44 protein-coding genes (1 of these 44 cut by a window edge) are annotated in these 57,671 nt (G+C 69.8%); 18 read left to right on the forward strand and 26 right to left on the reverse strand.

Features of this window, described 5'->3' with window-relative positions:
* Positions 1-170: 170 nt before the first annotated feature.
* Positions 171-1,679 carry an N-acetylmuramoyl-L-alanine amidase gene (locus tag ACIBO2_RS03335; protein WP_358536353.1) on the reverse strand — a complete coding sequence of 503 codons (1,509 nt, stop codon included), beginning with the start codon at positions 1,677-1,679 and terminating at the stop codon, positions 171-173.
* A 190-nt stretch (positions 1,680-1,869) separates the two neighbouring features.
* Here ACIBO2_RS03335 and ACIBO2_RS03340 point away from each other — a divergent pair, with 190 nt between their 5' ends.
* Entirely contained in the window at positions 1,870-3,834 is a 1,965-nt protein-coding gene (locus ACIBO2_RS03340) for a family 10 glycosylhydrolase (RefSeq protein ID WP_397295117.1), read from the forward strand.
* 212 nt (positions 3,835-4,046) lie between these two features.
* On the opposite strand, the gene ACIBO2_RS03345 is transcribed toward ACIBO2_RS03340, so the two are convergent.
* The gene (locus tag ACIBO2_RS03345; RefSeq protein WP_358536359.1) at positions 4,047-4,487 is read right to left on the reverse strand and encodes a MarR family transcriptional regulator; all 441 of its coding nucleotides are present in this window, start codon (positions 4,485-4,487) and stop codon (positions 4,047-4,049) included.
* A 70-nt stretch (positions 4,488-4,557) separates the two neighbouring features.
* Between ACIBO2_RS03345 and ACIBO2_RS03350 the strand changes: the two genes are divergently transcribed.
* From ACIBO2_RS03350 to ACIBO2_RS03360, 3 genes are read left to right on the forward strand one after another with little or no spacing between them, the layout of a single operon-like run.
* Positions 4,558-4,968, forward strand: a complete 411-nt coding sequence (locus tag ACIBO2_RS03350; RefSeq protein WP_358536362.1) for a hypothetical protein — start codon at positions 4,558-4,560, stop codon at positions 4,966-4,968.
* Complete coding sequence (locus tag ACIBO2_RS03355; protein WP_397295119.1) at positions 4,965-6,557, forward strand: multicopper oxidase family protein; 1,593 nt, start codon at positions 4,965-4,967, stop codon at positions 6,555-6,557. Before ACIBO2_RS03350 ends, ACIBO2_RS03355 begins: the two co-directional genes overlap by 4 nt.
* Positions 6,558-6,585: 28 nt before the next feature.
* Positions 6,586-6,945 (forward strand): TetR-like C-terminal domain-containing protein, encoded by a 360-nt coding sequence (locus ACIBO2_RS03360; protein ID WP_397295710.1) that lies wholly within the window; start codon positions 6,586-6,588, stop codon positions 6,943-6,945.
* A 29-nt stretch (positions 6,946-6,974) separates the two neighbouring features.
* On the opposite strand, the gene ACIBO2_RS03365 is transcribed toward ACIBO2_RS03360, so the two are convergent.
* Positions 6,975-7,865, reverse strand: coding sequence for an NAD(P)-dependent oxidoreductase (locus ACIBO2_RS03365; protein ID WP_358536369.1), 891 nt, complete (start codon positions 7,863-7,865; stop codon positions 6,975-6,977).
* Between the two features lie 265 nt (positions 7,866-8,130).
* Between ACIBO2_RS03365 and ACIBO2_RS03370 the strand changes: the two genes are divergently transcribed.
* The 5 genes from ACIBO2_RS03370 (at position 8,131) to ACIBO2_RS03390 (ending at position 15,593) form a co-directional block, all read left to right on the forward strand.
* Positions 8,131-9,438 carry an extracellular solute-binding protein gene (locus tag ACIBO2_RS03370; RefSeq protein WP_358536372.1) on the forward strand — a complete coding sequence of 436 codons (1,308 nt, stop codon included), beginning with the start codon at positions 8,131-8,133 and terminating at the stop codon, positions 9,436-9,438.
* Positions 9,435-10,385, forward strand: a complete 951-nt coding sequence (locus tag ACIBO2_RS03375) for a sugar ABC transporter permease (protein WP_358536375.1) — start codon at positions 9,435-9,437, stop codon at positions 10,383-10,385. Before ACIBO2_RS03370 ends, ACIBO2_RS03375 begins: the two co-directional genes overlap by 4 nt.
* Positions 10,382-11,209 (forward strand): carbohydrate ABC transporter permease, encoded by an 828-nt coding sequence (locus ACIBO2_RS03380; protein WP_357941970.1) that lies wholly within the window; start codon positions 10,382-10,384, stop codon positions 11,207-11,209. Before ACIBO2_RS03375 ends, ACIBO2_RS03380 begins: the two co-directional genes overlap by 4 nt.
* Positions 11,210-11,225: 16 nt before the next feature.
* Positions 11,226-13,808: a family 78 glycoside hydrolase catalytic domain gene (locus ACIBO2_RS03385; protein WP_397295123.1), complete on the forward strand. Its 2,583-nt coding sequence runs from the start codon at positions 11,226-11,228 to the stop codon at positions 13,806-13,808.
* 135 nt (positions 13,809-13,943) lie between these two features.
* Positions 13,944-15,593, forward strand: coding sequence for a DUF4434 domain-containing protein (locus tag ACIBO2_RS03390; RefSeq protein WP_358536381.1), 1,650 nt, complete (start codon positions 13,944-13,946; stop codon positions 15,591-15,593).
* Between the two features lie 47 nt (positions 15,594-15,640).
* Here ACIBO2_RS03390 and ACIBO2_RS03395 read toward each other — a convergent pair whose 3' ends face one another.
* Both ACIBO2_RS03395 and ACIBO2_RS03400 read right to left on the reverse strand, forming a co-directional pair.
* Positions 15,641-16,774, reverse strand: coding sequence for a hypothetical protein (locus ACIBO2_RS03395; RefSeq protein WP_358536384.1), 1,134 nt, complete (start codon positions 16,772-16,774; stop codon positions 15,641-15,643).
* Positions 16,775-17,027: 253 nt separating this feature from the next.
* Positions 17,028-18,218: an FAD-binding oxidoreductase gene (locus tag ACIBO2_RS03400; RefSeq protein WP_358536387.1), complete on the reverse strand. Its 1,191-nt coding sequence runs from the start codon at positions 18,216-18,218 to the stop codon at positions 17,028-17,030.
* Between the two features lie 212 nt (positions 18,219-18,430).
* Between ACIBO2_RS03400 and ACIBO2_RS03405 the strand changes: the two genes are divergently transcribed.
* Both ACIBO2_RS03405 and ACIBO2_RS03410 read left to right on the forward strand, forming a co-directional pair.
* Positions 18,431-19,759 (forward strand): hypothetical protein, encoded by a 1,329-nt coding sequence (locus ACIBO2_RS03405; RefSeq protein ID WP_358536390.1) that lies wholly within the window; start codon positions 18,431-18,433, stop codon positions 19,757-19,759.
* The gene (locus tag ACIBO2_RS03410; RefSeq protein WP_358536393.1) at positions 19,756-20,556 is read left to right on the forward strand and encodes a transporter substrate-binding domain-containing protein; all 801 of its coding nucleotides are present in this window, start codon (positions 19,756-19,758) and stop codon (positions 20,554-20,556) included. Before ACIBO2_RS03405 ends, ACIBO2_RS03410 begins: the two co-directional genes overlap by 4 nt.
* Before the next feature lie 63 nt (positions 20,557-20,619).
* Here ACIBO2_RS03410 and ACIBO2_RS03415 read toward each other — a convergent pair whose 3' ends face one another.
* From ACIBO2_RS03415 to ACIBO2_RS03465, 11 genes are all read right to left on the reverse strand, one after another.
* A complete protein-coding gene (locus tag ACIBO2_RS03415; protein WP_358536396.1) occupies positions 20,620-23,358 on the reverse strand; it encodes a BTAD domain-containing putative transcriptional regulator in 2,739 nt (912 codons plus the stop codon).
* A gap of 86 nt (positions 23,359-23,444) precedes the next feature.
* On the reverse strand, positions 23,445-24,959 hold the full coding sequence (locus tag ACIBO2_RS03420; RefSeq protein ID WP_358536399.1) for a M4 family metallopeptidase: 1,515 nt from the start codon (positions 24,957-24,959) through the stop codon (positions 23,445-23,447).
* On the reverse strand, positions 24,937-26,967 hold the full coding sequence (locus ACIBO2_RS03425; RefSeq protein ID WP_397295127.1) for a lycopene cyclase family protein: 2,031 nt from the start codon (positions 26,965-26,967) through the stop codon (positions 24,937-24,939). Before ACIBO2_RS03425 ends, ACIBO2_RS03420 begins: the two co-directional genes overlap by 23 nt.
* Positions 26,961-27,911 (reverse strand): polyprenyl synthetase family protein, encoded by a 951-nt coding sequence (locus ACIBO2_RS03430; protein ID WP_397295129.1) that lies wholly within the window; start codon positions 27,909-27,911, stop codon positions 26,961-26,963. Before ACIBO2_RS03430 ends, ACIBO2_RS03425 begins: the two co-directional genes overlap by 7 nt.
* Positions 27,904-29,481 (reverse strand): hypothetical protein, encoded by a 1,578-nt coding sequence (locus ACIBO2_RS03435; protein WP_358536408.1) that lies wholly within the window; start codon positions 29,479-29,481, stop codon positions 27,904-27,906. The genes ACIBO2_RS03430 and ACIBO2_RS03435 overlap by 8 nt, the downstream gene beginning before the upstream one ends.
* Positions 29,478-29,966 (reverse strand): hypothetical protein, encoded by a 489-nt coding sequence (locus ACIBO2_RS03440; protein ID WP_397295132.1) that lies wholly within the window; start codon positions 29,964-29,966, stop codon positions 29,478-29,480. The genes ACIBO2_RS03435 and ACIBO2_RS03440 overlap by 4 nt, the downstream gene beginning before the upstream one ends.
* Positions 29,963-30,862 (reverse strand): cutinase family protein, encoded by a 900-nt coding sequence (locus tag ACIBO2_RS03445; protein ID WP_358536413.1) that lies wholly within the window; start codon positions 30,860-30,862, stop codon positions 29,963-29,965. The genes ACIBO2_RS03440 and ACIBO2_RS03445 overlap by 4 nt, the downstream gene beginning before the upstream one ends.
* Positions 30,863-31,086: 224 nt before the next feature.
* On the reverse strand, positions 31,087-32,097 hold the full coding sequence (locus ACIBO2_RS03450; RefSeq protein ID WP_397295134.1) for an ABC transporter substrate-binding protein: 1,011 nt from the start codon (positions 32,095-32,097) through the stop codon (positions 31,087-31,089).
* A gap of 140 nt (positions 32,098-32,237) precedes the next feature.
* Positions 32,238-33,341 (reverse strand): Gfo/Idh/MocA family protein, encoded by a 1,104-nt coding sequence (locus ACIBO2_RS03455; RefSeq protein ID WP_397295136.1) that lies wholly within the window; start codon positions 33,339-33,341, stop codon positions 32,238-32,240.
* Positions 33,338-34,081: a sugar phosphate isomerase/epimerase gene (locus ACIBO2_RS03460; protein ID WP_358536419.1), complete on the reverse strand. Its 744-nt coding sequence runs from the start codon at positions 34,079-34,081 to the stop codon at positions 33,338-33,340. The genes ACIBO2_RS03455 and ACIBO2_RS03460 overlap by 4 nt, the downstream gene beginning before the upstream one ends.
* Before the next feature lie 123 nt (positions 34,082-34,204).
* On the reverse strand, positions 34,205-35,104 hold the full coding sequence (locus ACIBO2_RS03465) for an arginase family protein (RefSeq protein WP_397295139.1): 900 nt from the start codon (positions 35,102-35,104) through the stop codon (positions 34,205-34,207).
* 29 nt (positions 35,105-35,133) lie between these two features.
* Between ACIBO2_RS03465 and ACIBO2_RS03470 the strand changes: the two genes are divergently transcribed.
* Positions 35,134-35,742, forward strand: a complete 609-nt coding sequence (locus tag ACIBO2_RS03470) for a CGNR zinc finger domain-containing protein (protein WP_397295141.1) — start codon at positions 35,134-35,136, stop codon at positions 35,740-35,742.
* Between the two features lie 117 nt (positions 35,743-35,859).
* Here the strand turns inward: ACIBO2_RS03470 and ACIBO2_RS03475 are convergent, their stop codons facing one another.
* From ACIBO2_RS03475 to ACIBO2_RS03500, 6 genes are all read right to left on the reverse strand, one after another.
* Entirely contained in the window at positions 35,860-37,293 is a 1,434-nt protein-coding gene (locus ACIBO2_RS03475) for a DUF2207 family protein (protein WP_397295143.1), read from the reverse strand.
* Positions 37,293-37,847 (reverse strand): LemA family protein, encoded by a 555-nt coding sequence (locus ACIBO2_RS03480; RefSeq protein ID WP_397295144.1) that lies wholly within the window; start codon positions 37,845-37,847, stop codon positions 37,293-37,295. Before ACIBO2_RS03480 ends, ACIBO2_RS03475 begins: the two co-directional genes overlap by 1 nt.
* 215 nt (positions 37,848-38,062) lie before the next feature.
* Positions 38,063-39,316, reverse strand: a complete 1,254-nt coding sequence (gene efeB / locus ACIBO2_RS03485; protein WP_358536429.1) for an iron uptake transporter deferrochelatase/peroxidase subunit — start codon at positions 39,314-39,316, stop codon at positions 38,063-38,065.
* A 13-nt stretch (positions 39,317-39,329) separates the two neighbouring features.
* Entirely contained in the window at positions 39,330-40,469 is a 1,140-nt protein-coding gene (gene efeO / locus ACIBO2_RS03490; protein ID WP_358536432.1) for an iron uptake system protein EfeO, read from the reverse strand.
* Complete coding sequence (gene efeU / locus ACIBO2_RS03495) at positions 40,462-41,334, reverse strand: iron uptake transporter permease EfeU (RefSeq protein ID WP_358536435.1); 873 nt, start codon at positions 41,332-41,334, stop codon at positions 40,462-40,464. Before efeU ends, efeO begins: the two co-directional genes overlap by 8 nt.
* Before the next feature lie 127 nt (positions 41,335-41,461).
* Positions 41,462-44,683, reverse strand: a complete 3,222-nt coding sequence (locus tag ACIBO2_RS03500; RefSeq protein WP_397295147.1) for a GH92 family glycosyl hydrolase — start codon at positions 44,681-44,683, stop codon at positions 41,462-41,464.
* Between the two features lie 232 nt (positions 44,684-44,915).
* Between ACIBO2_RS03500 and ACIBO2_RS03505 the strand changes: the two genes are divergently transcribed.
* The gene (locus ACIBO2_RS03505) at positions 44,916-46,337 is read left to right on the forward strand and encodes an acyl-CoA carboxylase subunit beta (RefSeq protein ID WP_397295149.1); all 1,422 of its coding nucleotides are present in this window, start codon (positions 44,916-44,918) and stop codon (positions 46,335-46,337) included.
* 55 nt (positions 46,338-46,392) lie between these two features.
* Here ACIBO2_RS03505 and ACIBO2_RS03510 read toward each other — a convergent pair whose 3' ends face one another.
* From ACIBO2_RS03510 to ACIBO2_RS03520, 3 genes are read right to left on the reverse strand one after another with little or no spacing between them, the layout of a single operon-like run.
* Positions 46,393-49,245: an AAA family ATPase gene (locus ACIBO2_RS03510; protein ID WP_397295151.1), complete on the reverse strand. Its 2,853-nt coding sequence runs from the start codon at positions 49,243-49,245 to the stop codon at positions 46,393-46,395.
* Between the two features lie 48 nt (positions 49,246-49,293).
* A complete protein-coding gene (locus tag ACIBO2_RS03515) occupies positions 49,294-51,117 on the reverse strand; it encodes a 2-isopropylmalate synthase (protein WP_358536447.1) in 1,824 nt (607 codons plus the stop codon).
* Between the two features lie 2 nt (positions 51,118-51,119).
* Positions 51,120-51,890, reverse strand: a complete 771-nt coding sequence (locus tag ACIBO2_RS03520) for an AfsR/SARP family transcriptional regulator (protein ID WP_358536449.1) — start codon at positions 51,888-51,890, stop codon at positions 51,120-51,122.
* Between the two features lie 228 nt (positions 51,891-52,118).
* Here ACIBO2_RS03520 and ACIBO2_RS03525 point away from each other — a divergent pair, with 228 nt between their 5' ends.
* The 3 genes from ACIBO2_RS03525 to ACIBO2_RS03535 all read left to right on the forward strand — a co-directional run bounded on the left by ACIBO2_RS03525 (position 52,119) and on the right by ACIBO2_RS03535 (position 54,870).
* Positions 52,119-53,048 carry a UbiA family prenyltransferase gene (locus ACIBO2_RS03525; protein ID WP_358536451.1) on the forward strand — a complete coding sequence of 310 codons (930 nt, stop codon included), beginning with the start codon at positions 52,119-52,121 and terminating at the stop codon, positions 53,046-53,048.
* A 450-nt stretch (positions 53,049-53,498) separates the two neighbouring features.
* On the forward strand, positions 53,499-54,221 hold the full coding sequence (locus ACIBO2_RS03530) for a sensor histidine kinase (protein ID WP_358536453.1): 723 nt from the start codon (positions 53,499-53,501) through the stop codon (positions 54,219-54,221).
* Entirely contained in the window at positions 54,202-54,870 is a 669-nt protein-coding gene (locus ACIBO2_RS03535; protein WP_358536456.1) for a response regulator transcription factor, read from the forward strand. The genes ACIBO2_RS03530 and ACIBO2_RS03535 overlap by 20 nt, the downstream gene beginning before the upstream one ends.
* A 73-nt stretch (positions 54,871-54,943) precedes the next feature.
* Here the strand turns inward: ACIBO2_RS03535 and ACIBO2_RS03540 are convergent, their stop codons facing one another.
* Entirely contained in the window at positions 54,944-55,909 is a 966-nt protein-coding gene (locus ACIBO2_RS03540; RefSeq protein WP_397295155.1) for an aldo/keto reductase, read from the reverse strand.
* Between the two features lie 335 nt (positions 55,910-56,244).
* Between ACIBO2_RS03540 and ACIBO2_RS03545 the strand changes: the two genes are divergently transcribed.
* Both ACIBO2_RS03545 and ACIBO2_RS03550 read left to right on the forward strand, forming a co-directional pair.
* Positions 56,245-57,093 carry a metallophosphoesterase gene (locus ACIBO2_RS03545; protein ID WP_357942026.1) on the forward strand — a complete coding sequence of 283 codons (849 nt, stop codon included), beginning with the start codon at positions 56,245-56,247 and terminating at the stop codon, positions 57,091-57,093.
* A 2-nt stretch (positions 57,094-57,095) separates the two neighbouring features.
* Positions 57,096-57,671 carry the 5' portion of a 4'-phosphopantetheinyl transferase superfamily protein gene (locus ACIBO2_RS03550; RefSeq protein ID WP_358536462.1) on the forward strand. 111 nt of this gene lie beyond the right edge of the window, so 576 of the gene's 687 nt are visible here — the first part of the coding sequence; the start codon lies at positions 57,096-57,098; the stop codon falls past the right edge of the window.

Below are 57,671 nucleotides of genomic sequence, written 5' to 3' on the forward strand. Positions count from 1 at the left end.
CGAAGCGTGGTCGGTCAAGACCCCTCCATCTAACATCCTTTGCCAGGACGTGCAAAGGGGGAAGTTTCCACCGGTCCACTTATTAGCGAATGGGCATATATTTATCGATGTTTATTTGGCTGCGGTGAACAAGTACGGCCCGCGCGATCGGGCACGAGCCGTACCAGATGTCAGACCTTGCTGATGCGGACGGCGTCCGCGATCACCAGGCCGGTGCCGGAGGTCCACCGGCTGACTCCCACGACGTTGGCGGTGCCCGCCGCGAGGGAGAAGGTGCCCAGGCTCTTCCAGCTGCCGCCGCCGGAGCGTTGGTCCACGTACACCGTCTGGTTGCCGCCGGAGGCGGCCACGATGTACGGCGCGGAGCTGTTGTAGCCGGGATCGTCCGGATACCAGACCTCGACGCGGTAGGTGCCCGCGCTGGGGATGGTCGCCTGGTACCAGGCCGGGTCGCTGGCGGCCACGGGGTCGGCGAACCGGTAGTCAGCGCCGTAGCGCTGGGTGGAGTAGGTGGAGGTGCCCCAGTTCGCGCTGGCGGTGAACTGGCCGGAGGTGGTGTTGTCGACCGTGGTGGTCCACGTCGGGGTGCCGCCACCGGTCACGTAGCTCATGTACGTGGTCCAGTTCCAGTACGGCCCCGGGTCGGTGTGGTCGGAGCCGGGCACCTCGACGTGGCCGATGATGTGGCTGCGGTCCTTCGGGATGCCGTACTTGTCGCAGATGTACTTGGTCAGCGCGGCCGAGGACCGGTACATCGCGTCGGTGAACCACGAGGCCTCACTGACGTAGCCCTCGTGCTCGATGCCGATGGACCTGGTGTTGTACGTCCAGTTGCCGGCGTGCCAGGCGATGTCCTTGTCCCGGACCATCTGGGTGATCGCGCCGTTGGACGACTTGACCACGTAGTGGGCCGAGACCTGGGCGCTGGGGTTCTGGAACCAGGAGATCGTCCCGGCGTAGGAGCCCTGCGTCACGTGGATGATCACCCGGTCGATGGCGTAACTCGACTCGCGGCTGGAAGCGGTGTAGTTGCTGGAGCTGGCGGCCGCCCAGGTGGCGTCCGGGTAGTCGGGGCTGGCCGCCTCGGCGGCGCCGAACGAGCGCGTCTCGGCGTACTGACCGCGGTCGGCCGTCACCTCCTGCGGCGCCACGCGTACGTCCTTGGCCTGGATCCCGAGACCGAGCAGCTCGTAGACGGCGTCGGCGTAGAGGCGGGCGAGCTGGGGCGAGGCGGTGTTGCCGTACTTCGCCACGGCCTCGTACCAGCGGCCGGGGTCCTTCCTGGCGGCCTCGTCGAGGCCGAGCTCGTCGGCGTTGGCGCGCAGCAGCGCGGCGCCGCCGAGGATGTTGGCCGCGGTGTCGGACCGCAGCTTCTTGACCGGCAGCCCCGTGAGCCCGGACGCCTTCTCAAGCGCCTTCGTGGTGGGGTTGCTGACCAGGTGCATCACGCCGTATCCACCGCTGGCGCTGGGCTCGCCGTTGTGGCCGTCGAGGTGGGTCTCGGCGTAGGCGAGCGCCACGAGCAGGTCGCGCGGGACGTCCTGGGCCGCGGCGGCGCGGGCGAAGGCGTCCGAAAGCGGCGTGTTCTTGGCCGCGACAGCGGGCTGGCCGGCGAAGACCAGGAGAGCGGCGAGGACCGTGGAGACGAGAGCCGTTAATCGCTTGGGGGAGAGTGACATGGGAGCTCCCTCGTTAAGGGTCGACGGCTGCACAGTAAGCCGGTTCCTGACAGATGTCGATAATTGACATTACTGAGGAGTTAGAAGAAACTTTCCGCCCGCGCCCGTTTCGTCCGGAGCGCGAAAGTTGGGCCCCCCGATTGGCTGAAGACTATTGCGCTCGGTTCGGGAGAAGATGAAACTTCTTTTCGTGACCACGCACCCCCTGCGCACCATCCTGGCCACGATCACCCTTGTGCTCACCGCTCTCGTGGCACCTGCCACAAGCCCCGCCGCCTCGGCGGCGTGCGTGACCGATCCCGCAACGCCCAAGCGGCAGTTACGGGGCATGTGGGTCTCCTCGGTCGCCAACATCGACTGGCCGAGCAGCGCGGGGCTGAGCGTGGCGGCCCAGCAGGCGGAGTTCAGGGCGTGGCTGGACCTGGCCGTGTCCAAGCGGATGAACGCCGTGTTCGTGCAGGTCAGGCCGACGGCGGACGCGTTCTGGCCCTCGTCGTACGAGCCGTGGTCACAGTGGCTCACCGGCACCCAGGGCAAGGATCCGGGCTACGACCCGATGGCCTTCATGGTCGCCGAGGCGCACGCCCGCAACCTGGAGTTCCACGCCTGGTTCAACCCGTACCGGATCTCCAACGACGACGACCCGAGCAAGCTGGTCGCCACCCATCCGGCACGTCAGCATCCAAGCTGGCGATTCGCCTATGGCGGCAAGCTCCTCTACAACCCCGGCATCCCGGAGGTCCGCGACTTCATCGAGGACGCCATCATGGACGCCGTCACCCGCTACGACCTCGACGGCGTGCATCTCGACGACTACTTCTACCCCTATCCGGTCAGCGGCCAGAGCATCCCGGACGCCGCGACGTACGCCCAGTACGGCGGCGGGTTCAGCAACATCGCCGACTGGCGGCGCGACAACGTCAACCTGCTGGTGCGTGAGCTGGACCAGCGCATCCACGCCGCCAAGTCCTGGGTCGCCTTCGGCATCAGCCCGTTCGGCATCTGGCGCAACGCCGCCACCGACCCGCTCGGGTCGAGCACCTCGGGCCTGCAGTCCTACGACGCGATCTACGCCGACAGCAGGCTCTGGGTCAAGCAGGGCTGGGTCGACTACCTCGCGCCGCAGATCTACTGGCACATCGGAAACAGCGCCGCCGACTACGCGAAGCTGACCGCCTGGTGGTCGGGTGTCGTGAAGGGCACCGGCGTCCAGCTGGTCGTCGGCCAGGCCGCCTACCGCGCGGGCGCCAGCGGCCAGGACGCGGCCTGGCAGGATCCCGCCGAGCTCAGCGACCACCTCTACGACAACAGGAAGCACCCCGAGGTGGCCGGCGACATCTACTTCAGCGCCAAGGACGTCAAGGCGAACCGGATCGGCGCCATCGCCGCGCTGGTCAACGCCCACTACGCCAAGCCCGCCCTGCTGCCCGCCCGCGGCACCGCCGCCGCACCGGCGGCCCCCACCAGCGCGGCGGCGACCAGGGGCTCGGGCGGCGTGGCGCTCTCGTGGCAGGGCGGCGGCGCCACGGCCTACGCGATCTACCGGGTCGACGGCTCCCAACCGGCGGCCGATCCGTGCGCGTACGCCGACGCCCGCAACCTGCTCGGCACGACCAGGAAGACCACCTTCACCGACGCCACGGCGACGGCCACCGGCGGCTACACCTACTACGTCACCGCGCTGAACCGGACGCACCAGGAGAGCGCGCCGAGCGCGGGCGCGGTGGTGACGGGCACGGCGGCCTTCAGCGTCGTGGTCGACAACGCAGGCGCCGGGTTCGCCGCGAGCTCCTCCTGGGGCACCTCGTCGTTCTCGGCGCAGCTCTACGGCGCCGACTACCGCTTCGCCGACCCCGTCGCGGCCAGCGACCCGGCGTGGTTCAAGGCGGCCATCCCGAGTGCCGGGAGTTACCGGGTGGAGGTCTGGTACGCCGCCAACGCGGGCTACAACAGCGCCACGCCGTATCTCGTGGCGGCGTCGGGCGGGAACCAGACCGTGGTCGTGGACCAGCGCTCGGGTGGCGGGCAGTGGCGGATCCTCGGCACCTACACCCTCGACGCGGGCACCTACAACGTGGTCGGGGTGAGCCGCTGGACCTCCACGACCGGGTACGTCATCGCGGACGCCGTGCGCGTCACCAAGGTCACTTCGTGAATGCTGCGCGTGGGCGTCGACCGTAACGACATTCGGACGTCGTCGATCAGCGGGATCGGGCAGGCGCCGGGGGAGAGTTCCACACCACCGTCAACATGGATCAACCGCAGTTGGGTCACCGGTGTCGCGGTCGCCAACTCGTGACAAGCCTTGCCCCTTCCTGACCAACGCACTCACCCGGCCTGCCGGTGTGGCACAACGTGTCAGGCGAGTCATGTGTCGCGTTCTGTCGGGGCGACGAACCTGGTCAGGAGGGCTTGGAGGGTTTCGAGTTCGGCGTCGGTGAATGATCCGAACAGATCTTCCGCGGCGCCGGCCGCGAGGCGCTGGGCGGTGTCGAGAGCGTCGATGCCCTTGTCGGTCAGGCTGAGATTGCCCACCCGTTTGTCGGTGGAGGACCGGGCGCGGGAGAGGTATCCGAGGGTTTCGAGGTCTTCGACGGTACGGACCATGCCCGCCTTGTCGCTGCCGGTCTGTCGGATCAGGTCGCGTTGGGTCGAGACGCCGTCGCGGCGCAGGAGCATCATCACGCCGAAGTGGCGGCCAGTCAGGCCGAGTGAGGAGAGGGCGTTGTTCAGCGCCCCGGCGGCTCGTTGGTGCGACTGGCGCAGCAACAGGCCCAGTTGAAGGTCGACTCCGCGCGGCTTCGGCATGGTCCCATCCTATGTTAGATTCACTTGGATCGGATTCAAGTGAATCTATTGGGCGAGACGAGGACGGCGTGTGACGACGACACAATCAACGGGGGATGCCGCCGTGGTGCGCAGGCACGCGCCGCGCTGGCCGTGCTGGGTGTTCCGCATCACGAGCACAGTCGCGGTGATCATGCTGTTCGATCAGGCGGTCTTCGCCGGTCAGTTCCTCTCCGGCAGCTACGACTCACTGCACGTTCATCGCGAGAACGCGACCTTCGCCGGCATCTCGGTCCTCATCTCCGCCATCGCGGCCGTACTTCAGCGGTGGCCCGGACGCGGACCCTGGTGGCCCATCCTGGCCTGCCTCGGCCTCTTCGGCCTGATCGGGCTGCAGATCGTTCTCGGTTTCTCGCGAGCGATCAGCCTGCATATCCCGCTCGGTGTGGCGATCATCCTCCTCGCCACCGCTCTCGCTGTTTGGGCCTGGAGACGCCGATGACCGAGGAGAACCACCGGATCACGTTGAGCCGCCGGGCGTTCATCGGCGCCGGCCTTTTCGCCGGCATCGGCCTGGGAGTGGGGATCCCGTTCTCACTCGGCGCGGCCGGATCCACCTCGACCGGCAATCTGCTCCGCAGCCGATTGCCGCTCCCGCAGCCGTTCACGATGCCCTTCCAGACCCCGCCCGTACTGAAGCCGGTGCGCAGTGACGCCGATACCGACTACTACGAGATCACTCAGACCGCGGCGACGGCCTCGATCCTGCCGGGGGTGAAGACGGTGATCTGGGGCTACAACGGGATCTTTCCCGGCCCCACCATTGTCAGCCGACGTGCCCGCACGATCGTGGTGAGGCACACCAACAACCTTCCCGTTCCCACGGTGGTGCACCTGCATGGCGGGAGTACCCCGCCCGACAGCGACGGATACCCGATCGACTTCGTCTACCCCGTCGACAGGTCCTACATGAACCAGCACATGAACATGGACCACATGAACATGGGCGGCTCGATGGTCGGAGACACCACTGAAGGCCACCGCTCCTACACTTATCCACTCGACCAGCGCGCGGCGATGCTCTGGTACCACGACCACCGGATGGACTTCACCGGCCCGAGCGTCTGGCGCGGACTCGCCGGCCTCCACTTCGTGCGAGACGACGAAGAAGACGCTCTCGGCCTGCCCTCCGGCCCCCGCGAGCTCCCTGTCATGATCACCGATCGCAGCTTCGCCGCGGACGGCTCTCTGTCCTACCCGAGCATCGACGGGAGCCTGATGAGAACGCCCGGCGTCACCGGCTCATTCGTCGCCGGCGTCCTTGGAGACGTCATGCTCGTCAACGGTACCCCCTGGCCGGTTGCGAGAGTCGACGGTGCCACATATCGCCTGCGCATCATCAACGCCTGCAATGCCAGGCGCCTCGACCTGCGTCTCGACCCGCAACCTGATGGCCTCCTGACACAGATCGGCACGGACGGCGGGCTCCTTGCCGCACCCATTCGTCATGAGCATGTCGAGCTCGCCCCTGCGCAACGTCTCGACGCCATCGTCGACTTCTCCAGCTACCGACCCGGAACCGCGGTGACGCTGCTCAACGACTTCGGTGACGGGAACATGTCCCAGATCATGCGCTTCATCGTCGGTGAGAAAGCCGAAGAGCCGTTCACCGTCCCCGACAAGCTCTCCACAGTCGAATCGCTCACCGCGGCCCAGGCCATCACGACCCGCACCTTCCGCTTCAAATCTGGAGACGTCAACCACATGAAGGGCTGGCTCATCGACGGGCGGCCATTCAGCGCCGACGACATCGCCGCCGCGCCGAAGCTCGGCACCGTCGAGGTCTGGCGGCTCATCGCGGACTTCCATCACCCCGTGCACCTCCATCTCAGTCCCTTCCAGGTGCTCTCCCGAGGTATCGGCGGCCCCGGGGCATTCGACGCCGGATGGAAGGACACCATCGACCTGCGGGCTTCGGAAGAGGCGGCAATCGCGATCAGATTCACCGGTTATCCCGGCAAGTACGTCTTCCACTGCCACAATCTGGAACACGAGGACATGGCGATGATGGCCAACTTCATCACCCGATGACCGAGGAAGCCTCCGGTGCGGCCGGACCATCCTCGCCCCAACCCACACTCGTTCGTGCGCCGCGGCGCTCAGGTCATACATCAGATCCGTCTACCGCCAAGCCCACGCCCCCCAGGCAGCCGCCGCCCTCCGGCTGCTCATGGCCGACGCCCAGACCAACCCCACCGCCGCCACGGCGTTGCGCACCTTCACCGATCACCGACGCGACACCTGCCTGGAACTACTGTCCCGAGCTCAGGAACACGACGCCCTTTCGACCGAGCGCGATCCGGGCGTCATGACCGATGTCATCCTCGGCACCGTCTGGTATCGCCTGCTCACCGCGGAACCGATCATCGATGACACCGTGGCCGACGAGATCCTCCACCTCCTCATCCGTCAAACCTGACCGCGGCCCGGTAGATGGTGGCGCGGACCCTAGCGGGAAGCCTTCTTGAGCGCCCGCCCGTCCTCGTCCAGGTAGTCGCGCCACGAGCGCTTGGGCGTCCAGCCGAGCAGGCGCATCGCCTTCGCGCAGGAGATGCCGGAGGCGTCCGGACGGCTGAGCGGCCGCAGCGCGATGGCGTCGCCGTAGTGCTCCCGCAGGGCCGTCGCGAAGTCGTGGCCACCGACGTTGTCGGGCGAGGCGATGTAGAACACCTCGTGTCCCGGCAGGTCGGACTCGGTGGCCAGCACGATGGCGTCGGCCAGGTCGTAGACGTCGATGTAGCTCCACAGCCCGGCGCCGGGCTGTCCGTCGCGGAGCTGCGGGCCCAGATTGCGCTCGTAGTTGCCCTCGTGCTGCACCCAGCTCGGCCGGATGGAGACGCATCGGATGTCTGACCGGCGCACGGCCGCGTCCATGAGCTGCTCGCCGAAGTGCTTGGCGGTGGCGTAGGGGTCCTGCGGCCGGATCGGGTGCTCTTCGTCCACGGGCGCGTAGTCGGGCAGGAAGGGCCGCTCGGGGAAGAAGAAGCCGGGCACGGTCTCGCTGGAGATGTTCACGAAGCGGGTCACGCCGAACCTGATCGCCGCCTCCAGCATGTTGAAGGTGGACATCAGGTTGTTCTGGAAGACCACGTGCGGCGGGTTGGTGCTGGGCTCGGGGATGGCGGCGGCGTGGACGACCGCGTCGGCGCCGCGGACCACCGCGTACGCCGCCCCGGCGTCGGTCAGGTCGGCCTGCTGGTAGCGGGGGGCGCCGGGCTCCGCCCGCTCCCAGGTCGGGCGGGTGAGGTCGACGGCCGTCACCTCGTGACCGGCGTCGAGCAGCGCCTGGGTGGCAGCACGTCCGACCTTTCCGTGGGCACCGGTGACGACGACGTGCATGGGAGCTCCTTAGGCGCCAGGGGTCGAGACGTTCAGGGATGGGACGTCCAGGATAAGGGGAGGGGCGGTCGGCGCTGAAGGCTTGAATCGTTTCGCTTCAGAGCGGAAGTTTGCGGGTATCTGGGCGGATGGCACGCCTGGAGCCGCTGATACGTTTCCGTTTCGTTACCGCAGGAGAGCCTTGACGGCCCCGGAACGTAAAGCCTATGTTAACGCCCTAACGAGGCCATTGAAACGATTTAAGCTTCGAGCCCCAAGGGGTGTTATGAAGACCACGCTTCACAGACTCGGGGTGGCCTTCTCCGCCGCCCTCCCCCTCCTTTCCCTGGCGGCATGCGGCTCGTCCGGCAGCACGACGGCCGCCGACGGCAGCGTCACGATCTCCTTCCTCTACGACAACAACGAAGCCACGGTCAACGGGGCCAAAGCAGTCGTCCAAGCTTTCGAGGCGGCCAACCCGAAGATCAAGATCGAGTCGGAGACCCGCCCAGCGGGCACCGAGGGCGACAACATCATCAAGACCCGGCTGTCCACGGGCGAGATGAGCGACGTCTTCTGGTACAACTCCGGGTCCCTGCTCCAGGCCCTGAACCCCGGTCAGACCCTCATCGACCTCACCGGCGACCCGGTCATGAAGAACGTGGAGGAGTCGTACCTGCCCGTTGTCACCCAGGGCGGGAAGGCGTACGGCGTGCCGACGGGGACCGCCACCGGTGGCGGCATCCTCTACAACCGCAAGGTCTACGAGAAGCTCGGGCTGCAGGTGCCCAAGAGCTGGGCCGAGTTCACGGCCAACAACGACAAGATCAAGGCCGCCGGGCTGACGCCGGTGATCTCCACGTTCAAGGACACCTGGACCTCGCAGCTGTTCGTGCTCGCGGACTTCTTCAACGTGCAGGCCGCCTCGCCGACCTTCGCGCAGGACTACACGGCCAACAAGGCCAAGTACGCCACCACCCCGGCCGCGCTGACCGGCTTCAAGCGTCTGGAAGAGGTGCACGCCAAGGGGTACCTCAACAAGGGGTTCGGCTCGGCCAACCTCGACGCCGGGGTCAAGCTGCTGGCCGAGGGCCAGGGCGTGCACTATCCCCTGCTCACCGGGGTGGTGCCCGGCTTCATCAAGAAGTTCCCGCAGGTGGGCACCGATGTCGGCTACTTCGCCCTCCCCGGTGACGACGCCGCGAAGAACGGCGCCACGGTCTGGGAGCCGAGTGCGGCCTACATCCCCAAGACGAGCAAGCACCTCGACGCCGCCAAGAAGTTCCTGGCCTTCATCGCCTCCCCGGAGGGTGCGGCCGCGCTTGGCAAGGGCACCCCGCCGGCCGGACCGTACCGGATCAAGGGGGCCAAGCTGCCGGACGACGCGGTCCAGGTGGCGAAGGACCTGCAGGTCTACCTCGACAACAAGGCGTCCGCGCCCGCGCTGGAGTTCGTCTCCCCGGTCAAGGGCCCGTCCCTTGAGCAGATCACCGTCGCGGTCGGCTCCGGCCTGACCACGGCGGCCGAAGGGGCGGCCCAGTACGACAAGGACGTGGAGAAGCAGGCCAAGCAACTGGGGCTCGCGGGGTGGTGACCTCGTCGAGGCCGAGCACGGCCACGTCGCCCGAGCCGCCCACCGCGGCGGCCGGGCGGCGTGCCCGCGCGCGCAAGGGGAAGGGTGGGCGCGGCGGCAACCCGTACCCCTACCTGTTCTATGTGCCCGCGGGGCTCGTCTACACGATCGTCTTCCTGGTTCCGACGATCATGGCCTTCTACTTCTCGATGACCAGGTGGACGCTGTTCGACAGCACCTTCGTGGGGCTGGAGAACTTCACCGACTTCTTCGCCGAGCAGAACCTGCGGATCGGCTTCCAGAACACGCTGATCTACGCGGTCACCACCAGCGGGCTGAAGGTCGTGCTGGGGATGGCGCTCGGCGTGCTGCTCACTTCGCGGATCAAGCTGCGCGGTTTCCTGCGTTCGGTGGTGTTCTTCCCGGTGCTGGTGAGCACGGTAGCGGTCGGCATCACGTTCAGCGTGCTGCTCAAGCCCGACACCGGGCTGGTGAACAAGGCGCTGGCCCTGGTGGGCATCTCGGGCCCCGACTGGCTCGGCGACGCCAACACCGCGCTGCTGTCGGTGGCGCTCGTGGACGTCTGGAAGGGCGTCGGCCTGGCCACCGTCATCTACATCGCCGGCATGATGTCGATCCCGCGTGACTACTACCAGGCGGTCGCGGTCGACGGCGGCGGCGCCTGGCACCGGTTCAGGTTCGTGACGCTGCCGCTGAGCTGGCCCGCCACCAACTCGGTGATCATCCTGTCCTTCATCGGCGGGCTGCGGTCCTTCGACCTCATCTGGACGATGACCCGCGGCGGACCCGGCTTCACCAGCGACGTCATCGCCTCGATCATCTACAAGCAGTATCAGGCGGGGTTCTTCGGCCTGTCGACCGCCGGGAACGTGATCCTGTTCATCGTGGTCACCGCGCTGGTCGTGCCGCTCACCCGCTTCCTGAGCGCCAGGGAGGTCGCCGCATGAGGGCGCTGCGCAGATCCGGGCCCGAACTCATCGTGGTCCTCCTGGCCGTCGTCATCTTCGTCGTGCCGTTCTCGTTCATGGTGCTCACGGCGGTCAAGGACGAGGTCCAGTCGGCGGAGCTGGACTTCGGCTGGCCGACGAGCTGGCCCATAGTCCAGAACTTCGTCGAGGTGATCGAGGCGCGCGACTACGTGCTGCTGCGCGCCTTCCTCAACAGCACGATCCTCACGGTCGTGGCGGTCACCCTGCTGGTCGTCTTCTGCTCGATGGCCGGGTTCGTGCTGCAGCGCCGGGCGGGCCGCATGCGGTCGGTGGTCAACTTCCTGGTGCTGTCCGGGCTGATCATCCCGCCGGCGATCGTGCCGACCATCTGGGTGCTCCAGACTCTCGGCCTGTTCAAGACGCTGCCGGGGCTCATCTTCGTCGAAGTCGCCTTCCACATGTCGTACTCGGTCCTGCTTTATCGCGCTTTTGTGGCGGCGGTGCCGCGCGAGCTGGACGAGGCGGCGATGATCGACGGGTGCACCGGGTTCCGGCTGTTCTTCAAGGTGATCTTCCCGCTGCTCCGGCCGGTGACGATCACGGTCATCCTGACGACCTCGGTTGCCGTCTTCAACGACTTCGTCAACCCGCTCTACTTCCTGCCCGGTGACGAGAACGCCACCGTCCAGCTCACCTTGTACAACTTCCAAAGCCAATACAGCACGCAGTGGAACCTGCTGTTCATGGACATCGTGCTCATCACGATCCCGCCACTGCTCGCTTTCATCTTCTTCAACCGCAAGATCGTGGCGGGGATGACCGCCGGCGCGATCAAGGGCTGACGCTCAGAGGAGCCGCATGACCATCGACCTGCGTTTCGAGCACCACCGAGAGCCGCTCGGCATCGGCGAACCCAGGCCACGGCTGTCCTGGACGGTCCGCAATGACCGTCCAGGCTGGCAACAGCACGGCTACGACGTCGAGATCCGCGACTCGGAGGGCAAGGTGGTCTCCACGACCGGGCGCTCCGACTCCGTGCTGGTCCCGTGGCCGGGTGACGACCTGCGCTCGCGGGAACGCCGGGCCGTACGCGTGCGGGTCCGCGGTCAGGACGGCGAGGCGAGTGAGTGGAGCGAGTGGACCTCTGTCGAGGCCGGCCTGCTGGAGGCGGAGGAGTGGCACGCGGAGGCGGCGGCGCCGCCCGCCGAACTGCTCGGCGCGCCGGACGGGCCCGCGACCATGCTCAGGCGCGGCTTCGCCCTGCGCGGACCGGTCGAGCGGGCCCGCCTGTACGTGACCGGCCACGGCCTGTACGAGGTGGAGATCAACGGGCAGGTCGTCGGCGATGACGTGCTCGCGCCGGGCTGGTCGAGCTACGACCACCGTCTGCGCTACCGCACGCATGACGTCACCGCGCTGCTGTCGGAGGGTGACAACGCCATCGGCGCGATGCTCGCCGACGGGTGGTACCGCGGCCGCGTCGGTTTCAAGGACGGCCGGGTCGAGACGTACGGCTCGCGCACCGCGCTCATCGCCCAACTCGAAGTCGTCTACACCGACGGATCGACCGACGTCGTGACCACCGACGGCTCCTGGCGCTGCGCGCGCGGCCCAGTCCTCGCGGCGAGCCTGTACGACGGCGAGAAGTACGACGCCCGCCTGCTGCCCGCCGGCTGGTCCGCACCCGGCTTCGACGACGGCGCCTGGCTGCCCGCCGATGTCGTGGACCACGACCGCGGCCTGCTCGTCGCCCCCACCGGCCCGCCGGTCCGCCGCTTCGAGACACTGCGCCCCGTCGAGGTCATCGAAGGCCCGGCCGGCGAGACGATCCTCGACTTCGGCCAGAACATCTCCGGCCGCCTGCGCATCCGCGTCCAGGGACCGGCGGGCCACACCGTCACCCTCCTGCACGCCGAGGTCCTGGAGAACGGCGCCCTGTCACGCCGCCCGCTGCGCAACGCGGCCGCCCAGGACGAGTACACCCTGGTCGGCGGCGCGGAGGAGGAGTGGGAGCCGCGCTTCACCATGCACGGCTTCCGCTACGCCCAGGTGATCGACTGGCCGGGCGAGCTGGGCCCCGACAGCGTCCAGGCCGTCGTCTGCCACACCGACATGCGCCGTACTGGCTGGTTCACCTGCTCGGACCCGCAGCTCCAGCGTCTGCACGACAACGTGGTGTGGAGCATGCGCGGCAACTTCGTCGACCTGCCGACCGACTGCCCCCAGCGCGACGAGCGCCTCGGCTGGACCGGCGACATCCAGGTCTTCGCCCCCACCGCGGCCTTCCTGTACGACTGCGCGGGCACGCTCGGCTCCTGGCTCGCCGACCTGGCCGCCGAACAGGACGAGTCGGGCATGGTGCCCTACTACATCCCGTGGGTCGGCCTCGAGTTCCCCGCCATGCCGGCGGCGGCGTGGGGCGACGCGGCGGTCATCGTGCCCTGGGTGCTCTACGAGCGCTTCGGGGACCTCGGGGTGCTGGAGACGCAGTACGACAGCATGAAGGGCTGGGTCGACCACATCGCCGGCATCGCCGGGGACGACCACCTGTGGGATGAGGGCTTCCAGTTCGGCGACTGGCTCGACCCCGCCGCGCCGCCGGACCGGCCCGGCAAGGCCAGGACCGACCCGTACCTCATCGCCACCGCCTACCACGCCTGGACCGCGCAGCTCGTGGCCGACACCGCCGAGCTGCTGGGCCGGGGCGAGGACGCGAAGAAGTACGGCGAGCTGGCGGCCAAGGTCCGGGCGGCCTTCCGCCGCGAATACCTCTCGCCGTCGGGCCGCCTGGTCAGCGACACCCAGACCGCCTACGCGCTGTCCCTGCACCTCGGCCTGGCGGAGACGCCGGAGCAGCGGGCGCGGGCCGGCAAGCGGCTGGCCGAGCTGGTGGACCAGGACGACTACCGCATCGGCACCGGCTTCGTCGGCACGCCGCTGGTCTGTGCCGCCCTGGCCGCGGCGGGGGAGCACGACACGGCCTACCGGCTGCTGACGCAGCGCGAATGCCCCTCGTGGCTGTACCCGGTGACCATGGGCGCGACCACGATCTGGGAGCGCTGGGACAGCATGCTGCCCGACGGCTCGGTCAACCCCGGCGAGATGACCTCGTTCAACCACTACGCGCTGGGCGCGGTCGCCGACTTCCTGCACGGCACACTCGCCGGCCTGGCCCCCGCCGCGCCCGGCTACCGCCGCATCCGCGTCGCGCCGCGACCCGGCGCCGGCCTCACCCACGCCTCCGCCGAGCACGAGACGCCGTACGGCCCGGCGGCGGTGGCCTGGTCCCGGACGGGCGGCAACCTCACGGTCACCGTCTCCGTGCCGTCGGGGACGACGGCCGAGGTCGACCTGCCGTCCGGGGAGCTGGTGGAGGTCGGGTCGGGGATGCACACCTTCACCACGCCGTACCGCGATCCGGCGGACGACCCGGTGGCCTGAGCGGTCTCGTGCCTCTGGGGCGGCGGGTTCGTCGCGCCGCCCCGGGGGTTCGGCCGGGCCACGATAAGGTGCATCGGGTGATCTAACGGGTACGACCGTTCTGGCCGCGAGCGGACACTCGCGCGAGGAGGTCATGTGGTATCCGGGTGGATCCTGCGCGGGTTCGCGGCCGTGGTGGTGCTGGCGGCCACCGTCGCTCCTGGGACGCGGGCCGAGGCCACAACACCTGTCGACGTGGACTGTCCGGCTCGGGATACGCGCGTCGACGCGCCGTACGCGATCACTGGTTACTGGCTGGTGCCCCGCTCGGACCCGTGCGTCACGCGGCGAACCGTGGAGGCGATCCACGGGGTCGGCGGCGACACGCTCATCACGTTCGGCCCGCGTCTGGTGCCCAGCCGGGTCGACCGGACGGGGCGGCTGCTGAAGGAGGGCGGTCCCGACCCCGACTTCACCGGCTGCGTCGAGAACGGGAAGACGTGCTACCGGGCCGCTCGGGAGGCGGTTCCGCGCATCCGCCGGGTCTACGGCTACGCGGCGAACGAGCTGTTCGGCGACGGTCTGCTGCGGTGTCCGGGCCTGGACCGGCGGATCGAGAGCGGCGAGCGGGTCTACTACCGGCTGCTGCTGGGCAGATCCTGCTCACGCGGCCCGTACGACCTCGTGCTGATCGCCACCGACGGCGACGGGCTGGGCAACCTGATGACGGAGGCGGCCGCGTACGGGATGAAGGTGTTCCCCGGGCTGCCCGCCGCGCCGCAGGACGTCAAGCGGCCGTGGCTGCCCGACCTCACGCACCTCGGCGCCGTGACCGCGTTCACCGAGCGGGTGGTGACGGACTATCGGGGCAGGTACGGGGCGTCGGCGGCGTTCGCCGGGGTGTACCAGTCGTTCGAGCTGGCGGTGAAGTCGCGGCCCAGCGTCGATCCGACCATCGACCTGTACCAGGCCCAGCACGCCGTGGTGGCCGCCACGCTGCCGGGTAAGAAGATCCTGGTCAGTCCCTACTTCGACGCGCGCAGGGACAAGGGCTTCCCGCCCGAGCGGGTGGGGCCAGGGCTGCTCGCCATCGCCGCCACCGCGCACGGCGCGCCCATGATCGTCGCCGTGCAGGACGGGCGCGGGACGGGCAAGGTGCCCGTGTACGGCCGTGACGAGGTGGACGCCAAGGTCGATCGTCGGCTGGTGCCGATGGTGGGCGACGTCACCAACCGGCAGGCGTACTACGGCTCGACCTACGACTACCTCCAGGCGGCGGCGCGGTCCCGGCCGCCGGGGGTGGAGCTGTGGATGAACGCGGAGGCCTTCGAGCCCGCCCCGGTGACCGGCGAGTGCGGCCGGGCCGACCCGCTGCCGCTACGCGGCCGGACGACGAAGAAACGGCTCGACGCCCAGGTCATGGCGGCCGGCGCGGCCGTGACCAAGGTGATCTCCTACGGCTGGGACCCGTTCCTGACCTGCCGCCTCAACTGGATGACCCCGTCGTTGAGCGACGACCTCCACGCCTCGTGGAACGCGCCGCTCATCCTCGGCGCGACCAGGAACGCGGCCGGGATCGCGATCACCGGCCGCAACCTCGCGGGCGGGACGATCAAGGTCCAGTATGCCCGCGCCGGGGCGGGGATGAAGACGGTGACCGTCGCCCAGGGACCGGACGAGGCGGGTGCCGCCTGGGTCCCCTTCGCCACCCCCACGGACGTCGACCCCCGCCGCCCGTTCCTCTACATCACCGCCGTGAACGGCACCGGCCGGTCCAGCACCAACGCGTACGTCATCCCCTCGTAGCGGACGCGCCCCAGTCTCCTGTGGCAGACAGCCATCGCTGATGGGCCCTATTGCTGCCAGTTCTCGCATACGAGCCCGTCTGAGGTTCGCATGAAGGCATGGGGCATCTGAGCTGCCGCAGGCGAGGTCTGTGTGTTGGTGATGCCGATGCCCGCGTCGATGATGTGGCCAGTCGGATTCCCGTGATCTTCCCAGACCGGCTTGGTGCCGTCCCACCGACAGGCCCAGACGGAGTTGTTGCCGTCGGTCACGAAGACCAGTGCGTACTGGGAGCCGTTGTTCACGTCCAGGACGCTTATCGCCCCCAAACCGATATTGGCGTAGTGGTCACTCGGTGGTGCGCCCATCGCGAGCCAGGTGCCGTCCTGGCAGGCCCAGAGGTCGCCGGTTGGTCCGCTCAGGACGAAGCAGCAGGGCCGCGAGGGCTGACCCGGGCCGCTCTTGATGATCGCCGCACCGGCCGAGCCACTGATCACCGCAGGGTAGGGAGGACTACCAAGGGCGGTCCATCGTGTGGACACCGTGTCCGTGACACCGAGCCACAGTTGTCCGTCGCCGCCCCACACATGAACTTGCAGGCTCTGCTCGCCGGTTCTCTCGTCCGGGACGGCGAGAACTCCCATGGAGGAGCCGATCGCGACGCCGGGCGAGCCCATGTTGTGCCAGAGCCAGGATGTCACGTTCCACCAGTTCACCCACGCATTGCCGTCGCTGCCGGTTACGACGGCGAAGGGGGCGAGCTCTAGCGTCGGCTTCAGCGCGACCGTCACCGCGCCGAGGCCATTGAGAACGTCGACGCTCGCCGGCTGCCCCTGATCGGACCAGATCCAATCTACGCCGTTCCACCAGCGCACCCAGAGATGTCTGTCTCGCACGACGAACGCGTAGGGTCGATTCCCATTCGGGTGGTCGTCGAGGGCGATGACACCAACGGGTCGGTCGACCTTTCCCCCTTGGTCGACCCATTCCCAGCTGCCGGTGGGGGTTTCCCAGAGAATGTACAGATGACTGTCATCCCCTCGCACGAATACGAAAGGACGGGAGGCCGTCGAGACTTTTCTATCCTGGACCGCCACCGCACCGATCCCGTAGGTCACCTCAGGGCCGGGCTTGCCGAGGAGAGCCCAGTGCCATGACGTCGGGATGGGGGCGCCGGCCCAGGGCAGCGAGGCCACAGCCATGGCTCCGAGGCTGCTCCCCAGAAAGGTTCTGCGAGAGAGCTCTGGGACGACGACGTCCGCTGGGAATCGTCTGCCGCCGTCGGATAACGCAGGCTGGTCGTCGGGTCGTTGCTTGTTTACTGACACCACTTCTTCCTCTCGCGATCTGAGCGCAAATGTCCCGGCAATTTGAACGCCTGTCGCTTGATACACGATTAGTAGCGAATTGCAGCACCAAGACCATTTAGTTTCGCGGTTTCGCGGGCGCCCGGGGTCACCCCGTTCGGGAGAAGCGCCCCGGGCGGAAGTCCTCCAAGAGCGGATGCCTGGTGCCCGTGAGCACCTCGTACGCGGTGAGCTCCCCAGCGATGAGCCCCAGCGTCGCACCCGAGTGGGTGAACGCCACATGGCAGCCGGGCACCGACTCCAGCTCGCCGAAGACCGGCTCACCGTCCGCCGGTATGGGTTTGCGGCCGAGCCGCCACGACGCCGCCCGGAGGGTGACATCACCCTGGAGCAGGGCGGACGCCTCGGCGACGAGCTCCTTGACGTACTTCTCGTCGATCGAGCAGGAGCCGTCCTCGTGCTCGGTGATGTGCTCCTCGTACCAGCTGTGGTCGATCGCGAAGGTCGATCCGGGGTTGGGGCGCATCGCCGCGCGCGGCGTGTTCAGCACGGTCACGACCTCGGTCTCGACCGGCTCGGTGATGACGAGCATGGACAGCGGGGACGCGTCCGGCAGGTCCACGCCGAGTTCCGCGAGCACCGCCGGGGTCTGCGCGCCGCAGGCGGTCACGACGGCGTCGCCACGCCACGACGTGCCGTCGGCGCCGCGCACTCCCCGTGCCCGGCCGTCCTCCACGATCACCGAGCAGTGTCCCGCGCCGGTGACGAGCCGGCCTCCGCGGCGGACCAGCTCGTCCGCGAGCTCGCGGATCAGGTGGGGGAGGGAGACCCAGCCGTCGCCAGGATTGTGGATCGCGAGCCGCTCACCCATGCCCACCCGGACCCCGCTGACCCGCTGGCCCACGTCCCCGCCCGCCGGGACTCCGCCGTCGGCGTCCGCGCGGCTGATGGGAGGCGACTCGGAGCCGCGCCCGTCGACGAGGTGCGACTCATACCCGTTCGCGACCTCGTGCGCGTGCCGTGCGCGAGTCGCCTCGGCCCCGTCGGGGGTGGTCCACCACAGGGCGCCGTCGAAGCGCAGCCAATCCCGGCCAGGGTCGGCGGCGAACAGGGTGCGGTAGCGGTCGATGCCGAGGAGGCGCAGGAGATGGTAGGAGCTGGACCGCATGCCCGCCGAGTTGAGCCAGGACAACGAACGTCCCGACGCGCCGCTGGCGAGCTCCGATTCGGTGACCAGGACGACCTCGGCGCCGCCGCGTACGAGGTGCACGGCGGTGGACACGCCGAGAATGCCGCCCCCGAGGACGACGACGCGCCGGGCCGCGGTGTGGTCTGACATGTGGCTCCTGACGTCATAGAGCGGGTATGGGCACGTTAGCTTCCGGCGGCCGCCAGCCACGATCCCGGCACGGGCCTGCCGGCCGAGCGAAGGTAACCGAATCCTCTTGCGGATCTGTCACTTCCGCGGCCATGCTCGAATTTCTGAGCACGAGTCGATCTCGGGGGCGCGGTGTACACCAACGATCCCGGCGTCTCCCTTCGGAGCGGCCCATGACAGTGACGGCGACGCCTTCGATCAGGCGCGAGAAGTCGGTCTCCGGGCGGGTGCGTACGCTGGCCGGGCTGTCCCTCCTGACGCTGGCGCTCCTGCTGGCCGCGATCCTGGCCGGCGCGGCGAGCACGGGCTCCGGCTTACGCACCATCGGACATGACGCCGGGCCGCAGGTCCTCGCCACCACGGGCCTGTATCGGCAGATGTCGGAGATGGACGCGCTGGTGGCCGAGACCCTGCTGCTGGGCAGCGAGTACGGCCCCCAGCAGCAGGCCGATCTGACCAACTATGACCAGCGTCGGCTGGAGATCTCCGAGAGCCTGCTCAAGGCGTACCGGCTGGCCCTGGACAATCCCGCCGAGCAACGCACGGTCGAGTCGCTGATCGAGGGCCTGGGCCGCTACGAACGGCTGGCGACCCAGGCCCGGCTGCTGGACGTGCAGTCCAAGCACACCGCGGGACAGCCGCCTGACAATGTGGTCCAGGCCTATCAGAAGGCCACCGACCTCATGCATCGCGAACTGCTTCCCCAGGCCTACAACCTGACCCTGGAAACCGGGACGATCGTCCGGCGCGCGCATGTGGCCGAGCGCTCGGCCACCTCGTTGGCCCGCTTCGCCGTCATCGTCACCGGGCTGCTCGCGCTGGCCTGCCTGGTGGGTCTGCAGATGTACCTGACCCGCAGGTTCCGCCGGGTCTTCGCGCCGGCCCTGGTGGTCGCCACCGTGCTCACCGTGGCCGGTCTGGTGACGGGCACGGTCCTGCTCAACCGGCAGGGCCAGGCGCTGGACGAGGCCAAGCGCGGCGGTTTCGACGCGGTGCTCACCTTGACCAGGGCGCGGGCTATCAGCAACAGCATGCACGGAGACCAGAATCGCTACCTGCTCGACCGCTTCCGCAAGGACACCTACGAACACAGCTTCCTGGACAAGTCACAGACGATCGCGGCTGTCGACTCCACCAGCCTGCCCGACTACCAGAGCAAGTTGCGGGCCGACTTCCAGGGCTTGCTCGGCAGCTTGACGGGCCAGGACCGGGAACGCCTCTTCGCCGTGTACCAGAAGTTCCAGCAGGCGGACGCGCGGATGCGGACCATGACGGCCGAAGCGGCGATCAAGTACTGGGACGGCGAGCTCACCCAGACCTACGAAAGCTACGACAAGATGCTGGAGGAGCTGGTCCGGCGGCACGAGTCCGACTTCGAGCGCGCCATCGACAGCGGCGATGGAGCCCTGGAGACGCTGTGGCGGCTGATCCCCGCCGGGCTGGCCGCCGGCGCCCTGCTCATCCTGGTCGGGATCTGGCCACGGCTCAGGGAGTACCGGTGAGAAAGCTGCTGATCTGCCTGACGCTGCTGCTCACCGCCTGCGGCGCTGCGCGGCCGGAATCCATCGTGGACAAGGACAAGTTGATCGTCGCCATCCGCTCCGACGTCCCGCTGATCAGTTTCAAGGGGCAGGGCGGCGTGTACTACGGCTTTAACATCGACGTGGCGAAATATCTCATCTCCCGGCTGCACAAGCAGATCCGCTGGCTGGAGATCACCGCCGGAGACCAGCTCACCGTGCTCACACAAGGGCGGGCTGACCTGGTCTTCGCCCACATGTCGGTCACCCCGGAGCGGAAGAAGGTGATCGACTTCGCCGGGCCATACCACGTCGACTTCCAGGACATCGCGGTGCGGCCGGCCGACAAGGACGTCATCCGCGACGTCCGCGACCTGGCGGGCCGCAAGATCTGCTGGGTGCGTGGCACGAACATCGCCCAGCGGATCATCGACGAGCGCCGGGTCAAGGCGATCGCCGTCCCCGCGCCCGACTACAACGTATGCCTGCAGATGATCAAGGACGGCAGGATCGACGCCATCTCCACCAACAGCCAGATCCTGGCGGGGCTGCTCACCAAGCCGGGCGTCGATCTGCACCTGGTCGGTGCGACCTTCAACGAGCAACGGACGGCGATCGGCATTCGTAAGGGTGATGTGGACGGCTGCGAGGAGCTCAACCGGGCCATCACCGAGATGTACCAGGACGGCACGGCGAACATGCTGCTGGACAAATGGTTCGGCAAGTCGGGCATCGACCTGTCGGTGGTCTCGGTCCCGCAGTTCGAGGGCTGCTCCTAGGAGTGTCCTGAAGCGGGCGGGTCGGGTTGGCGGGTTTCCGGCATCAGCCCGCGGTTCACGGCACTAGAGAGTCTCCAGGATCGTCGCGACCTCGCCCACGCGCGGGTCGTCCATGGCCTTCAGCTCGGCCAGCGCCGACAGCAGGACGCCTCTGGCCGGTTCGCGGCGCCCGGCGTCGGCCAGGGCCCGGCCCAGGTCGATCAGGCACATGGCCAGCCAGCGGCGGTTGCCCTTGCCCTCGTACAGGGCCACCGCCTCGCGGAAGCAGCGCAGCGCCCTGCGCCAGTCCCGTAGGGCCACGTACGCGCGCCCGAGGTTGCGCCAGATGTCGCCGCGCACATCGGTGTTGCCGTTGGAGGCGGTGGCCGTGAGGGCCCGGCGGTAGTACTCGACCGCGAGCTCATGGTCGCCCGCCAGATGGCTGACGATGCCCAGATTGTCGAGAAGGTGGGCGATCCCGTACTGGCCGCCGAGGCTTTCGTACAGCGTCAGTGCGCGTTCCAGGCAGCGCCTGCCCTCTGCGGTGTCGCCGAGCTCGCCGTGGACCAGGCCGAGGTTGCCCAGCAGCATCGCCTCGCCCCTGGCATGTCCGGCCTGCCGGAAGCGGGACAGCGACTGCTTGAAGCGGGACAGGGCGATTTCATGCTCACCCATGTCGAAGTGGACGCAGCCGAGGGAGTTGAGCGTGAAGCCCTGCCCGGCGGGCTCCGCGGCGATCTCGGCCGCCCGCAGCGCCGACCGGGTGAACTCCAGGCCGTCGTGCCAGGGGATGTACCGGTCGAAGAAGGTGGTCATGCCGATCGAGATACGCCACGCGTGCCCGGCCCGGCCGTTGGCCGCCGCCCAGGCGATGACCGAGCGCAGGCAGTGGTACTCCCGCTCCAGCCAGTTGCGCGCCTGCCGGTGATCGTCGAACGTCAGTGGCGAGATCTGGCTGGTGTGGGGCTCGACGAAGTCCCGTACGCGGTGCGGCAGCATCTGCCTGTCGGCCTCCACGACGGTGTAGAGGTACCAGTCCAGCAGCCGGTCCACCGCGGCGTCGCGCTCACCGGCCGTCTCCTCCTCCACGGCCCGGCCGGTGGCGTACAGGTGCACCAGGTCGTGCAGCTCGAAGCGGTCCGGCTGGACCTGCTTGACGAGGTGGGCCGCGACGAGATGGTCGAGCAGCGCGCCGGCCTCCTGCGGCGCCACGCCGGCCAGCGCGGCCGCCGCCTCCAGCGAGAGATCTCCGGCCGGGTGCAGGCCGAGCAGGCGGAACATCCTGGCCACCGGTGCCGTCAGCGCCCGGTACGACCACAGCAGCGCGGTGTTGAGGTCGGCCATGGGGTCGTCCTCGCCGATCCCGAACTGCTCCAGCCTGGCCTTCTCGTCCTCCAGCGCGCTGACGATCCTGGCCAGGCCGCCGCCGCGGTGGGCCCGCTCGGCGATGACCGACAGCGCCAGCGGCAGGCCGTCGCACAGCTTCACCAGGCGTACGGCCGCGTCGCGCTCGTCGGCGACCTGCCGTGCGCCGATCACCTTCTCCAACAGTTCGAGGGATTCGGGCGGGGTGAGCGGGTCGAGGCTGAGCCGGCGGGCGCCGTCCCTGGCGGCCAGCCCGCGCAGCTGGTTGCGGCTGGTCACCAGCACCAGCGAGTTGGCCCCCGGGAGCAGAGGACGTACCTGCGCGCTGTCACGGGCGTTGTCCAGGAGCAGCAGCATGCGCCGGCCCGCCAGCGTGCTGCGCAGCATCGCCGCGCGCGCGTCCAGGTCGGCCGACAGGCTCGTGGCGGACACGCCCATCGCGCGCAGCAGCGTCTCGATCGCCACCTTCGGGTCCATGGGCCCGCCGGGGCCGAACCCGCGCAGGTTCAGGTACAGCTGCCCGCCGGGGAAGCGGTCGATCACCTGATGCGCCCAGTGGACCGCCAGCGCGGACTTGCCCGCGCCGCCCGGGCCGCCGATCACCACGATCTCGCTGCGCCCCGGCAGGTCGGCCACCAGCCGGTCCAGCCGGGCCAGCTCGGCCAGGCGCCCGGTGAAGTGCGCGATGCCGGACGGCAGCTGCTGCGGCGTCATCGGCGCGTCGGCCACCTCGTACTCGTCGGCGACCAGGATCGAACGGTGGGCCCGGCGCAGCGGCTCCCCGGGGCCGACGCCCAGGTCCTCGAGGAGCCGGTGGGTGACGCTCTGGTAGGTCTCCATGGCCTCCGCCTGCCGCCCCGAGCGGTGCAGCGCGAGGATCAGGTTGGCCCACAGGCGCTCCCTGTAGGGATGCCTGGCGATGGCCGAGCGCAGCACGGCGATCCCCTGCTCCGGCCTGCCCCATTCGAGGTGCAGCTCCGACCATCGTTCCAGGGTGCGCACCTGCTCCTCGACGACCAGGGAGACCTCCTCGCGATGGAGCGTCTCCGAGGGGACGTTGGCCAGCAGCGGCTCGCCGCACAGCGCCATCGCTTCGGTCAGCGCGGCCAGTTCCTCGGCCGGCCCGCTCCTCTGGGAGCGTCTGATGATCTCCCGGTACCGCAGCAGGTCGAGGCTGTCGGCGGTGACGCTGATGGTGTAACCGCCGTCGAAGGTCTGGATGAGGCCCGGATCGCCCAGGGCACGACGCAGGCGGGTCAGATGCGTCTGCAGGGCCGCGCGCGCGTTCGACGACTCGTCGCCGTCCCACATCCGGGCGATCAGCCGGTCGGCGGAGACGCGCTCGTTGGCGTGCAGCAGCAACGTCGCGAGCGCGATGCGCTGCTTGGGCCCGGACAACGAGATCTCCGCCGCGGCGCTCCTCACCCGCAGCGGGCCCAGGACGCTGAAGTGGATCAAGTGCTCCGCCTTAAACCCCTGTGCATTCGGCTGAGCCTAAGGGCCGCAGACACCCGGTTTCAAAAACTTCAAAGAACCTGCGTCTATCAGCAATTGGGCTCGTTGGGGTGAGCGGGGACGCTGACGGCGTTCCACGCGTCGCGTACGGCGCGCAGTCCCTCACAGCCGAACAGCTGCAGCCCCGCCTCCATCGAGGCGCGGCGGGCCTCCTCGTGGCTCCATTCGTACACCTTGCGGTTGAGGGTCTCCATATAGACCATGGCCGCCTGGCGGACGCCGATGCCATGCACGACCGAACCGTTGCAGGTGGGGCTGCCCGGCCGGGCGGCGTCGACGGGGGCGGACCCCTCGGCCAGCAGGTAGAACCAGTGGTTCTGCACGCCGGCGGCGGCGTGCACCTCCATGTCGCGCACGGCCTCGCTGAAGCACTTGGGGTCGCCGACCTTTGACGGGTCGTACATGTTCCGGATGGGCCCCGTGCCGACCAGGTCGACCTGCTCGCCTATCAGGTAGTCCGGCGGGTCGGCCTGCTCGTTCAGGTACCACTCGGTCACCGTCCCGAAGATGTCGCCGGTCGACTCGTTGAGGCCGCCCTTCTCGCGCGTGCCCTGCGCGCCGCCGGGCGTGAAGTCGAAAATGGCGTGCCCGAGCTCGTGCATGACGACGTCGGTCGACGTCGCCTGCCGGGTCCGGCTGAGGTTGTGGCCGAAAACCGTTTTGAACGTGTCGTAGTACGCGTTCGCGTCGTCGTACCCGACGCGCATCGGGAAGCTGCGGCCGTAGCCGTCGAACCCGCCGGGCTTGCTCAGCCACCGATCCAGCATGTCCCAGCCCCCTTGCGCCGCGTGCATGGCGTCCACGCAGGCGGTGACCAGGTCGGTGCCGGTGCCGTTGCCCCAGTCGTCGTCGGGATCGGTGTAAGTGCGGCCGTCCAGGCCGCCGCAGCGCACTCCCGACCGTACGGGGTCGGACATCCCGTACAGGGTGGACGATCGGGTGGTGTCGAAGGGGATCCGGCCGTGGTAGTAGCTGCTCCCCACGCCGTCGGCCACCTCGTCCCAGGAGTCGATCACCTTGCCGGTGCGGGCGTCGACGAAGACGTGCAGCCGGCTCGGGCGCGTGCCCTTGACGCCGGTGATCACCGTTTCGTACGCCAGCACGCCGCCGCCCCGGGCCAGGACCGTCAGCGTGGGCGGCGTCATGTCGGTTCCCGTGCCGACCTCGCGGCGGGCCGCCGTCCCCGCGTCCTGCGCGGACACCTCCGGCCGGGTCTCCACCGACAAGGCCTGCTCCTGGTTGATGGAGGTGCTGAGCACGCGTCCGTCCGCGTCGGTGACCACGACGAAGTCCCCGCCGCGTACGGGCAGGCCCGCGTACGTACGCTCGTACGGGACATAGCGCAGCCCGTGAGCCCCGGACACCACGCGGCCCCGCACGAGAACGTCCTGGCCGGAGCGGTGGATCAGCTCTGGCCGGTCGGCGACGAGGCGGTCGGCGGCGGAGGCGGCCAGGGCCGAGGGGTCGGGCGGTGGTACGGCGACGTAGGGCGGAACGGTCAGCACCGCCGCCATCGCCACCTTAAGGACAGTCGCACGTCTCATCGGGGGTGATCCTTTCGGTGACTTCCGCGGACGGGGCATCGATCGAGGCTCTGATCGTCAGAACGTGCGCGCGCAGGATGCGCGCCGCGCGCGCGACCGGGACGCGGCCGGCGGCACGCAGGGCGAGGTCGATCTCGCCGCGGCAGGCACGGGACGCCACGGCCAGCGCGGCCGCCCGCACGTGCGGGTTGTCCGTGCCGGTGAGGCCGGGCATGCCCAGGAGCTGGGGGAGCGTCGAGGTCCGCGCCGCGAGCATCGCCCGGGTGGTGGTGGCCAGGCGGGTCGGCCCCCCGCGTAGCGCGAGAACGTCCTCGGCCAGCAGGAACGCCCGTCCGCAGTGCCCGCCGAACTCCCTGAGCGCCTCCATGACCGCCGTGCCGGCGCCGCCGAGCTGCGCCCCGATCCGTATGGGGAACTCGAAGAGCGCGGCGAACAGGTCGCCGGCGTCGGTCGTGCCCGGGTCGGCGATCCTCTCGGCCCTGATCCTGGTGAGCTCGGCCAGCCAGTCCGCGAACGCCCAGGACGCCTCCGGAGCCGACTCCGCGACCAGGCGTGCCGCCTGCGACAGCAGGAAGTCGCAGGCCAGCACGGTGACGGCGGACTCCCAGTCGACCCCGCGCGCCTGCCCCCGCACCGGCACACCCGCTTCCGGCGCGCCGATCAGGGACAGGGCGCCGAGCGCGGCCAGGTCCATCGCCGCGCCGGCCCCCGCCAGCTCGGCCTGGGGATGCGCTCCGGCCGCGACAACCCCGGCCAGCAGCAGCGACGCCGGGCGAAGCCCCGCCCCTGCGGTGAGCAGTCGCGCGATGAAGGGCCACTCCTCGCGCACCGCGGACACGGCCGTCTCGGCGCAGGCGGCCAGGAACGGGCTCAGGTACAGGCGGTCGTCCGGGTTCAGCTCGACCGGCTCGGCCGCTTCCCCGGCCGACAGCATGCCCCGCCGGGCCAGCGCGAAGATCGGCTGGTCGCTGTGCGCGGTGGCGGCCAGGACGCGCCAGGCCAGATGGTAGCGGCGGGCCGCGTGGCGGGCGGTCTCGAAGTGGCCGACGTACGCACGGGCCAGCCGCCGTGCGTACGCCTCGCGCGCGGCGCCGGGATCGTCTGGATGCGCGGCGATCGCGTCGGCCGCCAGCAGCGCGCTCTGCACCGCGTAGCCGAGCCCTTCGCCGGTGAACGGGTTGACCAGCCCGGCGGCGTCCCCGACCAGCAACCGGCCCTCGTGCCCGGCGAGCGCGGGGGCGAACCCGGTGCTGACCGGCCCGGACACGAGCTCACCGAGGGGCCGGGCCGTCGCGAACACGGGGTCGGCCCCGGCGAGCCGCTCGATCGCCGAGGCCAGCAGATCGGCCGCGCTCTCTTGCCGGTCTCCGACGCGGACGGCGCCGACGGCGCACGTCCCTGGTCCCGCGGGCATGATCCAGATCCCGGCCGGGCGGTCGTGCGGATCGGCGGGGGAGGGGGGCACCAGATGGAGCAGCAGCCGGGAGTCCCGCTCCGGCAGCGCGAACCGCTGGACGACGGCCATGCCCTCGCCGTGCGGCCGTCTGCCGGGCAGCGAGCCCGTCCCGAGGACGACATGCCGGGCCAGGACCGCCACCTGGCCACCGCCTGTGGCGATCACCGCCCGGTGCCCGTCGGGGTGCGGCTCGCAGTCGGTCATCCGCCCCGGCAGCATGGCCGCGCCGAGATCGGTGGCGAGCTCGCGCAACCGCGTACGCAGCCACTCACGATCGCAGACGGCGGCGCCCACGCCGGGGAGCGGACGGGCCGGACCGTCGCCGAACCGGACATCCACCCCGTCCACCGGCCATGCTCCGTCGAAGGCCGCGACTCCGAGGGCGCGCAGGGCGTCCATGGCGGAGGCGCTGAGGGCGACGTCGTGGGTCGCCCCCGGTTCGCCGCCGTCCACCAGCAGGGTGCGCAGCCCGTGCCGGGCCAGCGCCGCGGCCGTCGCGCCGCCCGCCGGTCCCGCCCCGACCACCAGCACGTCCGTGCGGCGGGTCAGCACGGGGTCTCCCGCCACAGCGAAGTGGCGACCTGGAGCAGTGCCTGGCGGCCCGCGCCGCCGTCGCCGAGGGCGGCGAGTGCCTCGTCGTGGGCGGCGCGCGCCAGATCGTGGGCGGCGCTGATGCCGCCGTAGGCGATGACGAGCGTACGTACGCGCGGCAGGTCCGCCGCGGTGAGCGCCGGGTCGAGCAGGAGCGCGGCCAGTTCGCCCGACGGCGCGTCACGCAGCGCGCACAGCGTCGGGGCGCCGAACAGGCCGAGCAGATGATCGGTTCCGGCAGGTTTGCCGGAATCGGTGCTCGGTCCGGCCAGGTCGAGGCAGTCGTCCAGGATCTGGAAGGCCACCCCCAGATGGAGACCGAAGGCGGCCAGCGCCTCGGACCGCGCCGATCCCAGCCGCGCCTCCGCCGCGCCGAGCACGCAGCACAGCCGGAACAACGCGCCGGTCTTGCGCTCGACGAGCTCGTCGTAGTCCGCGAGCGTGTACGTGGTGTCGAAGGCGCGTTCCACGTCCAGCAGCTCGCCCCGGGCCAGCTGGGCGACGGCCGCGCTGATCAGCCGGTTCGGGCCGGTGCCCAGGTCGGCGGCCTCCGTACCGGCCAGGGCCAGGCAGGAGAGTCCGGCCAGCACCGCCGGTTCCGGCCCCGCGACCAGGTGCGCGGCCGGGGCGCCGCGGCGGGTCGGCGCCCGGTCGATCACGTCGTCGTGCACCAGCGAGGCCAGGTGCAGCAGCTCCACCACGGCGCCGAGCCGCACGACCCGCTCCGGGTCGTGCGGGCCGCACCGCGCGGCGGCGCCGAGCAGCCTCGAGCGCAGGCGCTTGCCGGGCCGGTCGACGAAGCCGGTCACCAGGGCGCGGGCCGACCGGGGGAGCCCGGCCATCAGCCCGCGCAGCCTGTCCTGGACCCGGGCCGAGTAGGCCGTGACGGCCGTGGTCTCAGGCATCCGCCCCGACCGGGCCGAGGTACTGGACGGTCGGCACCCGGCTGAGGATGGTGTGCATCTTCTGGTAGAGGTCGTCGCCGTTCATCATCGTGAGGAGCTGCTGCCGGTTCATGCCCACGGTCTGGGCGAAGAGCGCGTGGATCTGCTTGGCGGCGGTGTATTCCTGGGCCGAGAGCCGCGGGCGCAGACCGTCCACCACCTTGGCGGCGTCGCTCACGTGCTGTGCGGTGATCACCCGGTCAGGGGTGTCGGGTGTGGTCAGGACGGTCTCCAGGACCGATCGGTACGTTTCGTACAGATGCTTGGCGTAGTCCTTCTCCAGGGCACTGGCCTCTCTGCCCTTCACGCGGTCGACGAGCGCCTGGAAGTTGACGTAGAACAGGCGGACCAGCATCCGGCCCACCCGGCTGCGCAGCAGGAAGTCGTCGCGGAACCGGTCGGCGAGTTTCTCGTCCCCCACCAGCGGCAGGTCGTACATCTCGCCGGCCCCTTCCAGGAACGAGCAGTTCACCTGGGTCCAGTCGATCCGGGTCCTGCCGTCACCGCCCAGGCACACGGCCGCGCCGGCGTCGCCGTCGTGCAGGCAGAACCCGGTGTCGACCTGCACCATGTCGTCGAACATGTAGAAGTCGTGGTTCGTGAAGAAACCGAGGTCCACCGGGGTCACGCCGATGCCGACGACGATGCTGGAGGTGTACCAGCTACCGGCGCCTGCCTTGTCCACCTTCATGTCGAAGTCGATCACGTCGCAGGTGACGGGGAAGTCGGGGTCGCCCAGGTCCTGGTACGGCCGGACGTTCATCTCGGCCAGGATGGGCCCGATCCGGGTGCACAGCCCCGAGTAGTCGGAGGCCATGCCGACGAGCATGCCGATCAGCGGATGGCGGACGCCTATACGTGGCATCTCCTTGTTCTCGCTGGTGGTGAACTCGTCGAAGTTGTCCATGTCGGTGATCTTGACGACCGCCGCGTCGACCAGGTTGCGGCCGTCCTTGCGCAGCCTGGTGAACCGGGTCAGCTCGCCGATGGCAGGGCCGGTCCCACCCGCCCAGGTCCCCTGCACGATGACATCGCCCGGCACGGCGCCGTGCGTCGATCCGACCGCGTGCCCGGCGGTCAGGATGGACGGGGCCCCGCCGTTGGACAGATCGCGAACGAGGCAGCCGAACGTGCCCCAGTCATCTGTCCGCTCGTTGCCGATTCCGACGCCCTGGTTCGCGGTTTTCCGCAGCGTGGCGTTCTGGGCCGCCGGGCTCCGCCGGCCGCCCTCGCGGCCGCCCTGGCGGCCGCCCTCCCGGCCGAACGTGTACGGGCCGGCCTGGATGACGTCGACGCCCCATTTGCGGCCGTCCACCTCGACCGTCCTGGGCAGCAGGCGGCTGCGCGCCACGTACCCCTGCGGGCGCTTTTTGGCCACCGACGCGACGACCACGGGCTCGTCGGTCAGCTCGCCACCGCGCCGCCGGAACCCGTAGCCGAACGCGGTGGTGCCGGGGACAGCGGCGAACGCCCCGAGCACGGCCTCCTTCCCGCGCTTCAGCGCCTCCTCGTGCTCAGGAAGAAGTCTCATGAACGTCGGTCCCCCTTCAGCCGGAGATGGCGTTGTCGCAGCCCACCGAGCCAGAACACGGCCGCGGTGTCGTCATTGGGGCTGAAGTCCGTGGACACCGTCGCCACGGCCAGCGCTGTCAGCGCCGTCAGCGCGTCGCCGCCGTTGTCGGCGGCCTTACGGGCCAGGCCGTCGAGCAGCCGGTCGCGGGAGGCGCCGGTCAGACCGGCCGCCGCGAGGTCGCGTACCGCGTCGCGGACGAGCTGGAAGCGTGCGGGGGCGAGCTCCGGCAGGCGGGCCCGCAAGCGCTCGGCGGTGGCCTGCGACACCCCGTGCTCGTCGGGGAACGGCACGGGATAGACCGCGCCTAATCGCGCGACCTGGAGGACCATCTCGATCTCCTGGCCGGTCAGCGTCTGTTTCGGGGGAGTCGCGGCCCCGGTCACCCCCGCCAGGATCGTCACACCGGCGGCGCGCAGGACATAGCGGCGCGTGAGGTGGTTCACGCCTGGGCCTCCTTGACGTCGGGAGCGGGCCTGCCGTCGCAGCCGGCCAGGGCTGTGGGAGTGCCCGCCTGACGTACGCCGGACTGCAGCGACGGGCAGAATCCCTCGGGCAACGGCGGCATCGGCTTGAGCACGGGTGGGGACGAGGGCGACTGGAGCAGCCGCCTGGCGAAGGCGACCGCCATCGCCCTGTAGACGAGCAGTTCCTGGCAGCAGACCGGATAGTCCTGGGTGTGGATCTGCCACAGGAACAGACCCGCCGTGAGGGCCCAGTCGAGGGTCTTCTCCTCGGGCGCGTCGCAGATCGGATCGCCGACGATGCAGAAGTCGGTGGTCCTGTCCTGGATGTCGGCGGGCAGGACCTTCTTGCCCAGGATGCCGCCGCCCACGCGCGCGTTGGGCAGGCCGTTGTCGGCCCCGACGGTCGCGTCGTAGGAGGTGTCCCCGCCGCTCTGGGGGTCGGAGATCATCAGCACTGCCCGGATGGCCTTGCGCTCCTCGGCGTCCAGCATGGGGAGCGCCTGGTTGATCACCATCGCGCCCTGCGAGAATCCGATCAGGCCGATGTTCATCCCCGGGCACATGCGTACCAACCGGCGTACGGCGATCGTCAGGATCCACTTCCCGTCGATCAGCGACGGCGGGAACGCCTTCAGGCTGACGTCGCCCGCGGGATAGGGCAGGGAGTACGTCTTGGTCTGGTCCGCCGGCAGGACGGTCAGCGCTTCCTGGGCGTACACCCCCGTCACCCCGGACATGCCCAGCGGATCGCTCATGGCCTGCGCGGAGCCGCGCAGCCCGATGATGAAGTACGGGGCGCACTGCAGCCCGGACCGCGCGCCCTTGGTGGCCACCGCGTTCGGCGCCGGGACCAGCGCCAGGATCAGCAAAGTCACTATCGGCAGGATCCGCCGCATATGGGTCCTCCTCGTGGCTATGTTGAGGACGATGACAGAGCGCGCTGACTTATCGCTTTCATCGGGCAGGCGTCGCCCTCCACCGATGTCAGCGCGATGAAATCGATCCGGGATCAACGGCACCTGGATCGAGGACTTCGTCCCCGGGCGCGGGGGCGGCCGTCTCGCGAGGCTGAAAGGGAAGGGACGCCTCGGGAAGAGACCTAGACGGGCGGCCGGGCGATCTCCGCGCTGAACCTGTCGACGAGTGACTGTTTGGCGCGGCCGGCGACCGCCACATCGTACGAGACCAGCTTGACCGTCGCCGGGTCGGCCGCCTTGGAGTGCGCCGGCACCGTGGTGTTGGTAGGTAGGGCGTAGAAGTTCACCAGCGGCCCCAGCCGCTGGGATTCTCCGCTCAGCGCCCAGTCGACGTACTTGCGTGCGCTGTCGGGGTTGTGGGCCCCGGCCAGTACGGCCAGGCCGCCGAGCTCGTAACCCGTGCCCTCCTGCGGGAAGGTCACTTGCAGGTTCGGATAGCCCTGCTCCTGGGCGGCGACGCAGTCGTGGGAGAAGACGACGCCGACCGCCACCTCCTCCTTGGCGGCCTGCAAGGCGGCCGCGCTGCCGGAGGAGTTGTATCTCAGCACGTTCGGGTGAAGGCCGCGCATGTAGTCGAGTGCCTTGTCCTGGTCGCGGCCGTTGAGCTCCACCTGTGTCCACAGGGCTGTGTAGGCGGTTCCGGAGGTGGCCGGGTGGGCGATGGCGACGCTGCCGCGCAGTCGCTCGTCCAGCAGCTCCCGCCAGGAGTGGATCGGCTGCATGCCGCGCTTGGCCAGCTCCTTGGTGTTGTTGCAGAAGGCCAGGACACCGGCGTAGATCCCGCTCCAGGCATACTCCGGATCGGCCCACCCGTGCCGGATTTCACTAGCATTTTCGGATTTGTACGGCGCCAGCAGCCCCTGACTCTTGGCGGCCACGTAGGAGTCGGCCGGACCGCCATGCCAGACGTCGAACTCCTGCCGCGCCCTGGCCGCCTTGATCCGCTCCAGCGCCTCCCCACTCGACAGCCGGACGAATTCGGCCTCCACGCCGGTGGAGTCGGAGAACCTCTTGACCATCATCGCGCACCACCGCTCGCTCGCGCCGCACGCGACCGTGATCTTGTCCCGCCTCGGCGTCGAACAGCCCGTGGCCAGCAGGATCGCGATCAATGCGATGGCCAACGGCTTCATAGCCACTCCCGGGGGTTCGTCGACGTCGCGCCCACGTGCCGATCCCATTCGACACTCCGCCACGAGAGTCACGCAACCGATCTCCCCTTGAGGCCGACCCGTTCACGCTCGGCAAGCGTGAACGGGTCGGTCCGCTACGTCTACGTCAGCGTGGCGGCGTGCGGGTCCCAGCCGTCGGGGAGCGGTGGTGGGGTGGGTGACGTGGTGTGCAGGCGGCGGGGCTCGCCGTCCTCTCCGGCCTCGCCGATGGCGGTCATGATCTCCAGTACGTGCTGGGCGAGCGCGCCCGAGGCCCGGTGCGGGGTCCCGGTACGCAACGACCTGGCCATGTCCAGGACGCCCAGGCCGCGTCCGGCCGTCGTACCCGTGACGGGCAGTTCCCGCCACTCGGCGTCATGCGGACCGCGGGCCAGCAGTTGCCCGTCGAAGTTGTTGGGGTCGGGCAGCGACAGCGCCCCCTCGGTGCCGATGATCTCGATCGTCTGCCGGCGGATGGCTGAATCGAAGCTGAACGTCGCGGTCGCGCTGGCGCTGCCCACGAAGTCGATCAGCGCGTTGACGTGCGTGGGAACCTCCACCGCGAACGCCGTGCCCGCCTTCGGCCCCGAGCCGATCACCCGGTGGTCGCGGGCCCGCCGGGTGCTGGCCGTGACGCGGGCCGCCGGGCCGAGCAGGGCGACGAGAGCGGTCAGGTAGTAGGGGCCCAGGTCGAACAGGGGACCGGCGCCACGCTGGTAGAGGAACTCGGGATTGGGGTGCCATGACTCGGGGCCGAGGCTCTGGAAGGCGGCCGTGACGCCCACCGGGGTGCCGATGAGGCCGGAAGCGAGCGCCTTGGCCGCCGACTGGAGCCCCGCGCCGAGGAAAGTGTCGGGGGCGTTGCCGACGAGCAGGTCGAGGTTCGCCGCCTCCGCGGTGACCTTGGCCGCCTCGTCCATGTCCAGGGCCAGCGGCTTCTCGCTGTACACGTGCTTGCCCGCGCGCAGCGCCGCGAGCGCCACGGCGGCGTGCGCGGCCGGGATCGTCAGGTTGACGACGATCTCCACCTCCGGCAGCGCCAGTACGGTCTCGACGGTGCCGGAGACCGGCACTTGGTGCTCGCGCGCGGCGGTGGCGGCCCTGGCCGTGTCGAGGTCGGCGATCCCGAGCACGCGAACGTCGGGGAAGGAGGACAGCTGACGGAGATAGGTGCCGCTGATCACACCGGCGCCGACGATGGCGACGCCTACGGGTCCGGAGCTCATGAAGCGCTCAGCTCGGTGAGGTAGTCGTGGCTGCCGGCGAGCGCCTCGAAGATGTCGCCCGCGCAGCTGTCGAGCTCCACGATCCGCCAGGTGTCCGGGCTGGCCGCGAGGATCTCCGGCACCGGCATGACGCCCTGCCCCACGGCCACGTGCGGCTCCTCCTTGACGCCCGGGCCGTCCTTGACGTGCAGTGCCAGGATCCGGGAGGAAAGACCGCGCAGCAGGGCGGGCACGTCGGCGCCGCCCACGGCGGCCCAGTAGGTGTCGATCTCCAGGAACACCTCCGGAGCCAGCAGGTCGGCGAGGGCCTCCAGGGCGTGGCGGCCGTCGATCCGCGGCTCGATCTCCCACCAGTGGTTGTGGTAGCCGATCCGCATGTCGTACGCGGCCGCCTGCTCGGCCAGGCCGTTCAGCAGGTCGGCGGTCCTGGACAGGCCGTCGCGCGTGGTGAACTCCTCGTGCGCGATGCCACCCGGGATGATCACCAAGTCGGTGCCCACGGTGGCGATGGCGTCGAAGACCTCGGCCGGCTCCTTGCTGAGCAGCGCGTAGGCGTGCGTGCTCGAAACGGTCAGTCCGAGATCGTCGGCCACCTGCCGGAAGCCCTTGGGATCGCCGGTCGGGTCGAAGGGCTCGACGGCCCCGTAACCGATTCCGGCTATCCGGCGCAGCACGTCGTTACGGTCGGCGGCCAGTTGATCCCTTACGGAGTAGAGCTGCACGCTGAGCGGCTTGGTCACTTCGGCTCCCTGACTGCTTTAGTCCACAATCTGTACATAATCCTCCGAGGTGGATCAGGCATCGTCAAGGGAGTACGGCCCGTCGTCCCATCAGTCGGGACACCCTCGCCTGAGGGGTAAGCCTCACTGGTCGGTGGCGAGCGCCGTCGCTAGGACGTCCACGAGGAGGACGGCCTGGCTGCCGTCCTGGTCGAGGTCGGGGTCGAAGATGGTGAGCTCCAGTCCGGCGGCTCCCGGGAGGCTGAGCAGGCCACGAAGCAGCCCCGCCAGGCCGTCCGAGTCGGGCCCGCCGGGCGTGGGGGAGTCGACCGCGGGCAGTATCGCGGAATCGAGCACGTCGGCGTCGACGTGGATCCAGAAGCCGTCGAGGTCGTCGCGGACCAGCACCTTCCTGGCGACGTCGAGGGTGCCGGGTCCGAGGTCGGCGGCGGGCACGTACGCGAGACCGGACTCTTTGACGTCCCGCAGGTCCTCCTCGTCGCGGACGCCGAGCACGATCACGTCCTCGTCGGCCACGTACGGGCGCAGACCGCCGATGTCCGTCAGGTAGTCGTCTCCACGGCCGGTCACCAGGGCGAGGCTCTCTCCACCCGCCGAGCTCACGTACGGGGAATTGCCCAGGTTGCGGAAGTCGGCATGAGCGTCCAGGTACGCCAGGCCGTAGCGTCCCCTCTCGCGCAGCGCGAGGGCCGGGCCCAGCAGGATCGAGCAGTCGCCGCCGAGGACGATCGGGAAGGCCCCCGACTCGCGGATGGCGGCGACGCGATCGGCCAGCTTCCTGGCGTACGCGGCGATGGCCGGGCCGTTGCGGACCCCGTCGCCCGGCTGCCAGGTGGCCACATAGCGCGGCGGAACCACCGCGCCCGCGTCCTCCGCGCCGATCCGCTCCCGCAGCCCGGCGTCACGCAGCGCCCACGGGGCCTTGTAGCAGCCGGGAACCGCGTCCGGGGCGGGCGGGCGCAGGCCGAGGTTCGAGGGGGCATCGAGGATGGCGAATCTCGTGTCAGGGGTTATAGTGCTCATAGTCCTGACGGTAGCAGGAGGAAAACGAGATGCGCCAGTACGTCGATACGGGGTTGGTGGCGTTGGACCTCGCCAACACGTGGGACGAGTATCTGGACGAGCCGGAGCGGCTGCCGGACCCTGCGGCGCTGCGGCAGTTCTGCGCGGAGTTCGGCGAGGAGGAGTTCGGCGAGGAGGAGTTTGGTGAGGAGGAGTTCGGCGAGAAGGAGTTTGGTGAATCGCCTGGTGAAGAGCCCGAGTCGCCTGGCGAGCAGCCTGAGCTGGCCGCTGTTCGGGAGATGCGCGGGCGGTTGCGGGCGGTGCTGGCCTGCGAGCCGCCGGAGCGGACGCGGGCGCTGGCCCGGTTCGCGGCCGGGCTGCCGACGCGCGTGGCCGTGGAGGACGTGGACGGGGTGCCGGTGCTGCGGCTCGCGGCGCCCGACGGCGCGGGGACGGCGGACCGGCTGGCGGTGCGCGCGGTGCGCGAGCTCCTCGACGTGGCTGCCGCAGGGGATTGGGCACGGCTGCGGTTGTGCGCGGCCTCGCCGTGCCGGGACGCCTTCATCGACCGGAGCCGGCCGGGGCGGCGGCAGTTCTGCTCGACCCGCTGCGCCAACCGCGCCCACGCCGCCGCCTCCCGCGCCCGCCACCACACCTGACCGGCCCCCTCGCCGGGTTCGGCCCGCCACCGCCCCGCTTCGGCCCGCCACCGCACGTGACCGGTCCTTCGCGCACACGGAGCCGATCGGGTATCAACCCCGAGGCCGACGGCGCGGTCAGGAACGCATGCCGCCGTCCTGCCCTCCCCACCCCGGCCGGATCTCGCCGAGGTTGCGTGGGGCGTCGATCAGGTGGTCCTGGGTGTCGGCGTAGTGGCCCCGGTGGGCGGTGTTCCGTAGCACCTCGATCTCGCCGATCCAGCCGACCCGCCACCCGGCCCTGGCGCGGACCACATCGCCCTCCGACAAGCGGCTCCACCGGTCCTCGGCCACGCCGTACGCCTTGAGCTCGCGGCCCCGGCCCTCGTCGATCGCGCACCAGTAGACGTACTTCGGCCGGTTCTCGTTGCCTCCCGACCGGCGTCTGCGCAGGCGGACGATCTGGCCTTCGATCCAGGTCTGGCCGGTGAAGTCCAGGAGGGCGCGGCCGGCGGGCACGGCGGCGATCGCGAGGCCGACGGCGAAGCCGCCAGGCTGGGCCAGAGCCTGCGGCCACAGCTCGAACGCGGACAGGACGATCAGCACGATCCACGTCCAGAAGCCGACGAAGAACCCCGCCGCCAGGCCGCGGCCGATGGCGTGCAGCGGCGGCCTGCCCCAGATGAGCCGTGACGGGTAGCGTACGTCCACCGCGTGCCACATGCCGCCGTAGTCGGACCAGGCGCGGCGGTCGTCGGCCGGCACGCTCACCGGCAGGCTGCGCACCGCGCGCGGCGCGAGCCCGAGAGCGGCTGCGTACGCCAGGGGACGGCCCCAGATGGTCACGCTCGCCGCGGGCTTGTCGGCGAAACGGGAGTTCGACAGGCTCTCGCGTACGGCCAGCCAGTGCCCCGCCGCCTGGATGCCCAGGTCGGTGCCGCGTTCGCCGTTCAGCCGACCGGCCAGGTAGACCAGCGCGGCGTAGGCGAGGACGCCCGCGCCGATGCCGCCGTCGCGGTCGGAGTCGGCCGAGGCGTCGGCCAGGGTGACCGCGACGGCCACCAGCGCGGCGGGTACGAGCGCCGCCGCGAACAGCAGCGTCGCGTGCGCCCGGCTCCAGCGCGCCCGCGACAGTCCCCGCCGCCGGGCGTCGGCGATGACCTTCTTGCGGAAGCTCTTCCACCAGCGGCCCAGGTTGCGCGAGCCCTCGGCCAGCGCGCCGGTCGCCACGACGTCGTCGCGCGCGAGTGAGCGTACGTGCTCATAGACAAGCTGCTCGTACGGGTTCAGCCCCTCGGCCTTGCGCAGCCGTACCAGGGACAGCTCCGGGCCGACCTCCTCGATCTGGACGGCGCCCCGCGCGGCGAGGTCGAGCAGGGTGGCCGAGGCGGCCTCGTCGCACAGGCGCCAGCCGCCGGTGATGAGGTCGACCACGGCGGGTGATTCGTCCGTAGGCGCGCCGCCGGGCGGGCCGGGGGTGACGTCCGGGGTGCGGGTCGCGAGCGCGAGGGCCAGCAGGAGCAGCGCCCATAAGGCGGTGGCGACGGCCGCCGCGGCGAACCAGACGGTCATCAGAACCGCACCTGTACGGGCCCGCGCTCCTCGCCGGGCGCCTGGAAGTATTCGCGGGCGGTGAACCCGCCCATGCCCGCGACGATGTTGGCCGGGACGGTCTGGATCGCGTTGCTGTAGGTGAGGACGGCGTCGTTGTAGTACTGGCGGGAGTAGGCGATCCGGTTCTCGGTGGTGGCCAGTTCCTCCTGGAGTTCGGCGAAGTTCTGGCTGGCCTTGAGGTCGGGGTAGGACTCGGTGACCGCGAACAGCGTCTTCAGTGCGCCGGTCAGCGCGTTCTCGGCGTCGGCCTGCTCGGCGAGGCTGTGCGCGCCGAGGGCCTGCGCGCGGGCGGCCGTGACGGCGGTGAGCGTCTGCCGCTCGTGGCCGGCGTAGCCGCGTACGACCTCCACCAGGTTGGGGACCAGATCGTGGCGGCGTTTGAGCTGCACGTCGACCTGTGCCCAGGCGTTCTCGACGGCGTTGCGCTTGCGGACCAGCCCGTTGTAGAGCACGACGATGAGGACGGCGACCAGCAGAAGGAGTAAGGCGAAGGCGCCAACAGCGATGATCACAACGGCCTCCCTGACGTGTCACTGCGCGTGCTTCATATGAACAGGTCAGGGTTGCAAGCGGCTGTACATCAGGCGAAGAAGATCGGCTCTACGTCAAGCGAAGAGCGCGCCCCCCAGTCAGGCGAGAGCCGCGCGCCCCCAGTCAGGCAAGGAGCGCGCCCCCAGTCAGCCAAGGAGCGCGCGTCCCCAGTCAGGCAAGGAGCGCACGTCCCCAGTCACGCGAAGAGCGCGCGTCCCCAGTAGTCACCCGCGTCCCGCATCCCGGGAGGGCAGGCCCACAGCCCGCTGGAGATGTGCTTGATGTACTCGTTGAGCGCGTCGCTCTTGGCCAGCCGCATCTGTACCGGCACGAACTGCTTGCGCGGATCCCGCTGATAGGCGATGAAGAACAGCCCGGCGTCGAGGCGGCCGAGCCCGTCGGAGCCGTCCACGAAGTTGTAGCCCCTGCGCAGCAGGTGGGCGTCGCCGTTGGTGCTGGGATGGGCCAGCCGGACGTGGGCGTCGTTCTTGATGAGCGCCCCGCCGTCGGCGCCCTTGGCCGCGAAGTCCAGCGGGTCGAACTCCGCCTTCTTGCCCAGCGGCGCACCGGCGCCCTTGTCCCGGCCGAAGATGGCCTCCTGCTCGGCCAGCGAGGTACGGTCCCAGGTCTCGACCATCATGCGGATCTTCCGGGTGACCATGTAGCTGCCGCCGGTCATCCAGGCGGGGCCGTCCTGGGCGTCCACCCACAGCTGCCGGCGCAGCAGCTCGGCGTCCTCCAGTTTGAGGTTGTTCGTGCCGTCCTTGAAGCCCATCAGGTTGCGCGGCGTCGCCTGGGCGCGCGAGGTGGAGGACGTACGGCCGAAGCCGAGCTGGGACCAGCGGACCGACACCTTGCCGAAGCCGATCCTGGCCAGGTTGCGGATGGCGTGCACGGCGACCTGGGGGTCGTGCGCGCACGCCTGCACGCAGATGTCGCCACCGGATATTTCCGGAATGAGCGCCTCACCAGGAAATTTCGGGAGGTCGGCGAGGGCGGCGGGGCGCTTGTCCGCCAGGCCGAACCGCTTGTCGAAGAGCGACGGCCCGAAGCCGATCGTCAGCGTCAGCCCGGAGGCGGGCAGGCCGAGCGCCTCGCCCGTGTCGTCGGGCGCCGCCTCGGGGACCCCGCCGAGCGTGCCGAACGTGCCCGCCTCCTTGCCCTGCGCCATTCTGGCGGCCGCGGCCGTCCACTCCTGCAGCAGCTCGACCAGCTCGGCCCGCTTGTCGGTGGTCACGTCGAAGGAGACGAAGTGCAGTCGGTCCTGGGCGGGCGTGACGATGCCCGCCTGGTGCTCGCCGTAGAAGGAGACGGGGTCGGAGATCGAGGCCGCGTGCGCGACCGGCGGCTCTTCGAGCAGCGAGCGCGTGGCCACGGCGCCGACGCCGACGGCCGCCGCCCCCGCCGCGCCCATGCCGAACAGCTTCCTGCGGCTCATGCGCTCGCTCATGGTCCTGCCTCTCCTACTTCGTCACGATCGGGGCGATCTTGCTGATCGGCTCGGCCAGCGCGTTGATCGCGTCCGACAGCGCCTTCAGCTCGGCCTTGGACAGCTCGTTGTGCAGCTGCCAGCCATCGCCCTTCTGGTGCTTACCCAAGGCGGCCTCGGCCGCGGCGAACTTCTCGTCCAGCGTCTTGACCAGGTCGGGCGCGCGCTCGTCCAGCACTGGGCGGAGCGCCTGCACGGCGGCCTTGGAGCCCTGAACGTTGGCGTCGAAGTCCCACAGGTCGGTGTGCGACCAGGTGTCCTCCTCGCCGGTGATCTTGCCGGTGGCGACCTCGTCGAGCAACTCCTTGGCGCCGTTGGCCAGGTTGAGCGGGGTCAGCTCGGCGGAGTTGGACTTGGCCACGATGGTCTTGACGTCGGCGATCAGCTTGTCGGCCACCGGGCCGTCCTTGCTGATGTCCTTGGTGATCCAGAGATCCTTCTCGATCTTGTGGAAGCCGGTCCACTTCTCGCCGGCCGCCAGGTCGGCCTCGCGGGCGTCGATCGCCGGGTCCAGGTCACCGAAGATCTCCGCGACCGGCTCGATGCGCTCCCAGTACGTACGCGCGACCGGGAAGAGCTCCTTGCCCTTGGCGATGTCGCCCGCCTTGACCGCGTCGACGAACTCCTGCGTCTTGATCAGCAGCGTGTCGCTCTGCGTCTTGATGTAGCGCTTGTAGCTGGCGGTGGCCTCGGCCAGCTTGGCGTTGTCGGTGAGCGGCTTGTGCTCACCGGTCACCTTGAGCGCGTTGCGCAGGCCCTTGCCCACCATGCCGGGCTTGCAGGCCGTCTCGTACGCCCCGGCGGGCAGTTCGGCGATGACCTCGCGGGTCAGGCCCGGCACGATGTTCTCCACCTCGGCCATGACGCGGTCACCCGGCGCGTACACGTAGAACTCGGTGACCTTGGTGCCGCCGTTGGTGATCGTGAACGTGCTGGTGCCCGCGGGCACCTCGGCGGTGGCGACCTTGCACTCGGTGTCGGAGGCGGCGACGCTGATCTTCCCCGGCTTGGCGGGTGCGGCGGAGCCGGTCGTGGCCGGCGTCCCTGAGCCGCAGGCGGCCAGGGTGAACGCGCCGACCATCAGGGCGAGGCCGCGGGCGGTGGAGTTAAGCATGACGCTCCTGTTCGGGCGCGGCGGTGGACTTCGCCGGGGCAGAGGTCGACTGGGGGCGGCGCAGGAAGAGGATGAGGGTCGGCACGAGATAGAGGACCCAGGCCAGGGCCTCCAGCACGCTCGGCTGGGGAGTGATGTTGAGCATTCCGGCCAGCAGCGCGCCGTACCAGGAGTCGGCGGGCAGGATCGCGCTGATGTCGAAGGCGTAGGTGGTCAGGCCCGGCAGGATGTTGGCCTCCTGCAGGTCGTGCACGCCGTACTTGAAGATGCCGGCGGCCACCAGGATCAGCAGCAGGCCCGTCCAGGTGAAGAACTTGGTGAGGTTGATCTTCAGGGCGCTGCGGTAGATGCCCCACCCGATCGCCACCGAGGTGAGCAGGCCCAGGCTGATGCCGATGAGCGGATCCGCGGGGTTGTTGACGCCCCCGGCGGATGCGGTGAAGCTCTGGACGGAGGCGAAGAACAGCAGCGCCGTCTCCAGCCCTTCACGGGCCACGGCCAGGAAGGCCATCACGACCACGGCGAGGGAGCCCATCTCGAGCGCCTCCGTGAGCTTGCCGCGCAGCTCCTTGGAGAGCGCGCGGGCCATGCGGCGCATCCAGAAGATCATCCAGGTGACGAACACCACGGCCAGCAGCGAAGTGATCGCGTCGAAGAGCTCCTGCCCCGTGTGACCGAGGTTGGCCGCTGTGAAGGTCAGCAGCGCGCCGAAACCGACGGCCAGCGCGAGGGCGGCCACGACGCCGACCCAGACGTGTGGCAGCTTGTCCTTTCGGTCACTTTTGACCAGGAAGGCGATCAGGACGGAGACGACGAGCGTCGCCTCCAGTCCTTCTCGCAGTCCTATGAGGTAGCTGGCGAACACCGACACTCCCGCGCGCTGTAGGAAAGGCTTACCTAAATTAGGGCAGGTGGAGCCTACATAATGCAAGCGGGCTGTCGCACAAAAGAGCGGCTCCCCCGTGCCAGGCAGGGGGAGCCGCGGCTAAAAATCAGGCAAAGGCCCAGGTGAAGACGTGCATCGCCCCCTCCTGGACCGGCGAGAAGGTGATGCTCTTCACCCTCTTGGCCGGGTCGAGCGCGATCGGCTGCGCCGCGAAGACGTACGAGCCGAGCGGCCGCATCATCCACGAACCGTTGTAGAGCTGATACGGCGTCGAGGCCACGACCTGGTTGCCGTATCGGGGCTGGCCGCCGCCGAAGTCCAGCATCCAGTCACTGAGCCCGAGCTTGCCGGTGCCGGTGGAGCCGTCGGTGTAGGTGATCGTCGCGGTAACCTCCGACCAGCCGTTGGTGGTTGAGCCCAGGAAGGCGATCTTCGTGGCCCCGGCGGGCGCGGCCACCTCGATCGGCTGGGTCCCCACCTTGACGTTGTCCCATTCGCCGGGCTTGCGGTTCGGCCAGGTGAACTCGAAGCCGTTCCATGAGACCTTGCCGCCCGGCTTGAGCCCGGCCGCGGCCAGGGCCTGCCCCGAGTAGCTGAAGGCCGCCGCGTCGAGGTTGGCCAGCCCCGACTCGGCGTCGTCGCCGATGCCCGCGAGGTTGTGCGACCACTCGGGCGTGCCGCGGGTGGCCACGTTCAGCCGCACGCTGGCCGTGAGGTCGCCGGCGGTCGTGGCGCCGCTGGAGTAGGTCGGCGCGGTGACGGAGATCGGCACGGTGACGAAGCCGAGCGCGGTGCCCGACGCCACCGAGACCTGGACCGCCTGGGTGGCCTTGCCCAGCGCCGGGACGGTCAGCGTGCCGCTCGCCGGGGTCACGGTGATCCCGGCCGGCGGCTTGGCCTGCCACTTGACGGTGCCCGCGGCGCCCGTGGACTGCACCGCGAGCGTGGCAGCGAAGGTCCCGCCCGGCTCGACGGGCCCGCTGCCCGGATTGAACCCGGCGAGGTAGGTCTTGGCGCCCTCGTTGAAGCTCGGCGGCGCGTTCGTCGTGCCGGTGCCGAACGTGGTGTTCGGCGAGGACCCGAGCGTGAAGTCGAGCCGGCCGCCCTGGAGGGCGAACGATTCGGGCAGCCACGCCTTGCCGGACGTCGTGCCGTTGACCTTGAGCGTCTGGATGTAGCGGTTGGTGGAGCCGGGGGAGTAGATGTCGATGTTGCCCTGCGGCCGCTTGATGTTGATCTTGTCGAACAGCGGGGTGTTGACCAGTAGCTCGGCCCGGCCGGGAATCGCCGGGAACAGGCCCATCGCCGACCAGACGTACCAGGACGCCATCGCGCCCAGGTCGTCGTTGCCGACCAGTCCGTCAGGCCCGGGTTTGAACAGCTCCTGCTGTACCCGTCGCACCAGATCCTGGGTCTTGTACGGCTGCCCGGCCCACGCGTACAGCCACGGCGACGGCAGCGCGGGCTCGTTACCGAGGTAGGCGTAGGGCTCGTTCGGCCCGGCGTTGAGCGCCTTGAAGTAGTTGTCCAGCCGGGGGATGGCCTTGGCGTTGCCGCCCATCGCGTCGAACAGCCCGCGCGGGTTGTGCTGGACCATCCAGTGGTACTGGGCGCCGTTGCCCTCGATGTAGGAGTCGGGGCTCGCGGGGTCGAAGGGCGAGGTGAACGACCCGTCCGCCATCTTGGGCTGGATCCAGGAGTTGGCCGGGTTGTAGGTGTTCTGCCAGGACTGCGAGCGCTTCATGAAGGTGGCGGATACGTCGCGGTAGCCGAGCCGGGAGGCCAGCTGGGCGATGCCGAAGTCGGCGATGCCGTACTCCAGCGTCATGGACGGGTCCGAGACGACATAGCCCTTGTTCATGAAGGCGGCGTTGCCCGGCCGCTCGTCGTACTTGATCTGCGGGTGGCCGATGTCCATCCCGCCGACCCGCTGGGCCGCCGTGACCATCGACTTCATCGCGTCGGCGGCCGGGAAGTTCCGGGCGCCGAAGGCGTACAGGCTGGAGACGATCGAGTGGTACGGGTCGCCGACCATGACGCCGGTGATCTCGTTCTGCAGCGACCAGCGGTCCCAGACGTCGCCGAGCAGGTGCGCGTTCTCGTACATGGTCTGGGCGATGTCGCTGCCCACGGCCGGGTCGAGCAGGGCCAGGAGCTGTACCTCGCTGCGGTAGACGTCCCAGCCGGAGAACGTCGCGTAGTGGTGGCGGCCGGCGGCGACGGTGTGGAGCTTGCCGTCCGAGCCGGTGTAGGTGCCGTCGGCGTCCTCGGCTACGTGCGGCTGCAGCAGCGCGTGGTAGAGGTTGCTGTAGAAGGTGCGCCGCTGGTCGGCGGTGCCGCCGGAGACCAGCACCTGGCTGAGCCGGTCGTTCCAGACGGAGGCCCCGTTCAGGGCGACCGAGTCGTACCCGGTGGTGCCGACCTCCGCGTCGAGGTTCTTCTTCGCGCCGTCCACGCTCACGTACGACAGGCCGACCCGCATCTGCACCGGCTTGGTGCCGTCGAACTCCAGGTAGGCGCCTGAGCCGGGCCCGTTCACGACGACGTCGCCGGCCGTCACGGCCTCCGCCTCGGCGACCTTGGCGGCCGAGGCGTTCTTGACCGATGGGGCGCCCGGCTGGACGAGGTCGTCCTTCCAGGTGCCGTAGGACGTGATCGGCTGGTCGAAGGTGGCGTGGAAGTAGACCTTGTAGCGCATCGGCGTGCCGCAGAAGCCACCGGTCTGCACCCAGCCCTGGACGGTGTTGCCACTGATCTTGGTCTCGCCGTCGTCCACGCCGTTGATCGAGCCGCTGGTGTTGAGCAGCAGCGTGCCCGGCTTGCCGGCGGGGAAGGTGAACCGCCCGACGCCGGCCCGCTGGGTCGCGGCCAGCTCCGCCTTCACCCCGGTGTCGAGGGTGGTGGTGTAGGAGCCAGGCGTGGACTTCTCGTTGTCATGCTTGTACGTCTGGACGTAGTCCATGCCATGCGTAGCAGGCGATTTATCGATTTTTCCGGAGATCGGCATCACGGGGAAGTCCTGCGCCCCAGTGCAGCCGGGGCCGTTGATGTGGGTCATGGAGAAGCCGCGTAAGCGGTTGTCCTCCCACTTGTAGCCACCTCCGGCGTTCGCCACCGTGTCGGGGCTCCACTGCATCATCCCGAACGGCAGGACGGCGCCGGGGAAGTTCATCCCGGCCCCACCGCCGTGACCGAAGTCGGGACCCGCCTCCTGAGTGCCGAGGAAAGTGTTGACCAACGCGACCGGATACGGTTCTGGGGCGGTCCCCGGAGCGGCGGTAACAGCGCCGGCCGGGATCGCCGTCGCGGCCACAAGGGCGGCGACCATCGGTAAAGACCACAGAGACAAGGTCGTCCTCCAGGGTTGAGATCATTTCATGGCAGCGTGAATCGCCCGCGCGCGTCAACGCGCAGAAGTTCCGGCCACAAGTTGCCACCGGCCTGACGGCCACCGGCGGAGTTGCTAGGGGTTGGCTGATAACGGCGCCCTTGACAAATTCGGCGTTACTCCTGGTCGATTCACGACTTCTGATCGATTCACGGCAGCAGGGAAATGGCCCATGTCCACTGTTCTGGTCGAGCAATCCGCAGACACCCGATCGCCGTCCGTCCGCCTGGCGCGGCTGGCGGATCCCGGCTCTCTCATACCGCTCCACGCCGCCGACGACAGCGGTGTCCAGGCCGTGTCCGGCCTGGTCGGCGGCTCGCCCATCGTCGCCTACTGCACCGACGCCACGCGGATGGGCGGCGCCCTGGGCGCGCCGGGCGCCCGCCACATCGTGGCCGCCATCGAGGCCGCCGTACGGCTCGACTGCCCGGTGATCGGGTTGTGGCATTCGGGCGGGGCCCGGCTCGCGGACGGTGTGGAATCCATGGACGGCGTGGGCCGGATGTTCGCCGCCATGACGAAGGCGTCCGGTGTCGTTCCGCAGATCTCCGTCATTCTCGGGCCCGCCGCGGGCGCCGCGGCTTATGGCCCGGCGCTCACCGATATCGTCATCATGGCCGACGCGGGGCGCGTCTTCGTGACCGGTCCCGATATCGTGCGGAGCGTCACCGGCGAGAAAATCGACATGGCCGGACTCGGCGGTCCGGAAGCGCATGGCGGTAAATCCGGGGTCGCCCACATCGTCGTCGGAAACGAGGACGAGGCATATGAGCGGGCCCGCCGCCTCGCCGGATTCTTCGCCCGTCCCGGCAGCTTCGACCTCGACCTGTTGCAGGACGACTGGGAGGACCTGGGCGCGCTGCTGCCCGAATCGCCGCGCCGCGCCTACGACGTGCGGCCCCTGGTGCGCGGCGTCATGGACCGAGACGAGCACGGGCCGGTGTTCGAGGAGTTGCAGCCCCGCTGGGCGCCGAACATGCTGGTCGGCCTCGGCCGTCTCGGCGGCCGGACCGTCGGCCTGCTCGCGAACAATCCCCTGCGCAAGGGCGGCTGCCTCGACTCGCTGTCGGCCGAGAAGAGCTCGCGCTTCGTCCGCATGTGCGACGCGCTGGGCGTCCCGATCGTCGTCCTGGTGGACGTGCCCGGCTACCTGCCGGGGGTCGGGCAGGAATGGGGCGGGGTCGTCCGGCGGGGCGCCAAGCTGCTGCACGCTTTCGCCGAGTCGGTCGTGCCCAGGGTCACGCTGATCACCCGCAAGTCGTACGGCGGCGCCTACATCGCCATGAACTCCCGCTCCCTCGGCGCCACGACGGTCTTCGCCTGGCCCGACGCCGAGGTGGCGGTGATGGGCGCCGAGGCGGCGGTCGGCGTCCTGCACAGGAAGGCACTCGCCGCGGCCACCGAGGCCGAGCGGCCCGAGCTGCTGGCCCGGCTGGTCGAGGAGCACCAGCGGATCTCCGGTGGGGTCGAACGGGCGATGTCGCTCGGCGTGGTCGACGAGGTCATCGCGCCCGCGACCACGCGCTTCCGGCTCGCCGAGGCCCTCGCCCGCGCACCGCACACGAGAGGACGGCATTCCAACATCCCTCTGTGAAGCTCCGTGGACGACCCCGAAAAGGCGCGCGAGGCGCCTTTTCGGGGCTTTCGCGTCAGCTGAACACCTGCGCCCGCATGGACTCCTCGCCCGTGAGGCTGGCCGGCAGCTCGGTGCGCCGGGTGACGTTGAGCTTGCGGTAGATCCGCGTCAGGTGCTGCTCCACCGTGCTCACCGTGATGAACAGCTTGGCGGAGATCTCCCTGTTGGTGTAGCCCTCGGCCGCCAGCGCCGCCACCCGCCGCTCGGCGTCGCTGAGGATCCCCGTCACACCGGCGGAGTTCGCGGCGCTCCGGTCGCCCTTGCCGCCCCGGTTGAGCGCCAGGGTCAGCGGCTCGGCCTGGCATTCCACCGCGAGCAGCCGGGCGCGCCTGCCGAACATGCCCGCCCGCCGATACTCGCCGTTGGCGTGGTAGGCCGCCGTCAGGTCGAACAGCGTCCTGGCCAGCTCGTACCGGTCGCCGCCCGACTGCAGCAGATCCGCCGACTTGCGCAGCAGCATCGGGCGGTGCCGCGTCTCGCTCACCGCCGCCAGCAGGCGCATCGCGATGCCCTGCACGCGCCTGGACTGCTGCCCGCACCGGGCGAGCTGCTCGTCGATCAGGCGGCGCGCCTCCTCGTGGTCGCCCAGGCGGATCAGCGCCTCGGCCGCGTCCGTACGCCACGCGATGAACCCCGGCACGTCCAGCTCCCACCTGCGCATGAGCTCGCCGCAGAGCTGGAAGTCGCGCAGCGCCTGGTGCGGCTGGCCCGCCATGAGGTTGAAGCGGCCCTTGCCGTGCAGGTACTGCAGGCCGAACCTGGTCTCCAGCATCGCCTCGGGCACCGGCTGGTTGAACTGCCGCACGTAGTCGTCCAGCCGCCCCATCGCCGCGCCCGCCTGCAGCAGGCTGCCCAGCGGCCCGCCGACGGCCACACCCCAGCTGGTGGCCGGGATGATCTCCAGGGCCCGCTGCGCGTCGTAGGCCGCCGCCGCCAGGTCGCCCCTGCGCAGGCCGATCTCCGCCCGGATGGCGGACAGCCGGGCCTGCCTGCTCGGGGCGCGCCGCGAGGCCGCCTCGTCGATGAACGCGTCGCACCAGGGCGCCGCCTTGCCCGGCCGGTCCGTGTACGTCAGCGCCAGCAGCGCGGTCTCCACCGTGTCCATCGTCATCTCGTCCAGCCGGGAGCCGCGCAGGATGCGCTCGGCCGTCGCCACGGTCTCCTCACGGGGACCCTGGGTCAGGACGCTGGCCAGCACGCCGGCCGACTCCATCCGGCGGCCGACGACGACGGACGAGGCGGCGCTGCTCGCCTGCTCACCGCTGACCTCCGGCAGGTGCGGCAGGAACGAGGGGTACAGGCTGCGGAACCAGGGGCGGGCCGCGGCCAGCTCGGCCACGGTCTCCTGGTCCAGCTCGGCCAGCTCGTTGAGGTGGGCCAGGACGTCCTTCGCGTCCGCCACGTGCCCGTGCCACAGCAGCGCCTTGGCCAGCACCACCGTGTCGCCGCCGCCCAGGTAGCCCTTGTGCAGGGCGTCGGTCAGCTCGGCCAGGTGCGTGGCGGGGGCGCTCGGGTTGATCCGCCACTCCGCCCGTACGAGCGTGGTGGTGATCCTGGCCCGCCGCCGCTCGTCCACGCAGGCCCGCCAGGCGAGCTTGAGGTATTCGATGGCCGACTCCACGCCGTCGTCGCGGAGCGCCTGCCGCGCCGCCTCCTCAAGGACCGAGATGGCCCAGGGGTCGCCGGCGTGGCTGGCCTGCAGCAGGTGCTCGGCGACGACGGCCGCCGGGGCGCCGCTCTCGTACGTCAGCTCGGCGGCCCGGCGGTGCAGGTCGATCCGCTCGGCGGCGTCGAGGTCGGCGAGCACGGCCGCCCTGGCCGCCGGGTGGCGGAAGTGGCCGTGCTCCAGCACGCCGGCGCCGGTCAGCGCCTGGATCGCCTTGGCGACCGCCGCCTCGCCCTCGTCCAGCAGCCGGTCGGTCGCCGTCTCGCCGCCCGGAGACCGGCCGCCCGGCAGGTCGCCGCTGCTCAGCAGCTTGATGACGGCGCTCTCGCCGCCGCCGAGCAGCGGGCCGATCGAGGCGGGTTCGCCCAGTACGGCCAGCGCCCTGGCGACCACCGTCATCCGGCGGTCGGCGCGGCGCAGGCAGGCCACCGTGCCCTCGCCATACCTCGCGCCGGGGGCGCCGGTGGCCTGGAAGTCCTCCACGAGCGCGGTCACCAGCAGCCGGTTGCCGCCGCTCAGGGCGTAGCAGTCGGCCGCGAACCCGCCGGCGGCCGCGGCGCCCGCCCGGACGGTCACCCAGCGCGCCACCTCATCGGCGGACAGGTGGGTGAGCCGGATGGGCCGGCAGTGCGGCTGCCGCAGCACCTCGGTGTGGAAGAGCGTCTGGACGTGCGCGCTGTGGTCCGGCGCGCTGAAGACCAGCATGACCTGGGCGAACTTGACCCGCCGCGCCAGATAGGCCAGGCAGAGCTGCGAGGCCCGGTCGGCCTGGTGGACGTCGTCCACGACGATCACCAGCGGGCAGCGCTCGGACAGTTCGAGCAGGGCCGCGCAGAGCGCGTCGACGATCTGCACGTCCATGTGGTCGATGGCCTCGGCCTGCGGATCGCTCGACAGCTGCGAGCTCATGCCCTCGTGCAGCAGGTCCATGGTCGCGGCCCGCTGCTCCTCCGTCAGGGGCGCGTTGTGCAGCAGCTGGGCCAGCACGCCGAGCGGTAGGCCACTCTCCGCCAGGGATCCCGTGGCGGTGAGCGGTAACGCGCCGTGCTCGAAGGCCTGTTCCGCGAACGCGTACAGGAGCTCGCTCTTGCCGGTCGCGATGGCGCCGGTCACCATGGCGATCCTGCCCTTGCCGGCCACCGTCTCGCGCAGCAGTTCCTCCAGGGAGGTCAGGCCCTCCCGTCGTTCGTCCATGGCCATGATCGGCCTCCCCTTTTTCGTTCGTCGGCTGTCAGAGTCGGCTGGATGTCAGAGTCGGCTGGGTGTCAGAAGGGCAGCCTGCGGCCGGACGGCGTGCGCAGGTCCAGACGGCCTCGGGTACGGGGGCCGCGCGGGCGCTGCCGGTGGATTCTCTTCGGCATCACGGGTCTCCTTCTCCTCGGTGGGTCGTGCGTCGGGGGTGAGGCGGGCGCGGGCGGCGCGGACGGCCGAGTAGGCGGCCGTGGCGATGTCCGCGTCGATGCCGGCGCCCCAGGTGACGGCGCCGCCCATCCGGCACTCGGCGTAGATCACCGTCTCGTCGTTCGAGCGGTCGCCGGGCCCGCTCGGCTGCTCGTGGTCGAGTGGGCGGCCGGTACGGTGCACGACGTGGACCTGGATGCCCCAGGGCGCCAGCACCGAGCCGAGCGCGCGGCAGGCGTCGGCCCGGTCGCCGCCGACGTCGAAGCGCCCGTCGATGTACAGCGCCGCCGTCACCGGCTCCCGCCCCACGGGCAGGGGCTCCGACGGGTCGCCGTGGAAGAGGTACTCGGCGCGGAAGATGGCCCCGATCCGGCTCGGCGACAGCTCGCCGCCCACCGCGTCGGCCTGCGCCTGGACCTTGGCCGACAGGTCGGCCTGCATGCCGCGCGGCAGGTTGAGCCCGTGCCAGGCGCTCATCACGTAGGCGACGCCGCCCTTGCCGGACTGGCTGTTGACCCGCACGACCGCCTCGTACGTACGGCCCACGTCCTTGGGGTCGACGGGCAGGTACGGCATACGCCACGGCAGCTCGGCGACGTCGGCGCCGCGCTCGTCGGCCGTCCGCTCCAGGTCGTCGAAGCCCTTCTTGATGGCGTCCTGGTGCGAGCCGGAGAAGGCGGTGTAGACGAGGTCGCCGCCGTAGGGGTGCCGGGGATGCACCGGCAGCTCGTTGCAGAGCTCGACCGTGCGCCGGATCGCGTTGATGTCGGAGAAGTCGATGCCCGGGTCGATCCCGTGGGCGTACATGTTCATGCCCAGCGTCACCAGGCAGACGTTGCCGGCGCGCTCGCCGTTGCCGAACAGGCAGCCCTCGATCCGCTCGGCGCCGGCCAGCAGGGCCAGCTCGGCGGCGGCCACCCCGGTGCCGCGGTCGTTGTGCGGGTGGATGGACAGGCAGACGTGCTCGCGGCGCGACAGGTTGCGGTCGAGCCATTCGATCTGGTCGGCGAACACGTTGGGCAGCGACCGCTCGACCGTCGTCGGGAAGTTGAGGATGATGCCGCGTCCCCGCTCCGGCTGCCAGACGTCCATGACGGCCTCGCACACCTCAAGGGAGAAGTCGAGCTCGGTCTCGTTGAAGAGCTCGGGGGAGTACTGGTAGCCCAGGTCGCAGTCGCGCAGCGTCCGCTCGGCGTACTTCATCATCAGGCGCGTGCCCTGGACGGCCAGGTCCTTGCACTCGGCGCGGCTCATGTCGAAGACCACCCGCCTGAAGAGCGGCGACGTGGCGTTGTACACGTGGATCATGGCCCGGGGCGCCCCTTCGAGGCACTCCACGGTCCGCTCGATCAGCTCGTCGCGGGCCTGCGTGAGCACGGTGATCCGCACATCGTCGGGGATCCGGTCCCGCTCGATCAGCAGGCGGACGAAGTCGTAGTCGTTCTGGCTGGCGACGGGAAAGCCGACCTCGATCTCCTTGTAGCCGATTTCCACCAGGAGGTCGAACATCTTGAGCTTGCGCTCAGGTGTCATCGGGTTGGCCAGCGACTGGTTGCCGTCACGTAGATCGGTCGATAACCAGCGGGGCGCCGCCACTATCCGATTGCTCGGCCAAGTGCGGTCGGTCAGGTCTACGGGCGTGAATCCAGCGTAACGCTCAAAGCCTTTCATCGTCAGACGTCCTTTCCTGAATGACTTCCCGTGGGAGCGGTCAAATGGAGGTTTTGGATGTCGAAGGCGGGCTCCACGCCCAGCTCGGCTTCCAGCAGCGCGCGCAGCCCTTCATAGGCGCGCCAGGCGTCGGCGCGCCGGCCCGCGCGGCCGAGTGCCGTGATGAGCTGGGTATGGAAGTTCTCGTTCAAGGGATAGGCGGCCACGAGCACGCGGAGTTCGTCGATGAGTTCGCCGTGCAGGCCCAGCCGGATCCTGGTCTCCAGGTGCATCTCCACCGCCCGCAGCCGCTGCTCGTCGAGCGCGGTGGCGCGCGGGCCGAGCACCGCGCCCCTCGGCACGTCGGCCAGCGGGGGGCCGGACCACATGGACAGCGCTTTCCGAAGGACCAGGTCGGCGGCCTCGTGGTCGCCCGCGCGGTGGTGGCCGGCGGCCCGCTCGACCAGCCGGGGGAAGACGAGGGCGTCCACCCGTTCCGGGTCGGCGCGCAGCAGGTAGCCGGGCGCTCGGGTGACGACCAGCTGGGCCACGACCGGGCCCATTCTCAGCAGAATTCGGCGGAGGTGATAAATGTGCGTCTGAAGGGTCTTGACGGCGTCTTTCGGCTCGTTCTCGCTCCACAATTCATGGATAAGGAGATCGACGTCGACGACCTTTCCCGCGTTGAGCGTGAGTAACGCGAGGACCTGCCGGACCTTCGGCCCCACCGGGATATGGGACTGGCCGCGGTCGTCGACCATCTCCATCGGCCCCAGTAACTTGAAATCCGGCATCAGATTCCCTAACGTGAGGATTCTCAGTTCGGTGAGGCGGGAATGTGATTCCGTGCCCCGACCGACGACCTCAAGCTATAGGGGTGGCGGTGACCGGACAAGGCGGATCCCCAGGAGTTCGGGGTGGCGCGCCGAGAGTTGTACGGGGGGTATCTAAAGTACCAATGCCGACTACAACTTTCGGATGCCGCCCTTACCGGATCCCTTACCGAGGGCCACAATCCGGTCATGGTCAGCTTATCGGTGTCCAATCAAGCGCCAGGTGTCACCGCCCTGCGATCCAGTGCGCGGGTGCTCCGGCTGTGCTTCGTCGAGGCCCGTCCTGCCGTACTCGCCGTGTCCACCCTTCGATTCATGACCGGAGCCGTGCTCGCCCTCCCGGTCTCGCCAGTGCCGGAACCGGCGAAAGTGCTGCAGGGGGCCGCGGCCTGGGTTCTGTCGATCTTCGCCATCTACCTGCTCAACGGCGTCACCGACGTCACGGAGGACCGGGTCAACGGGTCCGGCCGGCCGATCGCCCGCGGTGATCTCGCCCCGCGGACCGCGGCCGTGGTGGCCGCCGTCGCGGCCGTTCTCTCGATCGCCGCGACCGCCGGACTGCCCCCGGCGCTGACCTGGATCGTCGGGCTCAACCTGGTCCTCGGCTACCTCTACTCGGCGCCGCCGTTCCACCTCAAGAGCGGCTCGACCGGCACGGTCGTGGTGCTGTGCACGTCGGGGCTGCTGTCGTACTGGGGCGGGCTGACCGCCATCACCGGCGGCGAGAGCCTGTCCACGCCGAAGGGCCTGATCGTGTTCGCGGTCGCCGCCACCTGCTGGATGGCCTTCGTGGGCGTACCCGCCAAGGATCTGTCCGACATCGAGGGAGACGCCGCGGCGGGCCGGCGGACCATCGCGGTGACCTGCGGAGAGCGGAAGTCACGTCATTGCATGTACGTCGCCGCGCTCACGCTGGCCGCCGCGCTCGGCGTGGCCGTCGTGTTCTTCCGCGTGCCGCTCGCCGGTGTCTGCCTCGCCATGGCGGCGGGCACGGTCGCGGTGATCGCGGCGGGCCAATCAGCCGCCAAGGGCGGAAGTGATCAACAACGCCGGCCTTACAGGGCGTTCATGGTGACGCAGCACCTAGTTCACATTACCGCGCTGATCTCTAATATCTGACCTTATATGTTGCTTTGGTGAGGCACCTGCGAGATAGTTGGGGCACGCGCGTCCCATGGCCAAGGGGGCTCCTTGGATGCGGCATACGATGCTGAGAACGACCCTGCGAGATTCGTTGATGCTTGTCGAGAAGAAATCCTCAGGGAATTCGAGTCGCAGCTCCAGGCCACCGGCAACGCGCTCTCCGCGGATCCGCGCGCCACGCACCAAGCCGTAATGACCGCCGAGTTCGTCCTCGACGATGTGGCGGCCACGCTCCGTGCCGGAAAAGTGCAGGTCAACGAGCTCTATAAGTTCCACGCATGGGAAGTCGGCACTACTCGCGCCTCGAGCGGAGTTCATCCGAAAGCCTCTCTTGAGGCGGGCTCACTTTTTTTCCGGGTTGCTCTGAGTCACCTCGCGCGGCGAATAGCCGTCGAGGCCGACTCGCCGGCCGAAGCATTCACACTCGTGGCCACCGGAATGGAGGAGAGCCTCTCCCGGCGAATCCGCGAGTCCGCCGAGAGCTATCACCGCTTCCTGCTCAACCAGGTGCAGGAGGCCCAGGGGGAGGAGCGCCGCCGCATCGCCCGTGAGCTGCACGATCGCATCGGCCATGGGATCAGCGTCGCGCACCAGCAGCTCGCTCTGTCGGAGGTGCACCGGGCCAGCGACCCGGCGCGGGCGGAGGTCAAGGTCGGGGTCGCTCAGCAGGCCATCCAGGAGACGATGGAGAACCTGCGGCAGATAACCTCCGAGCTGCATCCCCAGGTCCCCGTGAGGAGTCTGGAGAAGGCACTGCTCGGTTTCCTGGAGGCGGTCGAGGACGATGTCGTGTCCGTCGGCCTAGATGTGAACGGTGACGAGTCATGGGCGGAGCCGAGGGTCCTCGACGAGGCGTTCCTCATCATCCGGGAGGCCGCCCGCAACGCGCTCAGCCACGCCGGGCCCTCGGTGATCCTCATGCGGGTGGACATCGCGCCGCACGAGCTCAGCGCGACCGTCCAGGACAACGGGCAGGGCTTCGACCCGTCGTGCGCCCGCGAGCGTGGCGGCGTGGGCCTGACATCCATGCGGGAGCGCGCCGAGTTACTCGGGGGCAATGTGGCCATCTCCAGCGTCCCGGGCAACGGCTGTCTCGTCGAGCTCCTCATCCCTCTCAAGAGACAGCCCCATGAACCGGACCGACCGTAACACCAAGATCAGCGTCGCCATCGTGGACGACCATGCCCTCTTCCGCGAGGGCCTGCGTGAGATCCTCGAGGCCTCCGGCGAGATGAGCATCGTCGGCGAGGCCGGCGACTCCGCGACCGCGCTGGCCGTCGTCCTCGAGACCCGGCCCGACGTGGTCCTGCTCGACGTGGAGATCCCCGGCGACGAGGTGACCGAGACGGTCACCCGGATCCGGTGCCTGTCCCCGGAGACGCAGATCATCATCCTGAGCATGTACGACGGGCCGCAGCTGCTCACCAGGCTGCTGGCCGCGGGCATCCGCGGTTACCTGCTCAAGAGCGTCCACCGGCACGAGCTGATCGCGGCGATCAGGAGCGTGTACGAGGACCCGGCGCGGGTGGTGCTCGCGGTGTCGCGCCACAGCCTCGCGCATGTGGAGGGGCCGGCGCCCGGCGTGCTGTCGCAGAAGGAGCAGGAGGTGCTCCAACTGGCCGCGCAGGCGCTGAGCAACGGGCAGATCGCCCGCCGGCTCGGGCTCGCCGAGGCGACGGTGAAGCGGCACATGCGCAACATCTTCGTCAAGCTCAACGCCGTCTCCAGGATCGACGCCGTCAACAAGGCGCTCGCCGCGTCCCTGATCTCGCCCCAAAGCCGGAACGATCCCGACTGAGCCGCCTTGACCCCCGCGCCCTGAGCCCAATCGGGCCCTGAGGTTTGAGAACTGGGCTCGGCTGGGTGCGGGGTCAGAGCAGGAGTGAGCCCGACTGGTTCGCGCCGCCGGCCGGGAGGATGCCGGCCAGCCGGTCGCGGGTTTCTGGCGTCAGGCGGACACCGGAGGCGGCCAGGTTCATCTCCAGGTGCACCGGGTCGCGGGTGCTCGGCACGGGCACGACGTGATCGCCGTGGGAGAGCAGCCAGGCCAGCGCCAGCCGGCCGGCGCCCAGGTCGAGCTGGGCCGCCGCGGCCTCGATCTGCCGCAGCGGAGGCGTGCTCAGCCGCAGGTGTTCCTGCTGGAAGCGGGGGTCCTCGTGCCGCCAGTCACCGGTGCCGAGCTGGAGCGGTGACCTGATCCGGCCGGTGAGGAAGCCGCGGCCGAGCGGGCGGGCGGCGACCACGCCGAGGCCGAGCCGCCGCGCCTCGTCGAGGAGCTCCGGCGAGGCGTGCGGGCCCCAGAGCGAGTACTCCAGGGCGAGCGCGGTGACGGGATGCACGGCATGCGCCCGCCGTACCTGGTCGACCGTGGCGTTGGTCAGTCCGAGATGGCGGATCTTGCCCGCCCGCACGAGCTCCGACAGCCGGGACACAGCCTCCTCCACCGGGGTGCGGTCGTCCTGGCAGTACAGGTAGTACAGGTCGACGCAGTCGACACCGAGGCGTTGCAGCGACGCCTCGCAGGCCCGCGCCAGATGGTCGGGGCTCGCGTCGAACTCGATCGGCTCGCCGGGGCCGCCGCGGCGCACGCCGCCGCGCGTCGAGACCACCACCTCGTCGCGCCGCCCGGCGATGGCGCGGCCCACGAGGCGTTCCACCTCTCCGGCGGCGTAGAAGCCGGCGGTGTCCAGGAGCGTCACGCCACCGTCCAAGGCCCGGCGAATCAGCCCGAGCGCCTCATCGCCATCGATGGGGCCATAGGCGCCGCTGAGGGCCAGTGAGCCGAGTCCGATGTTCGAGATGTCCGGTCCATCCCGTCCCAGCCTCGTGTAACGCAATTGGACCGCCTTAGTGTGCCAATCGCAGACTGCTGCATTTCTATTGATACCTAGCATCACTCAAAGTGCGGTCAAAGACCGGTCAAAGTCCGATCCAGCGGTTCGGATCGGCTTTGCGCTGAGGTGGAAGCTAGGTATTTATCCTCTTATATATACGTTTTGCGGGGCCCCCTGGATGACACGAGTTCTGCCCGTACCCGCTGACCTGGGAACTCCTTCAGGGGCCGCCCTGACCTGCGACAACCCCTAGGCGTCCCCCCTACTTCCGAGGATGACGCCCCATAAAGTAGTTAAGTCGGCTTTCGCAGAGATATGCTGCTGTATAAGCTGTGCTGGTGGTCGTTGGAGGGTCGGGTGGCGGGAGGTTGCTGGCGGTCAGCGACCTCCATGTGGCCTTCTCCGAGAACAGGACCGTCGTCCAGAACGTCTTTCCGTATTCGGCCGACGACTGGCTGCTGATCGCCGGAGATGTCGCCGAGCGGTTCGCCGACATCGAATGGGCGCTGACCCTTCTCAAGAGCCGTTTCTCCACGGTCGTCTGGACGCCCGGAAACCACGAGTTGTGGACACCGCGCGACGATCCGATCCAGTTACGGGGCGAGCACCGCTACCTCGCCCTGGTGGAGATGTGCCGGGGCCTCGGCGTGCTGACGCCGGAGGATCCCTATCCGGTCTGGACGGGGCTCGGCGGTCCGGTGACCGTCGCCCCGCTGTTCCTGCTCTACGACTACACCTTCGGCGCGAACGGCGCGGGCAAGCGCCTGGCACTGGAGCGCGCGCACGAGGCGGGCGTCGTCTGCACCGACGAATATCTGCTGCATCCGGACCCCTACCCGACCCGCGACGCCTGGTGCCGGGCGCGGCTCGCGGAGACCCGGCGCCGCCTCGGCGAGCGGGATCCGCGCCTGCCCACCGTGCTGGTCAACCACTATCCGCTCGTCCGCGAGCCGACCCGGATCCTGCGGCACCCGGAGTTCGCCCTGTGGTGCGGGACCGAGCGGACCGCCACCTGGCCCCTGCACTATGACGCGGTCGCGGTCGTCTACGGGCATCTGCACATCCCTCGCACGACGTTCCACGACGGGGTGCGCTTCGAAGAGGTCTCTCTGGGCTATCCGCGCGAGTGGGTCCCGCGCGGGCGCACCGGCGGCCCGCTCAGGACCGTACTTCCAGCTCCGGAGTGAAGATGATCGAGCACATCCTGCCCGCGACGGTCAAGGCGTACGACACCTTCGACGACCCGCCCGGGACGATGCTCTTCCCGGAGGAGGAACGGCTGATCCAGCGGGCCGTGGACAAGCGGCGCAAGGAGTTCACGACGGCGCGGCTGTGCGCGCGCAAGGCGATGGAACGGCTCGGCGTGGCGCCGGTGCCCGTGCTGTCGGGGCTGCGCGGCGAGCCGCTGTGGCCGCTGGGCGTCATCGGGAGCATCACCCACTGCGCCGGCTACCGGGCCGCCGCGCTCGCCCAGGCGGCCGGGACGATCGGCATCGACGCCGAGCCCGACAAGCCGCTGGCCGAAGGCGTCGTGGAGGCCATCTCGCTGCCGCAGGAGCGTGACATGCTTCGCGCTCTGGCCGCCGAGCACCCGGGGATGAGCTGGGACCGGCTGCTGTTCTGCGCCAAGGAGTCGGTGTACAAGGCGTGGTTCCCGCTGGCGAAGCGGTGGCTCGACTTCCAGGACGCGGCGATCACGGTGGATCCGGTGCGGCGGACGTTCACCGCGCGCCTCCTGGTTCTCGGGCCCCGCTGGCAGGGGCAA

It is taken from the genome of Nonomuraea sp. NPDC050022 (genome assembly GCF_044460705.1).
Taxonomy (GTDB): Bacteria; Actinomycetota; Actinomycetes; order Streptosporangiales; family Streptosporangiaceae; genus Nonomuraea.

What these genes read in the sequence shown, in the direction of transcription:
- ACIBO2_RS03395 (WP_358536384.1), bottom strand. Translation starts at nt 16,774, where the DNA reads ATGGCTGTGGCCTCGCTGCCCTGGGCCGGCGCCCCCATCCCGACGTCA.
- ACIBO2_RS03355 (WP_397295119.1), top strand. Translation starts at nt 4,965, where the DNA reads ATGACCGAGGAGAACCACCGGATCACGTTGAGCCGCCGGGCGTTCATC.
- ACIBO2_RS03525 (WP_358536451.1), top strand. Translation starts at nt 52,119, where the DNA reads ATGGTCAGCTTATCGGTGTCCAATCAAGCGCCAGGTGTCACCGCCCTG.
- ACIBO2_RS03385 (WP_397295123.1), top strand. Translation starts at nt 11,226, where the DNA reads ATGACCATCGACCTGCGTTTCGAGCACCACCGAGAGCCGCTCGGCATC.
- ACIBO2_RS03455 (WP_397295136.1), bottom strand. Translation starts at nt 33,341, where the DNA reads ATGAGCTCCGGACCCGTAGGCGTCGCCATCGTCGGCGCCGGTGTGATC.
- ACIBO2_RS03535 (WP_358536456.1), top strand. Translation starts at nt 54,202, where the DNA reads ATGAACCGGACCGACCGTAACACCAAGATCAGCGTCGCCATCGTGGAC.
- ACIBO2_RS03500 (WP_397295147.1), bottom strand. Translation starts at nt 44,683, where the DNA reads ATGGTCGCCGCCCTTGTGGCCGCGACGGCGATCCCGGCCGGCGCTGTT.
- ACIBO2_RS03465 (WP_397295139.1), bottom strand. Translation starts at nt 35,104, where the DNA reads ATGAGCACTATAACCCCTGACACGAGATTCGCCATCCTCGATGCCCCC.
- ACIBO2_RS03400 (WP_358536387.1), bottom strand. Translation starts at nt 18,218, where the DNA reads ATGTCAGACCACACCGCGGCCCGGCGCGTCGTCGTCCTCGGGGGCGGC.
- efeO (WP_358536432.1), bottom strand. Translation starts at nt 40,469, where the DNA reads ATGCTTAACTCCACCGCCCGCGGCCTCGCCCTGATGGTCGGCGCGTTC.
- ACIBO2_RS03450 (WP_397295134.1), bottom strand. Translation starts at nt 32,097, where the DNA reads ATGAAGCCGTTGGCCATCGCATTGATCGCGATCCTGCTGGCCACGGGC.
- ACIBO2_RS03430 (WP_397295129.1), bottom strand. Translation starts at nt 27,911, where the DNA reads ATGCCTGAGACCACGGCCGTCACGGCCTACTCGGCCCGGGTCCAGGAC.
- ACIBO2_RS03380 (WP_357941970.1), top strand. Translation starts at nt 10,382, where the DNA reads ATGAGGGCGCTGCGCAGATCCGGGCCCGAACTCATCGTGGTCCTCCTG.
- ACIBO2_RS03420 (WP_358536399.1), bottom strand. Translation starts at nt 24,959, where the DNA reads ATGAGACGTGCGACTGTCCTTAAGGTGGCGATGGCGGCGGTGCTGACC.
- ACIBO2_RS03505 (WP_397295149.1), top strand. Translation starts at nt 44,916, where the DNA reads ATGTCCACTGTTCTGGTCGAGCAATCCGCAGACACCCGATCGCCGTCC.
- efeB (WP_358536429.1), bottom strand. Translation starts at nt 39,316, where the DNA reads ATGAGCGAGCGCATGAGCCGCAGGAAGCTGTTCGGCATGGGCGCGGCG.
- ACIBO2_RS03370 (WP_358536372.1), top strand. Translation starts at nt 8,131, where the DNA reads ATGAAGACCACGCTTCACAGACTCGGGGTGGCCTTCTCCGCCGCCCTC.
- ACIBO2_RS03510 (WP_397295151.1), bottom strand. Translation starts at nt 49,245, where the DNA reads ATGGCCATGGACGAACGACGGGAGGGCCTGACCTCCCTGGAGGAACTG.
- ACIBO2_RS03335 (WP_358536353.1), bottom strand. Translation starts at nt 1,679, where the DNA reads ATGTCACTCTCCCCCAAGCGATTAACGGCTCTCGTCTCCACGGTCCTC.
- ACIBO2_RS03515 (WP_358536447.1), bottom strand. Translation starts at nt 51,117, where the DNA reads ATGAAAGGCTTTGAGCGTTACGCTGGATTCACGCCCGTAGACCTGACC.
- ACIBO2_RS03365 (WP_358536369.1), bottom strand. Translation starts at nt 7,865, where the DNA reads ATGCACGTCGTCGTCACCGGTGCCCACGGAAAGGTCGGACGTGCTGCC.
- ACIBO2_RS03345 (WP_358536359.1), bottom strand. Translation starts at nt 4,487, where the DNA reads ATGCCGAAGCCGCGCGGAGTCGACCTTCAACTGGGCCTGTTGCTGCGC.
- ACIBO2_RS03405 (WP_358536390.1), top strand. Translation starts at nt 18,431, where the DNA reads ATGACAGTGACGGCGACGCCTTCGATCAGGCGCGAGAAGTCGGTCTCC.
- ACIBO2_RS03470 (WP_397295141.1), top strand. Translation starts at nt 35,134, where the DNA reads ATGCGCCAGTACGTCGATACGGGGTTGGTGGCGTTGGACCTCGCCAAC.
- ACIBO2_RS03475 (WP_397295143.1), bottom strand. Translation starts at nt 37,293, where the DNA reads ATGACCGTCTGGTTCGCCGCGGCGGCCGTCGCCACCGCCTTATGGGCG.
- ACIBO2_RS03435 (WP_358536408.1), bottom strand. Translation starts at nt 29,481, where the DNA reads ATGAGACTTCTTCCTGAGCACGAGGAGGCGCTGAAGCGCGGGAAGGAG.
- ACIBO2_RS03520 (WP_358536449.1), bottom strand. Translation starts at nt 51,890, where the DNA reads ATGCCGGATTTCAAGTTACTGGGGCCGATGGAGATGGTCGACGACCGC.